Raw genomic sequence first — 57671 nt, 5'->3', positions numbered from 1 at the left:
TCAGCGCCTGGTAGCAAGCAACTTCATTCTGGCCACGGGTGCCATCGAGAATGCCCGGCAGTTGCTGAACAGCGAGTCCCTGGTGGCCGCAGGTGTGGTGAGCAAGGAAGGGCTGGTGGGCGGGGGGTTCATGGAGCACCTGAACATCGAAATGGGCACTTTCATCCTCAAGTCCGGGCAGGACCCGGAGCCGCGCCAGTACTACACTACCGATGCTTTCATCGACGAGTACAAGGCCGGTAAAGGCAATGTCACCGCTGTTTTACTGGCCGATGTGCAGACCTACGGCCGCACTGCCGAGGTCAAGTATTTTCTCGAGAGCCTGGCCTGCGACATGGGGTTTGCCAGCAAGGTCGCCTTCGTTGCCAAGTTCAGCTGCCCCGGTGACGGCGTGCTCAGCACCATGATCGAGCAGTTCCCCAACCTGCACAGCCGCATTTCGCTGCTGGACGAGAAGGATGCATTGGGCGTGGCCAAGGTCAATGTCAATTGGGTGCTTAGTGCCGATGACCGGCACACCATCAAGTGCATTGGCAGCGAACTGGCCAAGCAGTTCGCTGACATGGGGCTGGGGTTCGTCAAGCTCAACGATTTCGTCTACGACACTTCGATTCCACTGAAAATGGCACCCCATGCCCATCACATGGGCACCACGCGTATGGCCGCCTCGCCGCAGTTCGGTGTAGTCGATGCCAATTGCAAGGTGTTCGGTACCGAAAACCTGTATGTCGCCGGCAGCAGCATTTTTGCCAAGGGCGGCGCCTCCAACCCGACCATGCCGCTGTTGCAGTTTGCCTTGCGGCTGGCCGACCACCTCGATAGCAAGATGAAAGCGGCCAGCAGCGCCGCAGCGTGATGCAGGTTGTACACGGGTGAGAGCGATGCGGTCAGCACCTAGAAGAACGAGACCGGAACGCCTCAGGACACTCCAGATTGTTCAGATCGCGAGGCCAGGCAGTATGAAGGGATGGATACGCAAGGCAGTGGCGCACTACGCCCATGCAACCGGGCGAGGGGGCAAATTCTACAGGAGGTTCTGCAACCCCTCTGGTCTTGAATGGGGGGCCTATCTGGCCCGATGGGGCAACTTTCACTCGGTCGGCAGCAATTTCTTCGTCAATACAGGCTGCAAGTTTCTCGACCCGTCGCTGGTACGTATCGGCAACAGCGTGGGCTTGTCCGACTGCACGTTGATCGGTCATGACGGGGTGGTACTGCTGATCGAGCATCGCTATGGCAAGCACCTGGATTCGGTCGGTTTCATCGACATCAAGGACAACTGCTTCATCGGCCATGGTGCGATCGTGATGCCTCGCGTGACCATCGGGCCTGAATCCATCGTGGCCGCAGGGGCGGTGGTGACCAAGGACGTGCCGCCAGGCACCGTCTATGGTGGCAACCCGGCCGTGTTCATCTGTACCACCGAGCAGTTGATCCAACGGGTCGAGGCACGTTGCGAAGCTTACCCTTGGATCGACCTGGTGAAACAGCGCAACGGGGCCTACGACCCGGAAGTTGAACCGCTGTTGATGGCGCAAAGACGCCAGTATTTCTTCGGGGACAGCTAAAATGGCTAGCAAACCTGTGGATGTCATGGTGGTGAACTTCAATACCGCTGGACTGCTGCAGCCAATGTTCGATGCACTGCGCCGGGCCGACAGCGAGCGGCTGGCCAGTTACCTGGTGGTGGACAATGCCTCGCGCGATGACTCGGTGCAGCGCATGGCCCAGGTGTGCCCCGAGGCACTGCTGCTGAGCAACAAGCAGAACGTGGGTTTCGGCCGGGCCAACAACCAGTTGTTGGCGCACCTCAAGGGCAAGTACGCCTTGCTGCTCAATACCGATGCCTTCGTTGCCGCCGACTCTCTGCAAAAAACACTCGACTACATGGAGGCCCACCCAGAGTGCGGCGTACTGGGGGTGCGCTTGGAGGGGCGCGATGGTGACCTGCAGCCCAGTTGCCGCTACTTCCCCACGCCGCTCAATGTGTTCGTCGGGCGTACCGGGCTGGGGCGGTTCTTCCCAGGGCTGAAGATGGTCGACGAAATGAACTGGGACCACGCCTCGGTGCGCGAGTGTGACTGGTTGCCTGGCTGCTTCTACCTGGTGCGCCGCGAAGTGCTCGACAAGGTGGGGTTGTTCGACCCGCGCTACTTCCTTTATTACGAAGAGGTGGACCACTGCAAGCGGGTGAAGGAAGCGGGCTGGAAAGTGGTGTTTTACCCGCATACCACGGTGGTGCATATCGGTGGCGAAAGCTCCAAGTCGGTGGCGGAACTGGAGGCTGCCAGCCGGCAGATCTCGTCCTACCAGATCGAAAGCGAGTTGCTGTACTTCCGCAAGCATCATGGCGTGACGGGGCTGGCCCTGCACATGCTGCTGGTCACGCTGGGCGACCTGGTGCTGGCACTCAAGGCGCTGTTGAAACGACGCGGCTGGGGCGCCATTCAAGCCTGCTGGCGTCATTGCCGGGCAACCTGGTCATTGCTGTTCAAGACCCGGTACGCCAGCCAACCAACAAGGTAGGTGGAGCCATGTTCGAGAATATTCGCGCCGACCTGAGGGCCCATGGCGGGGACTGGGGCGCCCAGGGCTTCTGGGTATTGCTGGTGTACCGCTTTGGCCGCTGGCGTTATACGTTGCGCCCGGCACTGCTGCGCAAACTGTGTTCGCTCATCTACAAGGTGCTGTTCAAATTCGTCCAGATCATCACCGGTATCGAACTGCCTTGCGAGGTGGTGATCGGGCGCAACTTCGTCATCGATCATTTCGGCGGCATTGTTGTCAGCGGTTATGCCCGCTTCGGCGATGACTGCCGTATCCGCAACGGCGTGGTGGTGGGCCTGAAGAATGTCGACGAGCCGATTGCCCCGGTGTTCGGCAATAACGTCGACATCGGCACCGGGGCCAAGGTGCTGGGCAGTATTCGCATCGGCAACAACGTGATCATCGGCGCCAATGCCGTCGTGCTGGTAGATGTACCTGACAACTCACTGGCAGTGGGGGTGCCGGCCATCATCAAGGCCCGGCAAGCGGCCGCCACGGCATCGGTCGAGTGAGGCCTATGGCAACGGTGATCGGCGTGGTGGTGATCGGCCGCAATGAAGGCCAGCGTCTCGAGCGCTGCCTTTGTTCGCTGGCGCACGGGGCGGACAAAGTCATGTACGTCGACTCGGGTTCCACCGATGGTTCGCTGCAGTTGGCCGCCAACCTTGGCGTGGACGTGCTGGCGCTGGACATGGGTATCCCGTTCACCGCCGCACGCGCCCGCAATGAAGGTTTTGCCGCCTTGCAGCGCCTGTTGCCATCGATGCAACTGGTACAGTTCGTCGATGGCGACTGCGAGGTGAATGCCACCTGGCTGGCCACTGCGCAGGCTTTTCTTGAGCAGCACCCCACAGTGGCAGTGGTGTGTGGTCGCCGGCGTGAACGCTTCCCGCAGCGTTCGGTGTACAACTTGCTGTGCGACCTGGAGTGGGATACCCCGGTCGGTGAGGCCAAGGCCTGTGGCGGCGATGCACTGATGCGGGCAGACGCCTTTGCTGCTGTGGGTGGCTTCCGCCCTGACCTGATAGCCGGAGAAGAGCCCGAACTGTGCGTGCGTTTACGGGCCAACGGCTGGAAAGTCTGGCGACTGGCTGCCGAGATGACCCTGCACGATGCCGGCATGACCCGTTTCAGCCAATGGTGGCGGCGTAGCCTGCGCGCCGGGCATGCCTATGCCGAGGGCGCCTACCTGCATGGCCAGCCACCCGAGCGGCATTGGCTGCGTGAGTCACGTCGGGCCTGGTTGTGGGGCCTGGGCATACCCTTGGTGATCGCGCTGGCCTGCCTGCTGCTGGGCGGCTGGGGTCTGCTCTTGCTGTTGATCTACCCATTGCAGGCCTTGCGCCTGGCTCGCCGCGGCAGCAAGTCGACGCGCGAGAACTGGCTGCAGGCTGTGTTCCTGGTGTTGGGCAAGTTTCCGGAAATGCTCGGCCAGCTGAAGTTCCTGCGCCACCGTCTTGCGGCTGGCAAATCGGCTTTGATCGAGTACAAGTGAGAGAAACCCATGAAGCTCGGCACCCTCGTGAAAAGCGTGTTTATCTTGCAACCGGGATACTCGTTGCGGGCGTTGCACAACAAGTACAAGTTGGCGCGGCAGATCGCCAGGCAGTGGCCTGAGCTGAACGGGTTCATGCAGCGCATGACGGCGGCGCTGGGCCCGCATGGCTTGCAGCGGCTGGGTGTGGATTGTATCGGTGTCGTGCAATGGCCTTACATCAGCCGATGCTGGGAGGCGCCACAGCGTCTGGATGTGGTGGCTTCACACTTTGAACGGGTGGCTGGGCAGTTCCCGGCGTTGCTGCTGGGGCGCGACGAAAACCTGAGGCTGTGTGACCTGTCCAGCCATTCGCCAGGCTGCTGCCTGGTTCTGGATCGGCCAATCTGGTTCAAGCGCGAAGGCGAGCTGGTGTTGAACCTGTTCCAGGCCGACCTGCGTGTGGCATCCCTGGCCTTCACCCTGGGCCGCAGCCAGGGTGAGACCTGCCTGTTCATCGGTGCGGTGCAGGGCATCCACAAAGGTATCGACAGCGAAACCTCGCTGGCCATCTACCGTGACCTGACCAAGGACTTCGAAGGGCTGCGGCCACGCAGCCTGTTGCTCGAAGCGTTGAAATGCCTGGGCAGAACCCTGGGTGTGACGCAGCTGTATGCCGTCAGCGACGCCTGCCGGCACCATCGCCATCCCTATTTTGGCAACGACAAGGGCCAGGACCTGGCGGCCAACTACGACGTGATCTGGCAAGAACACGGCGCCACAGCGTCTGACCGTGAGGATTTTTTTACCCTCCCGTTAGCGCCGGCACAACGGGCGGAAGCCGACATCCCGGCCAAAAAACGGGCGATGTACCGCCGCCGCCAGGCATTGCTTGACGATGTTTTCACCCGTTTGCAGGCAGCATTGCCAAGCAGCAATCACAACCTTGGACTACAAGGAAAACAGGGGGATGCATTTGCTGTGAGTGCATCGGCAGTAGACGGACCGCCCGTAGTCGACAGCCTGAAGTGAAGGTTGCCAGGGAAGGTTGGTCATCAAGCGGGTTTGGATCTGGATTCGTATGCGCATTGCTTACTTCATCAATCAGTACCCGAAAGTCAGCCACAGTTTTATCCGTCGCGAAATTCTGGCGCTGGAGCGTCAGGGGGTTGAGGTACAACGTATAGCCCTGCGTGGGTGGGACGCCGAGGTGCAGGATGCCGAGGACGCAACCGAACGGGGCAAGACCCGCTACGTATTGCAAGGTGGGCTCAAGGGGCTACTCGCACCGACGTGGCAGGTACTGCGTACGCAGCCGCGGCGGTTTTTCCAGGCGCTGTGGCTGGCCATGCGCCTTGGTCTGCGGGCCGACCGTGCCTGGCCCTATCATCTGGTCTACCTGGCCGAGGCCTGCCAGGTGCAGCAGTGGTTGCTGGCAGGGGATGCGACCCATGTGCACGCGCATTTCGGCACCAACTCTACTGAGGTGGTCATGCTGGCCAACGTCCTGGGCGGGCCGGCATACAGCTTTACCGTGCACGGCCCCGAAGAATTCGACAAACCACAGTTTCTGCATCTGGGTGAGAAGGTGCGGCGCGCCGCCTTTGTCGCGGCGGTGAGCTCGTACGGGCGCAGCCAGCTATACCGTTGGGTGGCGCACGAGCACTGGGGCAAGGTGAAGGTGGTGCATTGTGGCCTGGAGCGTGGGTTTCATGAGGTGGCGCCGGTCAATGTGCCGCCGGCGCCACGGCTGGTGTGTGTCGGGCGCCTGTGCGAGCAGAAGGGCCAGCTGCTGTTGCTGGAAGCGGCGCGCTGTCTCGCTGCCCAATCGATCGCCTTCGAGCTGGTGCTGGCGGGTGACGGTGAAATGCGCGAGCAAATCGAGGCCTTGATTGCCCGGCACGGCTTGCAGCAGCAAGTGCATATAACCGGCTGGATCAGCAGTGCGCAGGTACGCAAGGAAATTCTGGCCGCCCGCGCGCTGGTGCTACCCAGTTTTGCCGAGGGCTTGCCAGTGGTCATCATGGAGGCCATGGCCTTGCGCAGGCCAGTGCTGACCACCTATGTAGCGGGTATCCCCGAGCTGGTGCGGCCTGGCGAGAACGGCTGGCTGTTCCCTGCCGGTGCCGTTGACGAGCTGGCAACAGCCATGGCCGACTGCCTGGCGCAACCGACCGAGGTACTGCAGCACATGGGCGAGGTGGCCTACCAGCGTGTAGTGCAACGGCATGACATCGACACCGAGGCGGCCAGGCTGGCCGGCTATTTCAAGGCATACGCATGATAAGTGTATTGGGTTGGTTACTGGGCCTGTTGGCGATCATCGTCCTGGTACCGGTGTTGGTCCTGGTGCTGCAAGTGTTGTTGGCGTGCCTGCCAGCGCGGGCGAGGCCCAACGGCATTGGCGAGCGCCCGCGAGTGGCGGTGTTGGTGCCCGCCCACGATGAGGCGTTGGTCATTCGTGCGATGCTGGCCAGCGTTACGCCGCAACTGCTGGACGGCGATCGCTTGCTGGTAGTGGCGGACAACTGCTCTGACGACACGGCCCAGTTGGCACACGAGGCTGGTGCCGAAGTGGTAGAGCGCCACGATACGCGGTTGCGCGGCAAAGGGTACGCATTGGACTTCGGCGTGCGTCACCTGGCTCAACGACCGCCCGAGGTTGTAATTGTGGTGGATGCCGACTGTCAGGTAGGCGAAGGGGCGATCGACTGCCTGGCGCGCCGCTGCCACGAACTTGCCCGCCCGGTACAGTCGCTGTACCTGATGCGTGCACCTGCAGGTGCCGGGTTGAAGGTGCAGGTTGCCGAGTTTGCCTGGCGGGTCAAGAACCTGGTGCGGCCGCGCGGTTGGGCGCGCTTGGGCCTGCCATGCCAGCTGATGGGCGCGGGCATGGCGTTCGCCTGGAACGATCTGAGCCTGATCAACCTGGCCAATGGTCATCTGGTCGAGGATGTGAAGCTGGGCCTGGACCTTTGCCAGCAGGGTAAGCCTCCTGCTTTCTGCCCCGAGGCACTTGTCACTAGCCAGTTCCCGCTCAGCGAGCAGGGCCTCAACAGCCAGCGCACCCGCTGGGAGCATGGCCATCTGGGCTTGATGCTCGCCGATGCACCCAAACGGGCGATGGCTGCAATCACCCAGCGCAATGCTAGCCTGGCGGCCTTGACCCTGGACTTGCTGGTGCCACCCCTGGCGTTGCTGGTGCTGGCCTTGCTCGGGCTTAATCTGGTGACCTGGCTGGCGTACCTGCTGTTCGGCCTGGCGGTGCCCGCGCGGCTCGCCTTTACCGGTTTGGCCTTGCTGGCCTTTGCCGTGGTGTTGGCCTGGGCGCGCTTCTGTCGTGAAGTGATACCGTTCTCGGTGTTGTTGTACGCGCCGTTTTACGCGGCCAGGAAGATTCCCTTGTACCTGAGCTTCCTGATCAAGCGCCAGGTTGAATGGGTGCGTTCAAAACGGGATGACGACTGATGGCTCAGTGGCAGAATCGCTGGAAGCGCGTGATCGACCAGATGGAAGTGATCGCTGACGCCGCCGCAGTGCAGCACCTGCTCGATCGCCTGGCTACACCGGATACGGGCACCGTGCTGGGCTTCGTCAATGCCCATGCCATGAACCTGGTGGTGCGCGATGGTGGCTACTGCCAGGCACTGTCGGCCGCAGATGTGCTGCTGCGCGATGGTGCCGGCATGGCGATCCTGTATCGCGGTCTGGGCCTGGAACCCGGGCTCAACATGAATGGCACTGACTTCATTCCCAGGCTCATGGCTACTTACCGAGGGCGCAAAGTCGCCTTCTGGGGCACCCGGCAACCCTACCTGGACCAGGCCGCGCAGCGCTGTAAAGCCGAGTTCGGCATTGTGCCAGTGTCCGTTCACGATGGCTTTGCCAGCGTAGAAACCTACTTACAATTGGCCCGCAGAGAGCAACCCGAGCTGATTGTACTGGGCATGGGCATGCCCAAGCAGGAAGCGGTGGCGGCAAAATTGGCAGCCATTGGCGGGCCATGCCTGATCGTGTGTGGTGGGGCGATTCTGGACTTTCTCGGTGGCAAGGTCAGCCGTGCCCCCGAATGGCTGCGGCGTTTGGGGGGCGAATGGCTGTACCGCCTGCTGCGCGAGCCCAAGCGCCTGTTCATGCGTTATGTGGTGGGCAATCCGCTATTCCTGTTGCGCACCCTGTTGTACCGGCGGTCAGCGGTTTCGGCCAGGCGGGCCCTATGAATCGGCCAAAAATCGCAAATGCGGTGATTCCGGGTACGCCAGCAGCGGGTGGCTGCTACAGTGATATCAATCGCTTGAGGGCGCCACGCGCCTGCTGCACGGTTTTTGCTTAAGTCTGTTTTCAAGGCTTGCTGTTTGATGGAAGGCACTTGCTACGCTCATCTTGATGAGGTCTGAAATGGTTTTCGAACCCAGAAGCAGTCGTTCCTTACTCCAGAGAAGAAGCAGTGTCAGTAACGCCATCCAGGCCGGCCTCGATGGTATTGCCGTCACCGGTATTGCCTGGTACCTGATCTACGACCAGTTCGGCTACATCACATCCGATTACGTGATCATGCTGCTGTTGCTGATTGGTGCACTGGCAGTCATTTATGATCATTACGCGATCTACCGCACCAACGTCGGGTTGTCGATCAAGGCGTTCCGCCTGTTCAAGGCCTGGTCGGCAACATTTTGCTTCCTGGTGGTCATGGCGTTCCTGACCAAACAGAGCGAAACCTATTCACGGCTATTGGTGGTGCAACTGTTCGTCATTGGTTATGTCGCCCAGTTATTCTTGCATTTTGCCGTGCGCGAACTGCAAAAACGCTTTAGCGCGCATGCGCGCCTGGACAATGCCCTGATCATCGGCAACGGTGACCTGGCCAACTTCCTGTATCAGAAAATCAGCAACAACCCGTGGTTTGGCGAGCGGGTGCTGGGCTGCGTGCTGCTCGACAAAGGCGATGGGCTGGGGGGGGAGAGTGCCGAGGGCAAGCAGCGCCTGCCAGTGCTGGGGCATATTGGCGACCTCGACGAGCTGGTGGCCCAACACGGCATTCGTACGGTGTACCTGGTGACGCCACTGGGTGGCTCCGAGGTCATCAACGACGTGTATTTCAAGTTGCTCGACAAGTGCATTGCGGTGAACTGGGTACCGGATATCTTCTCGTTGCGCCTGATCAACCACAGCGTGCGGGAAATTGCCGGCATTCCGGTGCTGACCTTGTCGGAGACACCCTTGACGGGCATGAGCCTGTTCTTGAAAAACCTTGAGGACCGGGTGCTGGCCGCGTTGATTTTGCTGTTTGCATCACCTGTATTGCTGGCTGTTGCGCTGGCCATAAAGATCGATAGCCGCGGGCCGGTGTTCTTCCGCCAGGAACGTACCGGCTGGACAGGCGAATCGTTCCGTATCTGGAAGTTTCGCAGTATGCATGTTCACCAACCGGAAGAGGGCGTGGTCAAACAGGCGCAGAAGAATGACCCACGGCTGACCCGGGTCGGTGCCTTTATCCGGCGTACAAGCCTTGATGAACTGCCACAATTGTTCAACGTGCTGACCGGTGAAATGTCCCTGGTAGGGCCGCGGCCACACGCCTTGCAACATGACACCTTGTATTCGCAGGATATCGTTGACTACTTTGCCCGCCACAATATCAAGCCAGGCATGACAGGTTTGGCGCAGGTGCGCGGGTTCAGGGGGGAGACCAAGGATATCGAGCAAATGATCCAGCGGGTCGACTCGGACATCGAGTACATCAACAACTGGTCGTTGTGGCTGGACTTTGTGATTCTGGTGCGCACGCTTAATGCCTTTACGGGTAAGCAGGCTTATTGAGCAACGCACGCCCGCATCGACCGTGTACCGCCAGTCAGTCCTTGTTCAACGGATGCAATGCCCTGAACCCCCGCGCTTCTTCCACCAGCCAGTCATGCACCGCCCGCGCACCCGGCTGGTTCAAGCCGCCTGGCGGGTAATGCACCACATAACGCTTGTGGTTGGCGATCGGTACACCAAAGGGCACGATCAGTGCGCCGCGCTCCAGTTCGTCATTGAGCAGCGTGCGCCGGGCAATGGCCACGCCGATCCCGGCAATCGCCGCCTCGATGGTCAGGTGGTTGCGGTTGAAAGTGTGCCCGCGCCGCACATCCAGGCCGGCGGCGCCGATGCCTTCCAGGTAAAACTCCCACTCGGCATATTCCGAACTGCCACGCCAGGCGGTGATGTCATGCAGCAACGGGTAGTGCACCAGATCGCTTGGCCCGTGCAGGGGTGGGCGCCCACGCAGCAGGGCAGGTGAGCACACCGGGAAGATCTGCTCGTCCAGTAGCGGCGTCGAGAGCATGCCTGGGTAGCTGCCATCGTTCAGGTCGATGGCCAGGTCGAAGTCGCCCGGCGTCAGCGCCTGGGCACTGTCTTCAGCCACCAGGCGCAACTCGATGTCCGGGTAGCGTTGTTGAAAACGCGGCAAGCGCGGCGTGAGCCATTTAGCCAGGAACGAGGGGATCGAACGCACACGCAACGTGCCGCGGATTTCCCCTGCGTCCAGCCGCAGCAGCTCGGTCTCGATACTGCCATAGGCCTCGGCCACCGTCTGAGCCAGGCGTTGCCCCTCGGCGCTCAGCTCCACGCCGCGCGCCCGGCGCAGGAACAGCCGGTAGCCCAGGCGCTCTTCCAGCTGGCGCATCTGCTGGCTGACCGCGCCAGGGGTGATGTGCAGCTCTTCGGCACAGCGGGTGAAGGACAAGTGCCGGGCTGCGCAGGCAAATACGTGCAGCCAGACGAACATCTGACCATTGAGTTGTCGTCGCATCGTTTAGTACCACTAAAGCCTTGCTTAGGAAGTTTCGTTGGTCATCCGTGAGCCACGGCGTCAGTATCGCGCAAAATCGCAATAACGCTCAATTTCTTCAGACAACCCTACCTTGGATGCATGTCAGGGTAGGGTCAGGCATTAGCATGGCTATCAGTGTTTTCGACCTTTTCAAAATTGGTATCGGGCCTTCCAGCTCCCACACCGTCGGCCCGATGCGGGCGGCGGCTACCTTTGCCCAGGCCCTGCGTGAGCAGGGGCTGCTGGCGCGGGTAACACGTGTGGAGGTGCGGCTGTATGGCTCGCTGTCGGCTACCGGGGTTGGCCATGCCACCGACCGCGCGTGCCTGCTAGGCTTGATGGGCCAGTGGCCAGACCGTATCGACCCGGCCACTATCGAGTCGCGCATTGGCCAGGTGCTGCAGGAACACTGCCTGATGCTCGACGGTAGCCATCCGCTGGCCTTCGACTATGGCCGTGACATGCTGCTGCTCGACGAGAGCCTGCCTTATCACCCCAATGCCATGAGCCTGGAAGCCATCGACGGGCAGCACAGCCTGTTGAGCCAGACCTATTTTTCGGTGGGTGGCGGATTCATCGTCGAGCAAGCCGAAATCGATGCGCCGGCAAGCGAAACGAATGCCGTGATGCTGCCTTATGAATTCGACAGTGGTGCCCAACTGCTGGCCTTGTGCAAAGCCCACAACCTGAGCGTGGCGCAACTGATGATGGCCAACGAATGCGCCTGGCGCCCGGAGGCCGAGGTGCGCGAAGGCTTGCTGCGCATCTGGGCAGCCATGCGTGAGTGCGTAGCGAACGGCCTGCGCAACGAGGGCGTTCTACCGGGTGGCTTGCAGGTCAAGCGCCGCGCCGCGCGGTTGCACCGCAGCCTGCAGGAGTTGGGCAAGCCCAACGTGATCGGCTCAACCCTCAGCGCCATGGAGTGGGTGAACCTGTTCGCCTTGGCGGTCAATGAGGAGAACGCCGCGGGCGGGCGCATGGTTACCGCGCCCACCAACGGTGCCGCTGGCATTATCCCGGCTGTACTGCATTACTACATGAAGTTCAACCCGACCGTTTGCGATGCCGATGTCGTCGATTTCCTGCTGGCGGCTGCGGCGGTCGGTATTTTGTGCAAGAAAAATGCGTCGATCTCGGGGGCTGAGGTAGGCTGCCAGGGCGAGGTGGGTTCGGCCTGCTCGATGGCTGCCGCCGGCTTGGCCCAGGTGCTGGGGGCGACGCCGCCGCAGCTGGAAAACGCGGCCGAGATTGCCCTGGAGCACAACCTCGGGCTCACTTGCGACCCCGTGGGTGGCCTGGTGCAGGTGCCCTGCATCGAGCGCAATGCAATTGCTGCGGTGAAAGCGATCAATGCCGTGCAGATGGCGCTGCGGGGGGATGGTGAGCACTTCATTTCGCTCGATCGGGTGATCCGCACCATGCGTGATACCGGGGCGGACATGCATACCAATTACAAGGAAACCTCGCGCGGCGGTTTGGCGGTCGCTTTTGTCGAGTGCTGATGTTAAACGCGATCAACTGGAGCGGCCTTGTGACTCGATGGGCCGCTCCTTCACCAGATCGCGTTGACCTGATGGGTCAGCGCTGACTCATCGGCCTTTCTGCTTCGCTGCCAGGAAGCTCGCACGCATGTCCTTGGCCCAGCCATCGAGCACCGGCTTGACGTCATTCAAGGTCAGCTTCTGCGTGTCGTTCTCCAGTTCCTGGCCCGCGCCCTTGCGGACCACCTGGGCCAGCACCTTCTGGCTGGCACCGTCCAGAAACGCTGCCTCCACACCGACATCCACGTCCTGGTCACGGCCACCCATGGCGGTATTCACACCTGCCGCAATAAGCGCGATAGGGATCACCTCGTAAGGCTTGAGGCCCTCGTTACTGGTGGACACTGCCGTGATCGCCGGGCGTATCACGATCACGCCCGGGCCAGGCCCCTTGGCCAGAGGCATCACGCTGCTCATTTCCCGGCGCAGGGCCTCGTTGAAGTAGCGGGTGATTTCCTGCAGCGTCTGCTGCGAGATAACCGTTGTTGGCTGCGGTTTGGGGTAGAACTGGCTTGGCTCGACGAACACCTGGCTGTACTGGTTGATATTGACCTTGGGATCGATCCAGCGCATCACCGGGTCACCCGAAGGGCTCTTGGCTTCTTGCAGCCGGCTGTAGTCTTTGAGGAAGCCGGAGTAATCCTTGGGGTCCACGCGATTGCTGGAGCAGGCGGCCACGGCAAGCAGCGCGGCGCACAACAGGGTAATGCGAGGCAATGATTTCATGATGAAAAGGCATCCATGAGAGGTCGGCCTCAACAACGCTAGCAGGTACGAGGCACTTGGCCAGTGGACGGGGCAATCCTCTTTGAAAAGTACAGAATGCGTGACCGGGACGTGCTCGCCCTGAGTGGCGCTGCAAACGTTGTTGCCCACTCAACCCAGGGCCTCACGCAAGCGGTACCACAACATGCCCAGTGCCAGCAGGGGTGAGCGCAGGGCCTTGCCGCCGGGAAAGGTCAGGTGCGGCACGGCACTGAACACATCCAGGCCGTGGCTATGGCCGAGGGCGATGCTTTCGGCCAGCAGTTTCGCCGTCCAGTGCGTCACGTTCAGCCCGTGCCCGGAATAGCCTTGGGCGTAATACACGTTGGGGTGCTGGCCAAGGCGCCCGACCTGGGGGAACCGGTTGGCGGTGATGCCGATCATGCCACCCCACTGGTAGTCGATGCGCACGTTGGCCAGTTGCGGGAACACCTTCAATACCTTCGGCCGCATGTACGCGCCAATGTCTTTAGGGTCGCGCCCGGAATAGTGGCAGGCGCCACCGAACAGCAGGCGGCGGTCTGCAGTGAGACGGTAGTAGTCCAGGCCGACCTTCTGGTCGCACAGCGCCATGTTCTGCGGGATCAGGCTGCTGGCCAGCGCTTCGGGCAAGGGTTCGGTGGCCACCACATAGCTGCCGGCCGGAAGCACCTTGCCACTCAGGCGCGGCTCCAGTTCATCGAGGTGAGCGTTGCAACCCAGCACCAGGCTGCTTGCACGCACCTTGCCGCGCGCCGTGTACAGCGTCAGCCTGGGCCCGTGCTCAATACGCAGCACCGGGCTTTGTTCGAAAATGCGCACGCCCAGGCTGTGGGCCGCGCGGGCTTCGCCCTGGACCAGATCCAGCGGGTGCAGGTGGCCCGAGCCCATGTCTACCAGGCCGCCAGCGTACTGGTCGCTGGCGACGATCTCGTTCAACTGCCCGGCGCCGACCAGGCGTGTTTCGTGGCGATAGCCCAGGGCGGCCAGGTCGTCCTGTTCATCCTTGAAGGCGGCGAACTGCGCCTCGGTGTTGGCCAGTTCGCAGAAGCCCCAGCGCAGATCGCAGGCAATGCCGTAGCGGGCGATACGGTCGGCCACCAGTTCCACTGAATCGATGCCGGCCTGTTTCAGGTAGCGCACACCTTCCTGGCCGACATGCCGGGCAAAGCCGCTGACATCATGGCCGATGCCGCGAATCAGCTGGCCGCCATTGCGCCCACTGGCGCCCCAGCCGATGCGACGGGCTTCCAGCAGCACCACCGAGAGGCCGCGCTCGGCCAGCTCCAGGGCGGTATTGACCCCGGTCAGCCCGCCGCCGATCACGCAAACGTCGGCCGTCAGTTCACTGTCCAGGCTGGGGTAGGGTGCCGCGTCGCGCGCTGTAGCGGCGTAGTACGAGGCGGTGTGTTGGGTATTGAAAGACATGAGCGTTCTCGACTCAGCGGTTGGATTTGATCTTGCTCCAGGAGCGGGTCATGACGCGCATGATTTTTGGGCTCGGGGTGCTGGAGATGTACAGCTTGTCCAGCACCTCCTGCGGTGGGTAGATCTCGGGGTTGTTCACCAGCGATGCATCCATGTAGGCCTTGGCGTCAGGGTTGGCATTGGCATAGCCGACCGTGGCGCTGACCTTGGCAATCACTTTGGGGTCGAGCAGGTAGTTGATGAACGCCAGGGCCTGTTCGGGGTTGTTGGCGTCCTTGGGGATGGCCAGCAGGTCGAACCACAGGTTGCTGCCTTCCTTGGGAATGCTGTAGGCGACCTTCACGCCGTTTTTCGCCTCTACGGCGCGGTTGGCGGCCTGGAACACGTCGCCGGAGTAGCCGAACGCTACGCAGACATTACCGTTCGCCAGGTCTGAAACGTACTTGGAGGAGTGGAAGTAGGTGATATAGGGGCGCAGTTCGAGCAGGCGGGCCTCGGCCTTGGCGTAATCGCCCGGTTTTTCGCTGCGCGGGTCCAGGCCCAGGTAGTTGAGCACGGCCGGGAACAGCTCGTCGGGTGAGTCCATGAATGCCACGCCGCACTGCTTGAGCTTTTTCAGGTTCTCGGGCTCGAACAGCACTGCCCACGAGTCGATATGGTCCACACCCAGTGCCGCCTTGACCTTGTCGACGTTGTAGCCGATGCCATTGGTGCCCCACAGGTAAGGCACGGCGTACTGGTTGCCGGGGTCGTTCTGTTCAAGTTGTTTGAGCAGTTTGGGGTCCAGGTGCTGCCAGTTCGGCAGCTTGCTGCGGTCCAGCGGCAGGAAGGCCCCGGCCTGGGCCTGGCGGGCGAGGAAGTGGTTGGACGGTACCACCACGTCATAACCCGTGCGCCCGGCCAACAGCTTGCCTTCAAGGGTTTCGTTGGAGTCGAACACGTCATAGACCACCTTGATTCCGCTGCTGGCCTGGAAGTCGGCCAGAGTGGTGTCACCGATGTAGTCGGTCCAGTTGTACACACTGACCGTGGGTGCGGCCTGGGTGGTGGTGGCGAACAGCAGGGTGAATGCAGCGGGGATCAGGGCTTGCAGATGACGCATGGGAACACCTCGTTGGTCTTGTTCTTCGAGTTCGGAGCAGGGTTGCCTGTGCATGGGGTGCAAAGCACCCCCGCGGTGGATCAGACACTCAGCATCAGGAATTCACGCTCCCACGAGCTGATGACGCGCTTGTAGTTCTCGTGCTCGGCGCGTTTGACCGCCACGTAGCCCTGGACAAATTGCTTGCCCAGGTACTGCTGTACGGTTTCGCAGTCTTCCATGTGCTGCAGCGCATCCTCGATGGTGATTGGCAGGCGCAGGTTGCGTCGCTCATAGGCACGGCCCTGCACCGGTGCGCTAGGGTCGATCTGTTCGAGCATGCCCAGGTAGCCGCACAACAGGCTGGCAGCGATGGCCAGGTACGGGTTGGCATCGGCGCCCGGCAGGCGGTTTTCCACCCGCATCGCCTCCGGGCTGGACGTGGGCACGCGCAGGCCGGCGGTGCGGTTTTCTACACCCCACTCGACGTTGACCGGAGCCGAGGTATCCGGCAGGAAGCGGCGGAACGAGTTGACGTTGGGCGCGAACATTGGCAGCAGCTTGGGGATGTACTTCTGCAAGCCACCGATGTGATGCAGGAACAGCTGGCTCATGCTGCCGTCTTCGTTGGCGAAGATCGGTTTGCCAGTGGCGATGTCGACCACGCTCTGGTGCAGGTGCATGGCACTGCCGGGTTCGTCGGTGATCGGCTTGGCCATGAACGTGGCGGCCACGTTGTGCTTGAGCGCTGCCTCGCGCATGGTGCGCTTGAACACGGTGATCTGGTCGGCCAGGTCCAGCGCGTCGCCGTGGCGGAAGTTGATCTCCATCTGCGCCGGGCCGTCTTCGTGGATCAGCGTATCCAGGTCCAGCCCCTGGATCTCGCACCAGTCGTAGACGTCTTCGAACAGCGGGTCGAATTCGTTGGCGGCATCGATCGAGAACGACTGTCGGCCACTTTCAGCACGGCCGGAACGCCCCAGTGGCACCTGCAGTGGCAAGTCCGGGTCTTCGCAGCGCTTGGTCAGGTAGAACTCCATCTCGGGCGCGACGATTGGCTGCCAGCCCTTGTCGGCGTACAGCTTGAGCACCTTCTTCAGCACGTTGCGTGGCGAAAGCTCGATGGGGTTGCCTTGCTTGTCGAAAGTGTCGTGGATCACGATCGCGGTTGGCTCGATCGCCCACGGGATCTGGTAAACGGCGGAGGGGTCGGGGCGGCAGACCATGTCGATGTCGGCGGCGTCGAGCAGGTTGTAATAGATGTCATCGTCGACGTAGTCGCCGGTGACTGTCTGCAGCAGCACGCTTTCTGGCAGGCGCATGCCTCGCTCATGGAGGAACTTGGCGGTGGGCGCAATCTTGCCGCGGGCGATGCCGGTCAAGTCGCTGATCACGCATTCGACTTCGGTGATCCGGTGTTCTTTCAGCCAGGTGGACAGCTGATCGAAGGGGGCGTTCATACAGACCTCTTGGTTGGGTTTTAGTGGGGGAGCGTGGGCGCTTGCGAAAACCGTTCAACAGTTGCGAAGGCGTTACGCTTCCCAGGTGACGCGCTGCAGACTATCTTGGTCGCAGCCCCCCGGGGCGATCTATCCACTTTCTTCAGTATCGAATGCACCAAAAGAGTGCATACAGGACGATGTGTGACAACCGCCAATGCGTTGAAGGTCCAGGCTTTCCACACCACTGACGTCACCGAGCAAGTGCGCGCCACCCCTGGCTGGCAGCAGCAGTACCGGCAGATGTCACCCGGGTACTTCAGCGGTGAGCTGCGTTGTCTGGGGCTGGATGGCGTGGAGGTGTACGAAGAGCGCCTGAACACCCGTGTGGAACAGTTTTTCCGCGCGCCAAGCGGCGCGTTGGCGTTTTGCTTCGACCGCAGCGAGAACAGCCTGTACCTGCTGAACGAACAAAGCCGCAATATCTGGATCACGCCGGAGAACTACCACGAGGTGGCGGTCGTGTTCGACCAGGCGTTCCTGGCCCGCCATGGGCTAGACCCGCAGCGTCTGGAAGGGTTATTCATGGTGCCATTGGGTAGCGGCCAGAATGCGCTGTTCGGCAGCTGGCTCAGCGCCACCTTGACCCGGCTGGGCGAGGAGGGTTGCCCGTCGCAAGGGCAGGCCCTGGCTGAGCAGTTGCTGGAGGACTGTCTGTTCATTCTCGACAACGCCAGTCAGCGTTTACAGGGCGTGGCCTTGGGGCGGCGGGACGAGGAAAGGGCGATCATGCACCGGGTCAGCGAATGGGCGGCCGACTGCCCGGAAGAAACGCTGAACCTGGTGGAGCTGGCGGAGGTTGCCGGGGTTTCATTGCGTCAGTTGCAGCAGGCGTTCAAAGCATTCACCGGCATGCCGCCTGCGCACTGGTTGCGGCTGCGCCGGTTGAACGGCGCGCGGCGCGATCTTTTGCGGGGAGGAGGGGTGACTGTCGCCGAGGTGGCGATGCGTTGGTCGTTCTGGCATTTGGGACGATTTTCAGAGAGTTACCGCCAGTTGTTTAAGGAGTTTCCGAGCGAGACGTTAAGGCGGGGCAGGGGTTGAGGGGGCACGCCAAAACTGAACCCAGCATCTCGTGCCGAAAGTTGCTATCGTGCCGCCCTGATTTCACCCGAGGTGCTGATGTTCTACCTGCCTTTGCCCAGCGACCAGGCTGACCGCCTCGCCAGCGCGGCTGTAACCGAATTCTTCACCACTGCCAGTGTGCTCGATGCCGCCGCCGTGCTGTTCGTGCAAAACCTGCCACGTCAGCCTGCCACCGCCTCGGCCGACGCGCAGGAGCGTCGTTTCGCCGAAATCGTGCGCATCGCCAACCAAGTCGAAGGTGTCGCCCCCGGGCGCTTCCAGGGCCAGGTAGCGCAGCACTTCGATCGCGAAGCGTTCGCCATGGGCCTGGGCATGCTGGGCGAAAATGGCATTGCACTGCTGTCGGCCGAAGTGGAGTACCAGGCGGACGAGTTGCTGGATGACGAAGGCCAGTGGAACTTCCAGTTCGCCGACCGCTACCGCCAACGGGCCACGCCGCTGCACCCGGTGTACCTGCCATCGCTGGCCAGCGACTTGATGCTCAGCGACCAGCAAAACCGCCTGCTGCGTGAATTCCTCAGTGGCGTCGACGAGTCTGTGGCTGTGCAAGGTTTCGCCGGCACCGGCAAGACCTTCCTGATTCACCAGTTCGCCCGGCTGCTGGAGCCGCAGCGCACATTGCTGCTGGCCTTGACTGAAGGCCAGTTGCGCGCGCTGCAGGCGCGGGTCAAGGACGCTGCCGCCTATACCGCGCTGACCTTCGGCCAACTGGCTGACGAACTGCTCAACCGCGACCTCACCAGCAACGGCTGGCGACTGCGCGATCCGTATCGCACCAAGCTGTCCTGGCGCCCCCAGGAAGCGCAAGTGGTGCGCTGGTTGGCCATCCCTGATATCGGCCCGCTCGCAGCGCGTGACGTGGTTGCCTTGTGCATCCGCGCCGTGCGCACGTTCTGCCACAGTGCCGATACCCAGCTTCAACTGCACCACTTGCCCTGGGCCGGGCCTGGCACCTCGCCGCTGGATCAGGAGGTGCTGCTGGAAAAGGCGCGCCTGTACTGGCAAGAGCTGATTCGCCCGTCGGCGCGGGACATTCAGCTGCCGGTGCGTGACTACCACCGGGTCAAGCTGCTGTCGCTGACCGAGCATGTGATCGACAGCCGTTACACCCATGTCATCGTCGACGAGGCCCACGAGCTGTCGGCACCGATGTTGGCGGTACTCGATCGCAGTCCGCAGTCGATCATTACCCTGGGTGACGAACTGCAAAACCTCAACGGCCTCAGCCCGCACCATGGCAGCTTTATCCGCCAACGCTGCATCGACCATTCACTGCGCGCCGGGCCGGCAATGGACAATGTGCTCAACCCGCTGATCCAGGCGCACCCGGCCACGATCCAGGCAGCCTTCAGTGGCAATGCCGAGCACTACACCCGGGTCAGCTTCTTCGACACGGTGATGGTGCCGGAACAGCCCACGGCGCTTATCGTCGATGATGAATGGGGCCTGTTTGGCTGGTTCCAGCGCCTGACGCATCAGGGGGTGCCGTTCTTGTTGCTGAAAAGCGCTCGCAAGGACTTTGAACTGTTCGTCGAGGACTGCATCGAGCTGTACCGCTACGGCACGCGGCCGCGCCACCCGATGCTGTTCCGCTATGCCAGCTGGCAGGCGCTGGAGCAGGACAAGGGCGATGACAAAGCGTTCGTCGCCGTGGCCAACATGCTGCGCAAGGGCTACACGCCGGAGCACTTTGCCAAGGCCAAGAGCCGTTACCGCTGGGACAAGGCGCCGAAATTGTTCCTGGGGCGTGTACGGGATGTGAAGAACATGGAGTTTGCCCGGGTGATGGTGTCGCCGGAGCTGATGGTGGCGCCACAGGTGGTGGGTAACCGCAATGAACGGGCGCGTATGCTGGCGGGGTTGTATACCGCCTGTTCGCGGGCGCGGCATGAACTGATCGTGCCGGGGGGGATGCTGGACTGGGTCAAGGACCAGGTTCGGGATTGACGCAGATGGGGCTGCAAAGCAGCCCCAGGGTCATGAATCAGTTACGGTCCAGCCACACCGTCTGGGCATTGGTGAACTCGCGCACCCCAAAGTGCGACAGCTCACGGCCGAAACCGCTCTTCTTCACGCCACCAAACGCCACGCGGGGGTCGGAAGCGCAGTAGCCGTTGATGAACACGCCACCGGTATCCAGTGCAGCGGTCATGCGTTCGGCCAGCGCATAGTCGGCTGTGTAGATGGTCGAGGCCAGGCCAAACTCGCTGTCGTTGGCCAGTTCCACGGCATGGTCGGCATCGCGTGCCGTGATGATCGCCGCTACCGGGCCGAACAGCTCCTGCTTGAACGCGGTCATGTCCGGGGTGACATTGGCGAACACGGTCGGTGCGTAGAAGTTGGCCACGCCTTCGACTTTGTTGCCGCCCAGCAGCAACGTGGCGCCTTCGGCCAACGTCGCCTGAACCTGGCCGTCCAACTCGTCGCGCAGGTCGTAGCGGGCCATCGGGCCGATATAGGTGTCGTCCTCCAGCGGGTTGCCGACTTTCAACTGGCGAGTGGCTTCAACGAATTTGTGGGTGAACGCGTCCACAATGCTTGCTTCCACGATCAGGCGCTTGGCGGCGGCGCACACCTGGCCGGTGTTCTGGTAGCGGCCTATCACCGCAGCCTGGACGGCGGCATCCAGGTCGGCGTCGGCCAGGACGATGAACGGGTCGGAGCCACCCAGCTCCAACACGCACTTCTTCAGCGCGGCACCGGCCTGTGCACCAATCGCCATGCCGGCACGCACGCTGCCGGTCAGGGTCACGGCGGCGATGCGCGGATCGTTGATGGCGCGGGTGACGCCATCCGGGGGCACGTTCAACACTTCGAACACGCCTTCCGGCAGGCCGGCATCCTTGAACAGCTCACCCATCAGGTAGGCGCTGCCCATTACGTTCGGTGCGTGCTTGAGCACGTAGGTGTTACCCGCCAGAATCGCCGGCACGGCGCCACGCAGCACCTGCCAGACCGGGAAGTTCCACGGCATCACGGCCAGGATCGGGCCCAGCGGGCGGTATTCGATACGGGCTTTTTCGACCTGGGTCGGCTCGGCGGCGAGCATGGCCGGGCCGTGCTCGGCGTACCAGCGGCACAGGCCAACGCATTTGGCGACTTCACCACGGGCCTGGGCGATCGGCTTGCCAATTTCACGGCTGATCATGTGCGCGAAAGCTTCAGCCTTGGCTTCGAGGGTGCCGGCCAGGGCCAGCAGGTACTCGCTGCGCTGACCCAGCGACACCTGGCGCCACTGGCGGTAGCCAACCTTGGCGCGTTGCAGCGCCGCTTCCAGTGCGGCGTCGGTGTCGAACGGGTAGGCGCCGATCTGCTCGCCGCTGTACGGGTCGAGGGAGATGGCGTGGGTCAGGCTGCTGATCGCGCTCATGGCGGGACACTCTCGTTGTTGTTAATCAATGAGGCCAGACTAGTGGGCTATGGCTTTAATGAAAACTGAATAATAATGAGCGAAACATTCACGTTTGGAGAATGCCTGTGGACCTGGTGCAACTGGAGATCTTCAAGGCCGTGGCAGAGCAGGGCAGCATCAGCGCCGCCGCGCAGCACATCCATCGGGTGCCGTCGAACCTGACCACGCGCATCAAGCAACTGGAGGAGGACTTGGGGGTAGAGCTGTTCATTCGCGAGAAGAGCCGCCTGCGCCTGTCGCCTGCGGGTTGGAACTTCCTCGAATATACCCGGCGCATCCTCGACCTGGTCCATGAGGCGCGGCTGACCGTGGCGGGTGAAGACCCGCAGGGCACCTTTGCCCTCGGATCGCTGGAAAGCACGGCGGCGGTGCGCATCCCGGCGCTGCTGGCCGCCTACAACCAACGCTACCCCAAGGTTGACCTTGACCTGTCCACCGGGCCCTCCGGGACCATGCTCGAAGGCGTGCTGTCTGGTCGCCTGGTGGCTGCGTTCGTCGACGGCCCGGTGCTGCACCCGACGCTGGAGGGCATACCGGTGTTCGAGGAAGAAATGATGGTCATTGCGCCGCTCAACCATACACCGGTAACCCGCGCCCAGGACGTGAACGGTGAAAGTATCTACGCCTTCCGCGCCAACTGTTCATACCGCCATCACTTCGAAAACTGGTTCGTAAAAGACCAGGCGGTACCGGGCAAGATCCACGAAATGGAGTCGTACCACGGCATGTTGGCATGCGTCAGCGCTGGCGCCGGCCTGGCCATGCTGCCGCGCAGCATGCTCGACAATATGCCCGGGTGCAGCACCGTCAGCGCCTGGCCAATGTCGGAGGACTTCCGTTACCTGAAAACCTGGCTGGTATGGCGACGGGGTACGGTCTCGCGCAGTTTGAGCATGTTCGTGAAGTTGCTTGAAGAAGGCCGCGGGCAGGAGTACTGATGTACTCCTTCCTGAGGTAGGGTCACGCCTCGTGAGCTCCTGTGCCCGGCAAGGCACATCGTTACCAAATGTTTTAGTCAATAGTGGCAATACACTTCCAACCTTCTGATTATCTGGACAATAATCAGAAAAGTATTACTTCGCATGACCGGTCTGGATGCACCGGTCAGCGCATAACGTCGAGGGGCCCAAGCCCCCGCATGCCGTGTAGACCATCAGGAGAGTCGTTGATGAAAACCCGTCTAGCAGCTTCGCTGGCCGTTGCAGTGCTGGCCTTTGCCGGGGCCGATCTGGTCCAGGCTGCGCAGATATCAGGCGCCGTGGGCGCCACTGGCCAAGGTGACATGACCTACCGTATCGGCATGTCGTTCGACTGGGACAAGAAATGGCTGGAAAGCAGCACCGGCCATGTGAGCGGGTACTGGGATGCGGCCTACACCTATTGGGAAGGTGGCGATGCCAGTGGTGCGCATTCGCTGTCGTTCAGCCCGGTGTTCACGTATGAGTTCAGCGGCTTTACCTACACGCCTTACATCGAGGCAGGTATTGGCCTGGCAGCGTTTTCAAAGACCGACGTGGGGGACCAGCGCCTGGGGTCGTCGGTCAACTTCGAAGACCGCATCGGCTTTGGCCTGAAGTTGCCGGGAGAACAGAAGGTAGGCATCCGTGCCATGCACTACTCCAACGCCGGAATAAAGCAGCCAAACGACGGCATCGAGTCGTACTCGCTGTTCTATAGCAGAGCTTTCTGACATTACGGGGCCGCTGCGCGGCCCCGGCAATTCAGAAGGTATAGGAAACACCGGCCTGCACCGTGCGCGGTGCGCCGGGGTATACGTAGCTGTTGAACGCGCCTTCGTCATACCCCTTGTTGAACACGTTCTTCACGTCCAGATTCAACCGCACATGCTCGTTGACCTTGTAGAAGCTCAACAGGTCGACCACGCTGTAGCGTTCCATCGTGTAAGTGGCTGCCGATGTCTGCCCCGCACGGTCGTCGACATACTTCACGCCTACGCCCAGGCCAAGGCCTTTGGCCAGGCCATCCTGGAACTCGTAGGTGTTCAGCAGGCTGAAGGTGTTGCGCGGGATATTGGCCAGGTGCGTTCCCTTGGGCAGGGTGGTGTCCTTGGTGACTTCGGCGTCCACGTAGGCATAGCCACCGATCATGCGCCATTCGGGAGTGAGGTTGCCGGCGATGTTGATGTCCAGGCCACGGCTGCGCACTTCGCCGGCCGCGATCTTGTAAGTACCAGTAAGGTCGCTCGGGTCGTTGGCCAGTACGTTTTCCTTGACGATGTGGTAGATCGCCGCGTCGACACTCAACTGGCGGTCGAGTGACTCCCATTTCACACCCAGCTCGTAGGACTTGCCTTTCTCTGGATCGAAACCGCCGCCACTGGCCGGCGTGCCCGTATTGGGCTTGAACGAACGTGCGGTATTGGCGTAGACCGCCAGGGTATCGGTCAGGTCGTAGATCAAGCCAAGGCGGGGTGTAACGCCGTTTTCGCCCTTGCTGAAATCGCCGGCATTGTTCAGCTTGTTGTCATAGTCATGCTCGAAACGCTCGAAGCGCACACCCGCCAGCGCCTTCAATCGCTCGGTCAGCGCTACCTGGTCCTGAATGAAGAACGCCCACGTCTGCAGGTTTTCCTTGTCCCAGGTGGTGGTGCGGTCCAGTGCCGGGCGCGGCTGGCCCAGTACCGGGTTGTAGATGTCGATCGGGTAGGCTGCCGAGGAGCGCTGGATGATCGAGTTGTAGTCGTAGTTCTCGTATTCGACACCGGTCAGCAAAGTGTGGCTGAGCGTACCGGTATCGAAATGCCCGGTCAGGTTCAATTGCCAGTCACGGTCGGTCCATTCCAGCTTGCGATAGTTGAAGTTCCGCTGCAGGGTGCGGCCGTCTGGCAGTAAATTGCTCCCCTCGACTGCATTACCCTTGAGCGAACCATCAAGGAACTGGAACCCACCTGCCAAAGTCCAGTTGTCGTTGAGCAGGTGCTCGAAACGCAGCTGCGCCATGTTGTTGTCGTTATGCAGCAGGTTGTCGCTGCCTTTTTCCCAGATATAGGTATCGCGCGAGGCGCTGCCGGTCTGGGTGGGGTAGCGGGTCAGGCCGCGATCGAGGGGGTGGTTGTTGCGCATGAAATCGCCTTCGAAGGTGATCTTCGTGGCGTCATTGACCTGCCAGCTGATGACCGGGGCGACATCGTAGCGTTCGCTTTCGACATCGTCGCGGAAGCTGTCGCCACCTTCACCCAGTATGTTCAGGCGGTAGGCCAGCGAGCCGTCCTGGCTCAGCGGCCCGGTGGCATCGAGGGTGGCACGGTGCATGCCCTGGTCGTCGAACTGGCTGCCAAGGGTGACCTTGGACTCGGGCAACGGCTGCTTGCTGACCACGTTGAACGTACCGCCAGGGTCGCCACGGCCGTACAGGCTGCTGGCCGGGCCACGGATGACCTCCAGGCGCTCGACGGTGTTGGCATCCGGGGCATTGGGGTAGCCGCGGTTGATCGGAAAGCCGTTGCGGTAGAACTCACCGGTCGTGAAGCCACGCACGGTGAAGGTTGTCAGGCCCTGGCCGCCGAAGTTGTTGGCGCGGCCGACACCACCGGCGTAGTCCAGGCCGTCCTGCAGGCGCGTGGCGCCCGTGTCTACCAGCACATCCTTGGGTACCACGCTGACCGATTGCGGGGTTTCGTGCAGCGCCGTGTCGGTGCGGGTGGCACTGGCCGAGCGGCTGGCCTTGTAACCTTCGACCGGGCCGTCCGCACGCTCACTGTCGGCAGTACTGGTGATGCTCAGGGCCTGGAGTTCGATCTGGGCAGGGTCGCTGAGCGGTTCAGGCTCGGCAAAGGCCAGCGGGGAGACAGCATGAAGCACACAAAGCGAAACGAACGTGCGGCGCATCGACGGTACGATCCTTGATTAGGGCGCTGAGGGGCTAGGTCGGTAAATGCCGCGAACATACTACGAATCATTATCAAATGCATTCATTTTTAATGGCACTGGTGTACCAGAAACCAAAGCAGATAAAGCGTCAGTGACAACAGTGCCTGCAGGAACTGCGGAGGGGCCGACAGGTTATAAGCTGCTCCGTGGCTGGAAGTGCCTCTTCACATGTACAAGGTTATTCCTGCCCGGCCCCAGGGCAGGCTGCTGAAGCTCAGCGAACAGCCTTGATCGCCAACACATTGCACAGCGGGTGTTCCAGAACATGCGCCGTTGTCCCGCCCAGGAATGTCTGCATGGCGTCATGCCGGTGGCTGCCCATGACGATCACGTCCACCCGATTGTGGCCGACGAACTGGGCAATGGCCCTGATCGCGGCCCCTTCGAGGAAGTGCCGACGCTCCAGCGGGATCTGGTGATGGTCGCCCAGGCGGTTGAACGCCGCCCGCTGCGCGGTTCGCACGCTGCCATCGAAGCCGGGCATGGTGACCGTACCGGCGCCGAAGTCGGCGATGTGGGTCTTGGCCGCGTCGCACACATGCAGCAGGTGCAGTTCGGCGTTGCACTGCAGGGCCAGGTCATGGGCGCAGTGGATGACCTGCTCGTCCAGGTGCTCGCCAGCGCCATGGCTGTTCAGGTCCACCGCGGCGGCGATCTGCCGTGGCAGGGGCAGGCGAATGTCGCTGACCAGATGCACGGCGACCGGGCTGTCCTTGAGCAACTGCCAGTCCAGCGGCGTGACCAGCAGGCGTTTGAGTACGGGCTCGTGCTGTACGTCTTTGACCAACAGATCGCAGCCCAGCCGTTCGACCCGTTCAAGTACGCTGCCCAGCGGGTCGCGGGTCAACAACAGCTCGGTGGACACGTCCACACCGGCATCGCTCAGCTGTTCGGCCTCATCCGCCAGCCATTGGCGGTTGTCGCTGAGCAGCCGCTCACGCTCACGACCATCGCTCATCAAGCCAAAGGTGTCGACGTCGTCGACGAACACATTGATATCCAGCAGGGCACCGCTGGACTCTGCCAACGCCGCCGCGCGTTGCAGCGCAGGCGTATGACGCATTTGCGGGCCGAGCATGACGAACAGACGTTTGAACTGGCTCATCGCACACCTCCACGTGTGGCAGCCCCCCGGTGACCTGATCATGTTCAGTCTAGACCGCCGCAGCGTACACCGGGGCGATGTGTCGGGTATGATGCGTGCCCCATCATTGTCACGAGGCCCGTCCCATGTCCCTGAGTGCTGAACAGATCGTTGAGTATCGCGCCTTTGCCGAGCAATTGGCCGATGCTGCCGCTGCAGCGATCGCGCCATACTTCCGCGCCAGCCTGGATGTCGAGGACAAGGGCGGGCGTCTGTACGACCCGGTGACCGTGGCCGACAAGGCCGCTGAAGACGCCATGCGTGAGTTGATCCAGGCGCGTTACCCCGAGCACGGCATTCTTGGCGAAGAAGCCGGCATTGCAGTGGGCAGCAGCCCGTTGACCTGGGTGCTGGACCCGATCGATGGCACCCGCGCCTTCATTACCGGCTTGCCGCTGTGGGGCACCTTGATTGCCCTGAATGACGGCACCCGCCCCGTGCTGGGCGTGATGAACCAGCCGTTCACCGGCGAACGTTTCGTGGGTACCCCGGCAGGCGCCTGGCGCAGTGGCACGCCCCTGAAAACGCGTGCCTGCGCCGACCTGTCTGCCGCCACACTGATGTGCACCACGCCGGACATGTTCGACACCGCCGAGCGCAAGGCGGCATTCGAAGCGGTCGCCAGCAAGGCGCGGTTGATGCGTTATGGCGGTGATTGCTATGCCTACTGCATGCTGGCCTCGGGCTTTGTCGACGTGATCGTCGAAGCGAGCCTTCAGCCGTATGACGTACAGGCGCTGATGCCGATCATCGAGGGGGCGGGTGGCGTGATCACGGCGTGGGATGGCAGTTCGGCGCAGGATGGCGGGTGCGTGGTGGCCTGTGGTGACCCGGCGCTGCATGCGCAGGTGGTGGAGATGTTGCGCCAGGCACAATGAAGTCGCTGATATGACCGTTGCATGTGACAAGCCACTGCGTTCATGCAACGGCTTGTCACTGGCTTCAACGGTGCTCAGATCAAGAGTTGCATGGCGCAATGACCGGTGTTGCCATTGCGCACTGCAACGAATCGGAGGCCGTTGGGCCCTAACTGCGCATCGGATATTTTCGTTACTTCATCGGGCACCAGGTAGCACCCTCCCGAGCCGAAGCTTACATCCGGTTTCCCGTCGTGGGTAATTCTGTAAATGATGCCTTTGTGCGAAACCGAGCTGCCGTCAAATAGGTATAGTTTTCCGGCAATATAGATGGCACCGGTTGGGCCGATGATGACCGTTCCTGCATGAAACCCCCTGATCTTCGCGTCTGTATCAAGGTCGATACTCAGGGTGCCGGTTCCGTTGAACGCAGTATCCGGCTCGCCTGTGTGCTTGTCGCAGACCTTGATCAACAGCTTCACAGGATCGTTCGATATAAAGTTGGCCAGCGCGACAACGATTCTGTGTTCATTCGCGCCAAGCTGAATGTTGTGGGTACCAAAATTCATGAACCCGCTTTTGTTGAAATCGAGATCCAGTTGCCCATTACTTTTGTACCTGGCGACAAAGCTCTCGGTTCCCTCCATGCCTGTCAGGGCAAACCCGCCGTCCTCGAAGAAATGGGCGTCCGTAGGTACGAATGGGCCACCACTACCGATAAAATCTTTAATCTGCCACTGGTGCTTGTCACCATTCGGGCCGAGACCGGCCACTGGCTCACCGGTCTCAGCATCATGCAAGGCAAGCCAGAGCTTCTGACTGTTCGGTTGCGAAAAGTGCGAAGAAGCGTACAAGGTTTTGATCGTCTTGCCGACTAATACGCTACGGGAGGCCGCCGAGACGGCGGCTTCCTTGACTTCTGCCTGTTGCAGCTGGCCTGAATTGCTTGTTTCTTTCGATGCGTCTGCTTCTGAACGGTGGTATTCAGAGATAGCGCTGGACGCAGTTGGCGTGGAAGACTCGTCCTCGGGTTGGACCCGTATCATGCCCTTCGTGCCGAAGCTTTCGAGGGGAAGGTAATTGCTTTGAAACTGGCCTACGACGGCGTGATATGACCAGTCGTTATTTTTAAACGTTTTACATTGAGAATGGGTGATGAACCTCGAGCTTCCGCCGATTTTCGCCATCGTGATGAAATGGATTTTTCCTTCATCTGACAGCTCAGGGTCTATAGGGGAGTCTTCGATTTCGACGAAGCCTGGTTCGGGTTTGCCCTGTGCATCCAGTGATGTCCAATAGTTATAGTTCTTGTTATCAACGAAGGTTCCGGCGACCCATATCATTCGGCCCGCTGAGTCAATTGTCCAGGAATAGGAAGATGGGATGCCTTGGGCATTCTCAGGTTTAGGTAGATCGGCATAGCCCTGGTCGCCAAACTTCAGATCCAACGTACCCGCTTTATTACCAAGTTCGCTCATGATTGTTCCTCCGGGAAATGCAGAGTATCAACTCATCCTGGCAGGCCTGGATACTATCAAATTTGTCAGGTGATCCTCACTCCCCGGTGAGCTAAGGTGTAACAGCAGGATAATTTATATAATCCTTACTTTCAGATTTCCTGGTTTTCGCATAGGCTTGAACTACGCGTAGCGCCTGCTGCTGAGCTTCCTACTGAGCCTCCAGCCGTATGACGTACAGGCGCTGATGCCGATCATCGAAGGGGCGGGTGGCGTGATCACGGCGTGGGATGGCAGTTCGGCGCAGAATGGCGGGTGTGTGGTGGCCTGTGGTGACCCGGCGCTGCATGCGCAGGTGGTGGAGATGTTGCGCCACGCCATGTGATCCGGGTTCGTCGCTCCTAGCCTCTCGCGGGCGAGTCCCTTCTTGTGGGAGCGGGTTCACCCGCGAAGAGGCCGCCACAGGTTTCCATTCTCTCCAGCCACCGCACTTTTTCCCATTTTCGGGCTCTATGCTTGGCCAGGCCGCGCTGACTCCCGGCGCAGCCGCCGAATATCGACCCGGTGCTGATGGTTGCAAGCTACTCGAATTTCCTCCCCCGCCTGCTACTGACAGGTGCACTGGCATGCCTGTGCGCCTGTACTCAGCAGCAAGGCCGTGACATCGTCGGCCAGTTCAGCGACGGCAAACCCAGCGAGCTGTTTCAAACCAGCGTCGACCGCCTGGCCACGCTGTCGATGCGCGACAACTTGCAAAGCCTGTACCTGCTGATGAACAAGCTGTACCTGCGCAACCCCAACCAGTGGAAGGTGTCTGGCTACCTTGATGCCGCCACCGCCGAGCGACAGATCCGCATTGCCATCGAACAACGCCGGCCGCTGCCACAACTGGGCAACCGCCGTGACCTGGCGGCATTGAGCTACGCCCTGAGCCCGGAGTTTCGCGGGGACCGGGTCGGCGCCTTCATCTACGCCATTGGCAGCATGCTGATCACCGCGCATGGCGGGCGTACCGAGTTCTACATGACCGATACCATCGACCCCCTGTTCATCAACAACGCTGCGCGCAATATCGAGAAGGCGACATGGATGCTCAGCCAGCGGCAAGATGCCAACGGGGTGTTGTTGCTGTTCTCGAACGAGATCTCGGAGGAGGGCAGCAACCTGAGTTTTGCCGTTGAGTTCGGCAAGATCGTCGCGCGGCTGGATTTGCTGGCCGAGTTGCTGGATGAACGTTATCGGCGCATAGGCTTGAATTACGCGCAAAGCCTGTTGCTGATGAACTTCCTGCCGGTGCAGTGAATGACGGTCGTTGCAGGAGCGTTTGGTCCGCCACCATGTGCAGGCCACGCGAGTACCGGAAGATACTGTTCGATTAACGAACACGCATGACGCCTGACCTGTCCGCTATCCGCCCAGCCAATCCCATCGTTGCATTGCCCAACCCCCGTCTTTTTGCTGTAGTGTCCCCTATCCGCCGGCTGTCGCCTGCCCCTGCGACGCGCTGCCAGCCCGATAGAATGACCGTGATGACCGCAACCACAGCCCACAAGGCGGTAGGGCGCGGCGACCAGAACAATAACGATACCGAGTGCCTTGCCTATGGAAAGCCGCCTGCTGAGCGAGCGAAGTAGCGTGTTTCACCACGCCGACCCTTACGCTGTGTCCGATTATGTGAACCAGCATGTAGGCCAGCATTGCATCGGTTTGTCCCGCACCACCCACCCCCAGGCCAGCCTCAGCCATCGCAAGTTCGCCGAGCTCGATCTGTGCCGTATCAGCTATGGCGGCAGTGTTCGCGTGACGTCGCCTGCGCTGGAAACCATCTACCACCTGCAAGTCCTGCTCAATGGCAACTGCCTGTGGCGCGGGCACAAGCGCGAGCAGCACCTGGTACCGGGCGAGCTGCTGCTGATCAACCCGGACGACCCGGTTGACCTGACTTACTCGGAAGACTGCGAGAAGTTCATCCTCAAGGTGCCAACCCGGCTGCTGGACTCGATCTGCGATGAACAGCGCTGGCAAAGGCCCGATGGCGGTGTGCGCTTCTTGCGCAACCATTATCGGCTGGATGAACTGGATGGCTTCGTCAACCTGCTGGCCATGGTTTGCCACGAGGCGGAAGTGAGCGATTCGCTGCCCAGGGTGCAGGGCCATTACAGCCAGATTGTCGCCAGCAAGCTGCTGACCCTGATGAGCACCAATATCCGCCGCGAGAGCCTGAGTGCCCCGCAGGCCGGGCTAGAGCGCATTCTTGATTACATCGAACGCAACCTGAAACTGGAACTGTCGGCTGAAGTGCTGGCAGAGCAGGCTTGCATGAGTTTGCGCTCGCTGTATGCGTTGTTCGACCAGCACCTGGGCATCACGCCCAAGCATTACGTGCGCCAGCGGAAACTGGAACGGGTGCATGCGTGCCTGAGCGACCCGACGTGTGGCGTGCGGAGTGTGACAGAGTTGGCGCTGGATTATGGTTTCTTGCATTTGGGGCGTTTTTCCGAAGTCTATCGACAGCAATTTGGTGAGCTCCCCTCGCAGACCTTCAAGCGACGCTCATAACTGAGCCCATGGGTCGTACCTACTATTTCTGCCAGTTGCGGGCGCACTGGCCCCGACCTACCCTTGATCTTCGTGGATACACGGGAGGTACTTATGCCTGTATTGCGGCAGTTATTTTTCTACTCGGCCGATGGTCTTTCGACAATCGAATGTTCTGATAAACCGTCATTGAGTTTTTTGAGCGCCAACGGACAGGTGCTCGCCCAGCGTGGTGATAAACAGGCCGGGCTTTACGCAACGGACTTACAAAAGTCGGTGCTGGTGTGTGTGGGTGATAAAGTATCTCGGATGAACTATACCGCTTACGGCCATGACATTGACAGCGCCGTTGCGCCATTTTTGCGCTTCAAGGGGCAGCGCAAAGACACTGGACCTGGGTGTTATTTGTTGGGGGATGGATACCGGGGGTTTGGCCCTGCCTTGATGAGATTCAACAAGCCTGACAGTATTAGCCCATTTGGAGCGGGAGGCGTGAATGCCTATAGCTACTGTGGTGGGGATCCGATAAACAGGGATGATCCAAGTGGGCATATGTGGTTCCTTATAAACGCTCCGAGTTTGTTACGAAAATTTATACCCCGTCGGATCAGCGTTCCCACGAACCTCGGACGCAATTCATTCGTACCGACCCCCGTCAACCGCGAGAAGCTTATTAAGAATATGCATGATCGAATTGCGGAGCACAACGCGACTATTACGCTTTTTAGAAATGGGACATCTCATATGGGGGTCGATGTGGGTGACGCCATGTATCGATACACATTCGCTCCCAAGAGAACGCCAGAACAACTGGACTTCATGAGCGGTGTCGCCCTCTCATTGAGGAAGTACAGCGTGCCGGGCTTGACGGAAGAGGACCGATTTAAACTCATAGGAATAATCGATGGAGCGGTATTCAGTAAACAATAGCAAATAGCGCCCCAACGGCTGCTCGCTACGGTAAATGGATAGCATTCTGCACAATCCGGATAGCCCCCCGCCAGCCGTCTCCCTAACCTGACCAGGTCTAAACAATAACAAGGGAGACCCTGGCCATGTCCCTGGGATTCGACTACCTCAATGCCATGCTCGAGGACGACCGTGAAAAGGGCATCTACCGCTGCAAGCGCGAGATGTTCACCGACCCACGGCTGTTCGACCTGGAGATGAAACACATCTTCGAGGGCAACTGGATCTACCTGGCCCACGAAAGCCAGATCCCCGAGAAGAATGACTTCTTCACCCTGACCATGGGGCGCCAGCCGATTTTCATCGCGCGCAACAAGGACGGTGAGCTCAATGCCTTCCTCAACGCCTGCAGCCACCGCGGTGCCATGCTGTGCCGGCACAAGCGCGGCAACCGTTCCAGCTATACCTGCCCGTTCCACGGCTGGACGTTCAACAACAGCGGCAAACTGCTGAAGGTGAAAGACCCCAGCAACGCCGGCTACCCCGACAGCTTCAACTGCGACGGCTCCCACGACCTGACCAAGGTGGCACGCTTCGAGTCGTACCGGGGCTTTTTGTTCGGCAGCCTGAACGGCGATGTGAAGCCGCTGGTCGAGCACTTGGGCGAGTCGGCGAAGATCATCGACATGATCGTCGATCAGTCGCCTGAAGGCCTGGAAGTGCTGCGCGGTGCCAGCTCGTACATTTACGAAGGCAACTGGAAGCTCACCGCCGAAAACGGCGCTGACGGCTACCACGTAAGCTCCGTGCACTGGAACTACGCTGCCACCCAGAACCAGCGCAAGCAGCGCGAAGCGGGTGACGAGATCAAGACCATGAGTGCTGGCGCCTGGGCCAAGCAGGGCGGCGGTTTCTATTCCTTCGACCACGGCCACCTGCTGCTGTGGACCCGCTGGGCCAACCCGGAAGACCGCCCGGCCTATGAACGCCGCGACCAACTGGCTGCCGACTTCGGCCAGGCGCGCGCCGACTGGATGATCGAAAATTCGCGCAACCTGTGCCTGTACCCCAACGTGTACCTGATGGATCAGTTCAGCTCGCAGATCCGCGTTGCCCGACCGATTTCGGTGAACAAGACCGAAATCACCATCTACTGCATCGCGCCGAAAGGCGAGAGCGCCGATGCCCGTGCCAAGCGTATTCGCCAGTACGAAGACTTCTTCAACGTCAGCGGCATGGCCACCCCGGACGACCTGGAAGAATTCCGCTCGTGCCAGACCGGCTATGGTGGCGGCACGGGCTGGAACGACATGTCCCGTGGCGCCAAACACTGGGTCGAAGGTGCCGATGAGGCGGCCAAGGAGATTGAACTCGAACCCCTGCTGTCGGGCGTGCGCACCGAGGACGAAGGCCTGTTCGTGCTGCAGCACAAGTACTGGCAAGACACCATGATTCAGGCCCTCAAGGACGAACAGCAGCTGATCCCCGTGGAGGCCGTGCAATGAGCCTGTATGACACCGTGCGCGACTTCCTGTACCGCGAAGCGCGCTACCTGGACGATGCCCAGTGGGACCAGTGGCTGGAACTGTACGCCAGCGATGCCAGCTTCTGGATGCCGAGCTGGGACGATGACGACACCCTCACCGAAGACCCGCAAAGCGAAATCTCGCTGATCTGGTACGGCAACCGTGGCGGCCTGGAAGACCGCGTGTTCCGCATCAAGACCGAGCGCTCCAGTGCGACCGTGCCCGACACCCGCACCTCGCACAACATCAGCAACATCGAGATCGTCGAGCAGGGCGAGGGTAGCTGCCAGGTGCGCTTCAACTGGCACACCCTCAGCTTCCGCTACAAGACCACCGACAGTTACTTCGGCACCAGCTTCTACACCCTCGACCTGCGCGGCGAGCAGCCGCTGATCAAGGCCAAGAAGGTGGTGCTGAAGAACGACTACGTCCGCCAGGTCATCGACATCTACCACATCTGATACAGGGTTTTGCGAGCATTGCCCGGTGCGTCTTGTGACGCGCCGTGGCCCGGCTCGCCCGCGAGGTGCAACATGAGCTACCAGATCGCACTGAATTTCGAAGACGGGGTTACCCGTTTCATTGAAGCCACCGGTCAAGAAACCGTGGCCGACGCCGCTTACCGCCAAGGCATGAACATTCCGCTGGACTGCCGTGACGGCGCTTGCGGGACCTGTAAGTGCAAGGCTGAGTCCGGTCGTTATGACCTTGGCGACAACTTCATCGAAGACGCCTTGAGCGAAGACGAAATCGCCGAAGGCTACGTGCTGACGTGCCAGATGCGCGCCGAAAGCGACTGCGTCATCCGCATCCCGGCTTCGTCGCAGTTGTGCAAGACCGAGCAGGCCAGTTTCGAGGCCGCCATCAGCGATGTCCGCCAGCTGTCGGTCAGCACCATTGCCCTGTCGATCAAGGGCGAGGCCCTTAGCCGTCTGGCCTTCCTGCCGGGGCAGTACGTCAACCTCAAGGTGCCGGGCAGCGAGCAGAGCCGGGCCTATTCGTTCAGCTCGCTGCAGAAGGACGGCGAAGTCAGCTTCCTGATCCGCAACGTACCGGGTGGGCTGATGAGCAGCTTCCTGACCAACCTTGCCAAGGCTGGCGACAGCCTGACCCTGGCCGGGCCGTTGGGCAGCTTTTACCTGCGGCCGATCCAGCGCCCGCTGTTGCTGCTGGCCGGTGGTACCGGGCTGGCGCCGTTCACTGCGATGCTGGAGAAGATCGCCGAGCAGGGCAGTGAGCATCCGCTGCACCTGATCTACGGCGTGACCAACGACTTCGACCTGGTCGAGCTCGACCGCCTGCAAGCGCTGGCGGCACGTATCCCCAACTTCACCTACAGCGCCTGCGTCGCCAACCCGGACAGCCAGTACCCGCAGAAGGGCTATGTCACCCAGCACATCGAGCCACGCCACCTCAATGACGGCGATGTGGACGTATACCTGTGCGGGCCGCCACCCATGGTGGAAGCGGTCAGCCAGTACGTGCGCGAGCAGGGCATTACCCCGGCCAACTTCTACTACGAGAAGTTTGCGGCTGCGGCCTGACAGCCCCCTCTGATTCAAAGCAATACGCCGACCCTGTGGGAGCGGGCGAGCCCGCGAAGCAGGTTGCGCGGTGGATGGCACGGGCTTCGCCCGTGTTCGCGGGCAAGCCCGCTCCCACAGCGATCGCGCAGCCTTTCAGGCTTTGAGCAAGACAGTTGCAGCCACAGGGTCTCTCGCGAACTGGAGATTTGCATATGAACAACAGATTCCAAGGCAAGGTCGCCCTGGTCACCGGCGCTGCACAAGGCATCGGCCGTGGCGTGTGCTGGCGGCTGAAGGCCGAAGGTGCGCAAGTGGTGGCCGTAGACCGTTCCGAACTGGTCCACGAGCTGGCGGGTGAAGGCATGCTTACCCTCACCGCCGACCTGGAGCAACACACCGACTGCGCCCGGGTCATGGCCAGCGCGGTGGAAGCCTTTGGGCGCCTCGACATTCTGGTCAACAACGTAGGTGGGACCATTTGGGCCAAGCCCTTCGAGCACTACGATGTCGAGCAGATCGAGGCCGAAGTGCGCCGTTCGCTGTTCCCGACACTGTGGTGCTGCCATGCCGCGCTGCCCTACATGCTTGAACGTGGCAGCGGCGTCATCGTCAACGTTTCTTCCATCGCCACCCGTGGCGTCAACCGTGTGCCCTATGGCGCGGCCAAAGGCGGCGTCAATGCGCTCACCGCCTGCCTGGCCTTCGAAACGGCTGGCCGTGGGATCCGTGTCAACGCCACCGCGCCCGGCGGCACCGAAGCGCCGCCCCGGCGGGTACCGCGCAACAGTGCAGAACAAACCGAGCAGGAAAAGCACTGGTACCAGCAGATCGTCGACCAGACCCTCGACAGCAGTCTGATGCACCGCTACGGCAGTATCGACGAGCAGGTGGGGGCCATTCTGTTCCTCGCTTCCGACGAAGCCTCGTACATCACCGGCGTGACCCTGCCGGTAGGGGGCGGCGATCTCGGCTGAACTGCAACCTCAAGGCAAAAGTTTTCTTCCAAAACAAAAACAAGAGCGACAGATGCCATGCGAACCCTTGACGTACACCCGATCATCGACAATGCGCGCTTTACCTCGTTTCACTGGATGGTCATGGCCTGGTGCGGCCTGCTGCTGATTTTCGACGGCTATGACCTGTTCATCTACGGTGTGGTACTGCCGGTCATCATGAAAGAGTGGGGCCTGACCCCGTTGCAGGCCGGTGCACTGGGCAGTTATGCGCTGTTCGGCATGATGTTCGGCGCCCTGGCCTTCGGCAGCCTGGCCGACCGTATCGGGCGCAAGAAGGGCATTGCCATCTGTTTCGCCTTGTTTTCGGGGGCGACTATCCTCAACGGCTTTGCCAGCAGCCCGAGCGAGTTTGGCATCTACCGCTTCATCGCCGGCCTGGGCTGTGGCGGCCTGATGCCCAACGCCGTGGCACTGATGAACGAATACGCGCCCAAGCGCCTGCGCAGCACGCTGGTGGCGATCATGTTCAGTGGCTATTCGCTGGGCGGCATGCTTTCGGCAGGTGTCGGCATTTTCATGCTGCCGCGTTTTGGCTGGGAGTCGATGTTCTTTGCCGCCGCTGTGCCACTGCTGCTGTTACCGGTGATTCTTTACTACCTGCCTGAATCCATCGGCTTTCTGGTGCGCCAAGGCCGTATCGAGGAAGCACGCACGCTGCTCAAACGGCTGGACCCGGACTGCGATGTCCAGGCCGATGATGTGCTTCAGGCGGCCGACCGCAAAGGCAGCGGCGCTTCGGTGCTGGAACTGTTCCGCAATGGCCTGGCGATTCGCACCCTGGCGCTGTGGGTTGCGTTCTTCTGCTGCCTGCTGATGGTCTACGCCCTGAGCTCCTGGCTGCCAAAACTGATGGCCAACGCCGGCTACAGCCTGGGCTCAAGCCTGTCATTCCTGCTGGCACTGAACTTTGGCGGCATGGCCGGGGCAATCCTCGGCGGCTGGCTGGGCGACCGCTACAACCTGGTCAAGGTGAAGGTGGCGTTCTTCATTGCCGCCGCACTGTCGATCAGCCTGCTGGGGGTGAACAGCCCGATGCCGGTGCTGTACCTGCTGATCTTCATTGCCGGCGCCACCACCATTGGTACGCAGATTCTGCTGTATGCCGGCGCTGCGCAGATGTACGGCCTGTCGGTGCGCTCTACCGGCCTGGGCTGGGCCTCGGGCATTGGCCGTAATGGCGCCATCGTCGGCCCGCTGCTGGGCGGTGCGCTGATGGGCATCAACCTGCCACTGCAACTCAATTTCATCGCCTTCGCCATTCCTGGCGCCATCGCCGCGCTGGCCATGGCCGTGCACCTGGCCAGTGGTCGGCGCCACGCCCAGGCCCTGGCGGCGCAGGCCTGAACCGAACAGAACAAGACGAGGTAACCCCCATGACCGTGAACATTTCCCATACTGCCGAGGTACAGCAGTTCTTCGAGGAGGCCGCAGGCTTTGGTAATGCGGCCGGCAACCCACGCCTCAAGCGCATCGTGCAGCGCCTGCTGCAGGACACCGCGCGGCTGATCGAAGACCTGGACATCAGCGAAGACGAGTTCTGGCACGCCGTCGACTACCTCAACCGCCTGGGCGGTCGCGGCGAAGCCGGGCTGCTGGTGGCGGGGCTGGGCCTCGAACACTTCCTTGACCTGCTGCAGGATGCCAAGGACCAGGAGGCAGGGTGGGTTGGCGGTACTCCACGCACCATCGAAGGCCCGTTGTACGTGGCTGGCGCACCGATTGCCCAAGGTGAAGTGCGCATGGACGACGGCAGCGAGGAGGGCGTCGCCACGGTGATGTTCCTGGAAGGCCAGGTGCTGGACCCGCACGGACACCCGCTGCCGGGTGCCACGGTCGACCTGTGGCATGCCAATACCCGTGGTACCTATTCGTTCTTCGACCAAAGCCAGTCGGCGTACAACCTGCGTCGGCGCATCGTTACCGATGCCCAGGGGCGCTACCGCGCGCGCTCCATCGTGCCATCGGGCTATGGCTGCGACCCGCAGGGGCCAACCCAGGAATGCCTGGACCTGCTGGGCCGTCATGGCCAGCGCCCGGCGCATGTGCACTTCTTTATCTCGGCGCCAGGGTACCGGCATCTGACCACGCAGATAAACCTGTCGGGGGACAAGTACCTGTGGGATGACTTTGCCTATGCCACACGGGACGGGTTGGTCGGGGAGGTGGTGTTCGTCGAAGGGCCGGATGGTCGGCATGCCGAATTGACCTTCGACTTCCAGTTGCAGCAGGCCCAGGGCGGTGCCGATGAGCAGCGCAGCGGGCGGCCGCGGGCTTTGCAGGAGGCCTGATCGACCGAGTGGGCTGCTTCGCGGGCATGCCCGCTCCCACAGGTGAAGCCTGTGCAATCGTTGGACTGCGGGCAAGCCCGCGAAGCAGCCAACACCCAAACAAGAGCCCGCCACAAAGGCCGGCCGCTGCCTTGCGAGACGCTTCATGAAAACGCTGATCAAGGACTGCTCTGTGTCGGCCATTGTCGCCGGCTGCATTGCCACCACGATCTCCTACGCCGGCCCGTTGGTGATCATTTTCCACGCCGCCGAAGCGGCGGGCCTGTCGCACCAGCAGTTGTCATCCTGGGTCTGGGCCGTGTCCATGGGCAGTGCCGTGCTCGGTGCGCTGCTCAGCCTGCGCTACCGCGTGCCGGTAGTGATCGCCTGGTCGATCCCGGGGTCAGCCCTGTTGGTCACCGCCTTGCCGCAACTGGGCCTGGAGCAGGCCGTGGGCGCCTACCTGGTGGCCAACCTGGTCCTGCTGCTGATCGGCATCAGCGGGGCCTTCGACCGCATCATCGCGCGCCTGCCGGGTTCTATCGCTGCCGGTATGCAGGCCGGGATCCTGTTCAGCTTTGGCATCGAAGTGTTCCGCGCCTTGCCGGTGCAACCGCTGTTGGTACTGGCGATGTTCGTTACCTACGTGCTGATGCGTCGGGTGCAGCCGCGCTATGCCGTGGCTGCGGTGCTGGGCGTGGGCATGCTGGTGACCGTGGCCAGCGGTACGTTGCGCAGCGAGGTACTGGTGCTGGAACTGGCCTCACCCCAGTGGATCACCCCCCAGTTCAGCCTGTCGGCGGTATTCAGCCTGGCGCTGCCGATGGTGCTGGTGGCACTGACCGGGCAATTCATGCCGGGTATGGCGGTACTGCGCAACGCTGGCTACCCCACGCCGGCCAGCCCGCTGATCAGCGCCAGTGCCCTGATCGGAGCGCTACTGGCGCCGTTCGGTTGCCACGGGCTGAACCTGGCGGCGGTTACCGCCAGCCTGTGCACCGGCCATGAGGCCCATGAAAACCCGCAACGGCGTTATGTGGCGGCGGTGGCTGGCAGTGCGTTGTACCTGCTACTGGGCATTGCCGGGGCCACCTTGATGTCGCTGTTCGCCGCCTTTCCCGCCGTACTGATCGCGGCCCTGGCCGGTTTGGCCCTGTATGGCGCCATCAGCGAAGCCCTGGTCCGCAGCCTGGCAGAGCCGGCCGAGCGCGACGCCGGGCTGTTCACCTTCCTGGTCACCGCTTCGGGGGTGGCTTTTCTGGGCCTGTCGGCAGCGTTCTGGGGGCTGCTGTTCGGCCTGCTGGCGCACGCGCTGCTGAGGCTGCGCCAGCCACGTGCCCGGGAGGTGCTGCGCCGTACCCCATGAACTGCCGTGTTTCCAACGCTTTACCCATAAAAACAAGATCAAGAGAGCTTCGGAATGAACCACACCCCTTGCGTTGCCCTGGGCCTGACATTGCTCAGCCAGCCACTGCTGGCTGCCGAAGGCGGCTTCTTCGAGGATTCGAAGGCCACCCTGAGTGCCCGTAACTACTACTTCAGCCGCGATTTCTCCGACATTGTCGGGGCCAGCAAACAGTCCAAGGCCGAGGAGTGGGCCCAGGGTTTCATCCTCGACTTCAAAAGTGGCTACACCCCGGGCCCGGTCGGCTTTGGCGTGGACGCCCTGGGTTTGCTGGGTATCAGGCTGGACAGCAGTCCAGACCGCGCCAACACCGGCCTGTTGCCGGTGCATGCCGACGGCCGCGCTGCCGATGAGTACAGCCGCCTGGCGCCTACCTTCAAGGCCCGGCTATCGAAAACCGAACTGCGTGCAGGTGAACTGCAACCGAACCTGCCGGTGCTGACCTTCAGTGATATTCGCCTGTTGCCACCCACCTATCAGGGTGTAAGTTTGAGTTCGTCGGAAATAGACGGGCTGACCGTGCAGGCCGGGCACTTGAAAAGCACCCATCTGCGCAACGAAGGCGGCGACGGCAAGATGAACGCGATGCTCGGCCATGTGCCGATGCGACAAGCCGAAAGCGACGCGTTCAACTATGTGGGTGGGGATTATGCGTTCAATGCCAACCAGAGCAGCGTCAGCCTTTGGTACGGTCAGCTGGAGGACATCTACCAACAAGGCTTTGTTGGCCTGAAGCACAGCAAACCCGTCGGCGACTGGGTACTCAGCGCCAACCTGGGTTATTTCACCGCGCGTGAGCAAGGCGATGCGCTGCTGGGCAACATCGACAACCAGGCGTTCTTCTCGCTGTTCACTGCCCGGCATGGCGGGCACAGCTTCCATGCCGGCTACCAGGGCATTTATGGCGATAGTCCGTTCCCACGGGTATTCGCCAACATCTCGCCGTTGGGCAACGAGGTGCCGACCTATGAGTTTGCCTACACCGACGAACGCTCGTATCAGGTGCGTTACGACTACAACTTCGCCGCCATGGGCGTGCCGGGCCTGACAGCGACCGTGCGCTACATAACCGGTAACAATGTCGATACCGGGCTGGGTTACGAGGGGCGTGATCGCGAGCGTGATCTGGATATCGGCTATGCGGTGCAGAGCGGGGCACTGAAAGGGTTGGGGATACGGGTGAGGAACGCCATGGCGCGCTCCAACTACCGCAGTGATATCGACGAGAACCGCCTGACGCTGGTGTACACCTGGCAGCTGTTCTGAGCCATCCAGGAGAATTGCGCATCAGGGGTGTATGGGGGTAGCGTGCGGAAACGACTCTTTCAGGAATCCCCACCTTGGACTCCATCACCCAAGCCGTACTTGGCGCGGCGCTGCAAGGGACCGTGCTCGGGCGCATCCAGGGCCGACGCTCGCTGCTGTATGGTGCAGCACTGGGCACGCTGCCGGACCTGGATGTGATCATTCGCTATGCCGACCCGGTGTCGCAGATGACTTATCATCGCGGCTTCTCCCACTCGTTGTTCGTGCTCACCGGCCTGGCCTTGCTGTTGGCCTGGCTGGTCAACAGGCGCTGGCCCGGCAAGGGGTATACCTTGCCCAGGCTTTTTTTGGCGTTCTGGCTGGTATTGGTAACCCATCCGGTGCTCGACGCCTTCACGGTTTACGGCACACAGTTGTTCTGGCCTTTGCACACCACCCCGGAAAGCTGGGCGGCGGTGTTCATTATCGACCCGGTCTACACCGTGCCGCTGCTGGCTGCGGTGGTCTTCACCCTCATGAAGGGCGTGACCCGCAGGGCTACCCGCCTGCTGACCATGGCCCTGGTGTTCAGTACCTGCTACCTGGGTTTCGGCCTGGCGGGGCGCATGGCAGCCGAACAGCGCTTCCAGTCGGCACTGGACCAGCAAGGTGTCGTCGTGAGCGAGGTACGTGCCGTGCCGATGGCATTCAACAGCCTGGTCTGGCGGGTGCTGGCCAAGACCCCGGATGGCGATTACTACGAAGGCATCAGCAGCATGCTCGACCAGCAACCACCCGAAATGCAACGCTTGTCGCGCAACCTGGAACTGGCGCAAGCACTGAACGTTGACCCGTTGCACCACCGCTTGCGCTGGTTCACCGATGACTGGCTGCGTTATGACCAGATTGGCGACGCACTGGTGGTCACCGACCTGCGCATGGGGATCCCGGGGAATTACACCTTCCGTTTCAACATGGCTCAGCGCGATCATCAAGGGCAGTGGATGGTCGGTGTACCTTCGCCGTGGCGAGGCAGCGGGCCTGGCTCGCTGTTCAACGCTCAAGAGCTGATGCTTATCTGGCGACGCATTGTCGACCAGCAGCCGCCACTGCCGCTGGCTAACTGGACCGATCGCTACCTCGGGCAGACGGAAGCTGCAAGGCAGCCCCACTAGATCAGGAACCTTGCATTGCCTGAAATCGCACCCATCTATGGCGGTTCGATCAGCGTCAGGAAAACACCATGGAACCCAACCGCTTCGGCGACATCGCCGCTTTCGTCAGCGCCGCGAAGGCCGGCAGCTTCACAGCTGCGGCTGCCAGCCTGGGCCTGACGCGTTCAGCGGTGGGCAAGAGCATCGCCCGCCTGGAAGCCCGCATGGCGGTGCGCCTGCTCAACCGCACTACGCGCAAGCTGAGCCTGACCGATGAAGGCCTGGTGGCGTTCGAGCGCTGGCGGCAGATTCTGGATGACCTGGACGAGGTCGAAAGCACCATGGCCCTGCGCCGGGGCAAGCCCACTGGCACCCTGCGCCTGACCGCACCGCTGTCGCTCGGACAGCGCCATGTCTTGCCGGTCCTCGACCAGTACCTCAAGCAATGGCCCGAACTGCGGGCGGATATCCGCTTCACCGACCGTTTCGTTGATCTGGTCGAAGAGGGTGTGGACGTCGCCGTGCGCATCGGTGCACCTAAGGAAGATTCGCAATTGCTGACGCGCACCGTCGCCTGGCAGCAGTTCGTGACCTGTGCATCGCCTGCGTACCTGGAGAAGCGCGGTGTACCGCAGATGCCCGGCGACCTCTATGGCCATGACAAGATCGCCTTCCTGGCGGGCGAGAAGGCCATGCCCTGGCGCTTTCACACAGAAGCGGGGCTGCACCTGTGCGAAGATCCCGGGCGGCTGAACATCGACAGTTCCGAGGCCATGCTTGACGGCGCCCGGGCCGGTTTCGGCCTGATTCACCTGCCTACCTATATCACCGGTGACGACCTGCGCGCTGGCAATCTGGTGGAAGTACTGCACGCTTACCGCCCCCCGGCAGACCCCATTCGCATCGTCTACCCAAGCAAGCGCCATCTGTCCCCTCGGGTACGCGGCTTCATCGACTTGTTGGTGGCCAGCTGGGAGCCAGGCGTGCCTTGGGAATACTGATTGGGGAATGCCAGGCCCCTATGCCGGGCCTGAAATTGGGTTTATCGCTGGCGGCGCAGCATGGAAACTGGCAGCCACTGATAATCCCTCTGGAGACCCCATGACTGCACTGTCCGTACTGGATCTGGTCATGATCGGCGAAGGCAAGACCTTCGCCGACGCGATCGAAGAATCCCGCCAGCTGGCGCGGCATGTCGAGCAACAGCACTACAGCCGCTACTGGATCGCCGAGCACCATGACATGCCGGGCATTGGCTCGGCTGCCACGTCGCTGGTGATCAACGAAATCGCCAACGCCACCCGACACATTCGTGTGGGTGCTGGCGGCATCATGCTGCCCAACCATGCGCCGTTGGTGGTGGCCGAACAGTTTGGCACCCTCGATACATTGCACCCAGGCCGTATCGACCTGGGCCTGGGCCGTGCGCCAGGCACGTCCGGGCCGACCGTGCGTGCATTGCGCGGCGCCGCGCCAGAGCGTGATTTCAGCCAGGACATCGCCGAGCTGCGTGATTACCTGGCGGACAACGGCAAACGCCGGGTGCGCGGCGTACCGGGTGCGCACGATGTGCCGGTGTGGATCCTCGGTTCCAGCCTGTTCGGTGCTGACCTGGCGGCGAAGCTGGGCCTGCCTTATGCCTTCGCCTCGCACTTTGCCCCGCGTTACCTGCTGCAGGCCATTGCCCATTACCGCGCCAACTTCCAGCCTTCCGCGCAACTGGCCAAACCCTATGTGATGGTTGGCATGAACCTGTTCGCCGCTGCCAGCGATGCTGAGGCGCACTACCTGGCCAGCTCCCACCGCAAGTGGATGCTGGACCTGCATGTCGGGCGCTTTGGCTTGCTGCCCAAGCCGCAAGAGGGTTACATCGAACGCTTGCCGGACCACGAGCGCGCCGTGCTCGAGCAGGTGATGGCCTGCACCGTAGCCGGAGGGCCCGAACGGGTGAGGGAAGGGCTGCGCTCGCTGATAGAGCAGACCGGGGCGGACGAGCTGATGATCGACTGCCGCATCCATGACCCGCTGGCGCGGCAGCGGTCACATGCCTATGCCGCGCAGGCGCTGGCTGAACTGGGCTGACACGACAAAAAACGGGCGCCCGCAAGAGCGCCCGTTTTTGCATCAAGCCTGCTTCAGGAACGGATAATCCGTATACCCTTCAGGCCCATTGGCGTAATCGAACTTCGCCCGGTGCTCATTCAGCGGCGCTTGCAGCCGCAGACGCTCCACCAGGTCGGGGTTGGCAATGTAGGCGCGCCCGAACGCCACGGCATCGATCAAACCCCGCCCGATGAGGTCTTCGCCTTTCTCGGCGGTATAGGCACCGGCCGCGATGATCACCCCGGGGTAGGCGGCGCGAATGGCCTGGCGGAACTCGTCACGCAGTGGCTTGCCACCGGCCCAGTCCGGCTCGGACAGGTGCAGGTAGGCAAGGTTGCGCTTGGCCAGCTCGCGGATCAGGTACAGGCCGGCGGCTTCCTGGTCTTCGCCATTGTCCACACCATTGAAACCACCCAACGGGAACACGCGAATACCGACTCGGTCGGCGCTCCAGTTGGCAATGGCCGCATCCACCGCCTCCAGCACAATTCGCGCACGGTTTTCAACGCTGCCGCCGTAGCGGTCTTCGCGCTGGTTGGCACTGGGGGTGAGGAACTGGTGCAGCAGGTAACCGTGGGCGGCGTGCAACTCGATGAAGTCGAAGCCGGCTTCACGGGCGTTGATCGCGGCCTGGCCAAAGTCGGCGACGATGCCAGCGATCTCCGCTTCGCTGAGCGCCCGGGGTGCGGAAGTTTCCACGCGGGTCAGGTTGCCTTGCGCGTCACGCAGGGTGGTGCGTGCATCCGCCGGCAGTGCCGAAGGGGCCACGGGGGCCTCGCCGCCAGGTTGCAGCGAGGTATGCGACACCCGCCCGGTGTGCCACACCTGCACGGCGCTGTGGCCGCCTTCGGCATGGATGCCTTGGTTGATGTGCTTCCAGGCAGCGATCTGTTCGGCGCTGTGAATGCCGGGCGAGCCCGAATAGCCCTTGGCCTGGAAGGAGATTTGCGTGGCTTCAGTGATGATCAGGCCAGCACTGGCGCGCTGACGGTAGTACTCGGCCATGAGCGCGGTGGGTACATCACCCGGCTCCAGGCTGCGCAGGCGGGTGAGGGGGGCCATGAATACGCGGTTGGGCAGGGTGAGTGGGCCGATTTGCAGCGGTTGCAAGAGTTTCATTGCAGCTCCAGAGGTGGAAAACCAATGGTGCGCACGATACCGGGGTGATTGGGGAAAGGGGGGACCGGGAGCCCGGCTCAGGGCTCCCCAATGCGTCAGCTGCGTGCCAGCCGCCCACTCACATAATGCGCCACGTCATTGAAGCCCGGCGTGGACGCATGCCCTGGCGTTACCAACGAATCGATGAATGCCTCATCCTCCGCGGTAATCTTCACCGCCAATGCGCCGCCATAGGTATCCCACTGCTCCTCGGTCCGCGGCCCGACAATGGCGGAACTGACCCATTGGTTATTCAACACCCAGGCAATGGCGAATTCGACAATGCCCACCCCCTTGGCCTCTACATACGTCTGAATCTGCCGGGCAATGGTGAGCGACTCCTGGCGCCACTCCACTTCCATGATGCGTTTGTCCTGCCGCCCTGCGCGGCTACCGGTATCCGGCACCGCGCCCGGCGCATACTTGCCACTGAGCACGCCCCGGGCCAGCGGGCTGAAGGGTACAACGCCCAGACCATGGGCGGCGGCGGCCGTGAGCTGTTCGGGCTCGGCCTGGCGGTTGACGATGTTGTACAGCGGCTGGCTGACTACCGGCTTGGGAACGCCAAGGCGCTCGGCAATATGGCAGACCTCGGCAATGCGCCAGCCACGGAAATTGGACACGCCCCAGTAGCGGATCTTGCCCTGGCGCAGCAAGTCGCCAATGGCCTGCACGCTCTCTTCCAGCGGTACCTTGTGGTCTTCGCGGTGCAGGTAGTAGATGTCCAGGTAGTCCATGCCCATGCGGGTCAGCGTGGCATCCACGGCATTGAAGATGTGCTTGCGCGACAACCCGCTGCGGTTAGGCAGGCCGTCGGCCGGGCCGAAGCCGACCTTGCTGGCGACCACCCAGTCATGGCGATGGCGCGCCACGGCTTCACCGACGATTTCTTCCGAGCGCCCGGCGTTGTACACGTCGGCGGTATCGATGAAGTTGATGCCTTGGTCCCAGGCCTTGTCGATGATGCGCAGGGCATCCTCGGTACTGGTCTGCTCGCCGAACATCATGCTGCCCAGGGTAAGGGCGGAAACCTGCAGGCCACTGTGGCCGAGGGGGCGGTAGATCATGCGCGTGGGTCCTTATGCAGTCGGCTGACCTACCTGTTTTACACACAACCGGGAAGCATTGAAAGGCACCCCTCAGCCAATGAGCGCCAAAGCCTCCTGCAGGCTCAAGGGGCGCTTCAGGCGTTGCGACAGCGTCGCCATGGCATCGGAGTAACCCTTGGCGATAACGGCCTCGACGCGTTCATCCACACACTGCAAGGCAACGAAATCGCCTTTTTCCGGCTCACCGACGAATTCGATGCGGTTCCAGTCCTTGGCATGGCCTAGCACTTCATAGGTACGGCCATGCTGGTAGGTCCAGAAGAAAGGTACATCGGCATAACGGCGTTGTTCGCCAAGCATGTTGGCGGCGGCGATGACCCCGTGTTGCTGGGCCAGGCGCCAGTGCTCGATGCGCACCGGGCGCCCCGTGAGCGGGAACGTGGCGATGTCACCTGCGGCCCACAAACCGTCGGCTGCGCGCATTTCTGCGTCGACCCTCACCGATTTGTCTTCGCCAAGCGGCACGCCTTGAAGGAACGCGGTGGCGGGCCTTACCCCGGTGCCGAGCAGCACCAAGGGGGTCTGCAGCCGTTCACCATTGGCCAGTTGCACCGCTTCGACCTTCCCCAGCCCCTCGATCCGCTCGACCTCGGTAGGGCCGTGGAAGGTGATCCCTTTTCGTTCATGCAGCGCGCGAATGCAGCGCCCGATCCGCTCGCCCAATTGTCGGGCCAGAGGGATTTCGTGGCGCGTGACCACATGCACCTGCAAGCCATACTTGCGCAATGCCGAGGCTGCCTCCAGGCCGATGAAGCCGTCGCCGACGATGACCACCGGTTGGCCAGGCTCGGCTGCGTCGAGCAACTGTGCAGCATCTTCCAGTGAGCGGAGGGTGAACACCCCAGGCAGATCGGCGCCGGAAATGTCTGGGCGCAGTGCTTTGCCGCCGGTTGCCACCAGGCAGGCGTCGTAATCGATCTGCTGACCATCGGCGAGGGTGACCTGGCGTTTCTGGCTGTTCAGGGTGCGTACCTTGCCGTACTTGCGCTCCAGCTGGCCCTTGCGCAGGGCGTCGGCTTCGAGCAGCGCGGGAACCTCATCGGGCGGCATCTGCCCGGCAATCACGAATTTGCTCAGAGCTGTGCGATCGTAGGCCGGCTGGCGCTCCTGATCGATCCATACCAGCCGCCCAGCGAAACCATGAGCCAGCAGGGTGGCGACGGCGGCGCTGCCGGCGGCACCGGCGCCGACCACCACGAAACAGCGGGCATCACTGTGCCTGGGCGGTTCGGTTACCGGCAGGGGCTGGTCATCGACCCAGATTTCATCGCCCTTGATCCATGCCTTGTAGCGGCGCAGGTCGGCCAGCGCAGGTGGCTCACAGACCACCCCGTCGTCGACCGCGAAGGCAGCTTTGTGCCAAGGGCAGACCAGCAGGCCACTGCAAACCACGCCTTCATCAAGGGGGGCGCCTGCGTGGGGGCAGCTGCCCTGGTAGGCATGTACCTGATCGCCTTGGCGGATGAGGATGAGTTCTTCGTTGCCGGCCTGCACGCGCAGGGGGCGGTGTTCGTCGAGCTGAGCCAAGCGTGCCACGGCGTATTGGGTCATCGGGGCTTCTCCAAAGGGGCCTTTGGAACCATTTGACGCCTGGGGCGGGGAGGGGATGCGTTGAGCTGACGATCGGTGGAGGGTGGTAATTTCTTGTGGCTTGGGTGGGCCTGTTTGCGGGCTGATGGGAGTGGCCTTATTGCTGCGTCTCGAACATGGCAATGAAGTTGGCCAGCGCTGGCGAAGCATTCTGGGCGCTCCATTTCATGTACAACCCAAGCCCTGGTGCAGGCTGGTCATCGATAGGCTGGATCGGGCAAAACTGCACGCGTTCGCGCGGGGTCGAGCGGGCGAACGACTCCGGCACCAGGGCCACGCCAAAACCGCAGGCCACCAGGCCAAGCAAGGTATGGATCTGCGCCGCCTCCTGCACGACCTTGGGGTAGAACCCGGCGGATTGGCACAGCGCAACCAACTGCGCGTGGTAGCCGCCGCCCAGCGCTTGCGGGGTGAACACGAAGTCCTCATCGGCAAACTCGCGCAAGTCGATGGCCTCGTGCTGCGCCTTGGGATGGCTGGCAGGCAGCGCCATGACGATCTGCTCGTCAAGCAGCAAGCGTGCCTCCAGGGTGCCGGCCGGCAGTGGCAGCCTGCGCATGAAGCCGATGTCCGCCTCACCGGCCAGCAAGGCCTTGGCCTGGGAGGCGGATGGCATCTCGCGGATGGTCAGCTGCACGTTCGGATAAGTTTCCCGAAAGCGGCGCAAGCGGTTGAGCAGCGAGTCGTAATAGGCGATGGAAATGGCCGTGATGGTCAATTTGCCGCTGACCCCCGCAGAAACGTTGCGCGCGTACTCGATCCCCTGCTCCAGTTCAGCAAGCGTGCGGTAGGCGGTATCGAGAAACGCTGCACCCGCTGCGGTCAGACGCACTTCGCGCTTGTTACGCAGAAGCAGGCCAAAGCCGAGCTTTTCCTCAAGCCGGTTGATCGCCTGGCTCAGCGGCGGTTGCGCCATGTGCAGGCGCTGGGCGGCCTTGTGAAAGTGCAGCTCTTCAGCCACGGCGATGAACTGCCTGAGCAAACGTGTTTCGATCATCCAGCATTCCTGCAGCGCGGCGACTCGGCGCTGATACCCATGGGATATCAATATTGAATGCTTTTAATATTAAGTCATTGATTTTTTTGTTGATATCGTAAGAAAGGAGAATTGAAGGTAGCCAGAAATGCCCGTTACTCACCTGGCCGGTGCGCTGTGCCATCACACTCATGACAGCGATGGCCAGTACACCGCCACGCGCTTCAACAAAAACAGCGGCGTCAGCTACCCTCTTGACCTCGGCCGTGTGCAGGCCAGCGACCTGGCGCAGGTGGCCGAGCGCTGGAGCCGCATCAAGGAATGCAATTACGTGCCGGTCAAAGTGGCCAACACGCGCGCGGACCTTGGTGAAAGCCTGGTCTGGGATGAGCGCAGCGGCGTACTGTATTTTGTCGATATCTCTGGCGGGCGCATCAACAGCCTGACACCCGATGGCGAAGTCGAGTGCCTTTACGAGTCGGCCGCGCGCATTGGCGCCCTGGCGCTGACCGACCGGGGTAACCTGATTTTCACCGAGGATGCCAGCGTGGCCATCTTCGATGTGCCAGCACGCAAGGTGAGCCAGCATTCGGCATCAGTGCATCCGCGCTCGACTTACCGCTTCAACGACGGCGCCTGCGACCCGCAGGGACGCTTCGTCACCGGCCTGATGGACGAGGCCCCCAGTGGCAATACCGGGGCGCTTTTTCGCTTTGACTGGCAATTGAGCGACCAGGTGATCCACGATGACCTGGCCTTGCCCACCGGCCTTGCCTGGTCGCAGGACGGCCACACGGTGTACTTCGTCGATTCGGCGGCGCGTGCGATCTACCGCGCCGAGTACCTCATCGAAGGCCGGCTGGGCGCTGTTACGCTGTTTGCCGAAACCCCCGCCGAACTGGGGCGGCCGGATGGCCTGGCGCTGGACCGCGAAGGCGGGCTGTGGGTGTGCCAGTACCATGGCAGTTGCCTGCTGCGCTACGACCGCCACGGGCACCTGACCGACCAGGTGTTGATGCCAGTACCGTGCCCCACCAGCTGCTGCTTTGGTGGGCCCGGGATGAACACCTTGTTCATCAGCACCGCGCGTTACGACATGACGCCAGAAGACCTGCACCATTATCCGGACGCTGGCGACCTGTATGCCATCCGCCCGGAAACGGGTGGCGTTGCCAGGCACAGCTTCAAGGAATAAGCGGTTGCACCTGACTGGCCGGTAGCACGGCCAGTTCGCCAAAGCGTCGCGCCGAGTCGATGTAGCGCAGCGCCGACTTGGCGTCTTTCCAGCCCGTATAGCACCGGTAAACCCGCCGTGGCGCTCAGTACACGCATGCCTTGTCCTCGACGCCGTTGAAAGGCGGGTAGTGGCACAGCTGCGCCGGCGACAGAGGCCGGCTGAAGTGGTAGCCCTGGGCGATATCGCATCCGGCCAGCTTCAGGTACACCACCTGTTCACGGGTTTCCACACCCTCGGCCACCACTTGCAGGCCCAGGCGCTTGGCCAGGATGATGGTGGAGGACACGATAGGGCTGTCGTCATGGCTGTTGGACAGCGCCGCGATCAGCGAGCGGTCGATCTTCAGCTTGCTCAACGGTAGCGAATGCAGGTGGGCAAAACCGGCGTAGCCACGGCCGAAATCGTCCAGGCTGATGCCCAGGCCCGCCCCGCGCAAGGCATGCAGATGCGTAACCGCCATGCCTTCAGGGTCGAGGATGGTGGTTTCTGTAATTTCCAGCTCCAGCCGCTGTGGTGCGATCCCGTGATGCTGCAACTTGCGCAGCAGCCGGGCAGCGAAGTCAGCCTGACGCAGCTGCAATGCGGAGACATTGACCGCCAGACGTGTTTCCCGACCAGAAGTATCCCAGCTCGACAAGGCTTCACAGGCCAGCCGTAGTACCTCCCAACCCAGTTCGACAATGAAGCCACTGCGCTCGGCCAGGTCGATGAAGCGGTCCGGGTATAGCAGGCCGAACTCGGGGTGGTCCCAGCGCACCAGCGCCTCGTAGCCGAGCACCTGATGGGTGTCGAGGCGAATCTGTGGCTGGTAGTGCAGCACGAACTGACGTTCGGCCAAGGCGCTGCCGAACGCCTGTTCAAGGGTGAACGCCTGGATATCGGCCAGGTTCAGCGAGGGGTCGAAAAAGCGATACTGCGCGCGCCCTGCCTGCTTGGCTGAGTACATTGCCGCATCGGCACTGCGTATCAGGCTGTCGATGTCCTGGCCGTCGCGCGGGCAGATGCTCACCCCTACGCTGGGGCTGGTGTTGACCTCTTGGCCATCCAGGGCGTAGGTGGCTGACAGTTTCTGCACCAGTTCGTGGACCCAGGCGTTGATCTGCTCCTCGCTGCGCTCGCCGGCCAACAACACCACGAACTCGTCGCCGCCAAAGCGCGAAGCCTCATCGCCCGGCTCCAGCAGGCGCTGGATACGCCCGGCCACAGCCTGTAGCAGCAGGTCACCAATCTTGTGCCCGAGCGAGTCGTTGATCGACTTGAAGCGGTCCATGTCGATGAACAGGATCGCCATCAGTCGGCGCTTGCCACGTTGCCGAGTCAACGCCTGGCTGGCCACCTCGACGAACTGGCGGCGGTTGTGCAGGCCGCTGAGGTGGTCGGTGGCGGCGGCGTGGCTGCTGCGCCGGTGTTCGTCCTCCAGGCGCACGATCAGCTGCTGATTGACCTGCTGGGCATGTTCCAGCGCGTCGAAGGCCTCCTGGCGCTTGCGCAGCAGGCGCAAGGTCCATAGCAGGCTGGCCAGGATCATCAGGGTCATGCTCAGGTTCAACCAGAATTGCCGGGAATAGGCCTGCGTCCAGGGTGCGAGTATTTCTGCCTGGCGCTGGCTTACCACCACGCTGAAGCCTCGCTCGGGTACACGGCGGTACAGGCTTTGGTAGGCATCACCCGCTACGTATTGGGTCAGCCTGCCCGCTTCGCTGTCGAATGCCGGCAGCGGGGGCTGCAATAGGTCGCCGGCAATCGCCACGCCGCGGGTATCGACGCGCAGCCGCTCCAGGCCGTCATCCTGCAGCAGACGCACCAGGCCACTGTTGCCCAGGTCGATATGTTGAAACAGCTCCGCCAGGTAGCCGATGTCCAGTTGCACCACCAGAATGGTGTCGATTTCCTGGCCGGTCGAGTTGGTCAACGGCAGCAGGAAGGTCAGGTGCCTGGTGGGCAGGGCCGAGGTTTGGCCAAGGGGCTGAATGCTGGGCAGGAAAGGTTTGAAACCGTAGCGGTCAATGTGCCGCTGCAGCTGGCGCAACCAGTCTGCCGGCAACTCGGCGGCCTCATCGGTATGGTTGGCCGACAGCAGCCGGCCTTGTCGGTCGTACAGGCTCGTGCGCTTGAACACCGGGTCTGCGGCCAGGCTGAAGTTGCCCTTGCGCAGCCCTTTCATATCGTCCTGGGTAACACGGCCCACCGCCTGGGCGCGGTCGACAAGCTGTCGCAGGCTTTCGCCCACGATGTTGGCCAGGTTCAGGTGCTCGGTGGCTTTGGCCAACAGTGCATCCTGGCGAGCGGCGGCTTTTTGCGTGACGTGCAGCCCCCAGAGAAAGGCCAGGGTCGCTGCACAGAGCATCAGGATCAGCACTCGCAGAAGGCTGGAGGAGGAAAGCGAACGGCGAATCACTGCTGATGGTTCCCGACCCTGGGTGATGCTCGAAAAATACGACAGCGAGATGACAGTCTGATGAATGATGGCTAATCGCCTTTAGGGGGTTCCCCTATTTGCCACCGGTGTCTGCAGGCGTGCCGTTTCTTCTTCGAGGTAGCTTATCAATGCGCTGACTTCGGCATCGCCCAAGCGCATGTTGGGCATGGCCAGGCGGTTGTATTGCTCGAACAGCAGCATGGCCAGGGGGTCTTTCTCGGCCAGCATCTGGTCGGGCGCTTTCAGCCAGCGGGTCAGCCAGTTTGCGTCACGCTGACGGGTCACGCCCAGCAGGTCGGGGCCGATGCCTGGCGGGCCTGGCTCGGTATTGCCCACGGTGTGGCAGGACGAGCAACGGGTGCGGAAGATCTGCTCGCCGCTGCTGGGTGCACGCATCTGCGGCGCTTGAGCGTAGTCATTGGTCATGGCGCTGGCCTGCTTCCAGTTGTGCAAGCTGTTGCCGAGGCGGTCGGCGAGGATGTACGGGCTTTCGAAAGGCGAGGCTTTCATCCAGCGGCCGGTGGCCTGGTTGCCGATAATGAGGCTCAGGTTGTGGTCTTTGGAGCGGCCGTTTTCCAGGCCATCGATCCACAGCCCCAGGCTGCGGCGTAGTTGCTCGATATCGTCAGGTTCGCCGGTCAGCAAGGTCCAGCCTGGGCCGATGCCGAACTTTTCGGCATAGCGCTTGAGGGTGGCGGGGGTGTCGTTATAGGGGTCGATGCTGATGGAGTAGAGGAAGATATCCTTGCCGACCCGGCCACCGAGGATTTTCTGTACCTGGCGTAGGCGTGCGGTTTCCACTGGGCAGGAATCGGAGCAGCCGGTAAAGATGAAGTTGATGGCAACCACCTTGTCCTTGATAAGGTCGTCGAAGAAATGCACTTTTTCGCCATCCTGGGTGAGCAGGGGGATGTTGGGGAAGTAGTTGGCTCCCCAGGGAGTGACAGCTGCTTCGGCCACCTTTTGTTGGGGGTGCAGTGGCCAGAACGGAATGCTGGCGGCGAACAACGCAAGTACCAGCAGGAAACGCCATGAGCCGGGCATGATGCGGTCCTCGTGGGTTGGCTGAGCGGGGCCGCATAGCGGCCCCCGCTTTGCACTCACTTGTATTTGACTGGCGCTGTCACCGTCTGGCCCAGTGCCGATTTCACCGTGACCGTCGCTGGCGTGGCCGGGCCAAAGCCGGTGGTGGTCACCGCTACCCGCCAACGGCCCCCCGTAGTCGTGGCAGTCAGCGTCGCGTTCCCCAGGCTTACCGGGCCACCGGTGGTTGCTGCAGTCACGCTGATGCTGTTGCCCGTGGCCACCGTGGTAGTCCCCTGTACATCCCAGGTGAAACGGTTGCCGCTGCGTTCCTGCACCGTGGCACTGGTGACCTTGAGTTCGTCGGCCGCCGCTACTGCGGTTACGGCGATGCTGACCGTGGCCGGGGCCACCGACTCGGCCCCTTTGGTATCACGCGCCGTGTAATTGAAGCTGGCCGTGAATGGCGTGGCGACCGCAGCGGGCGGGCTGTACGTTACGGTGGTGCCGTCGGTGCTGACGGCACCCTGGCCGGAGTCCGGCTGGCTGAGGCCGGTTACCGTGAGCGGTACATTGCCGTCCGGGTCACTGTCGTTGGCCAGCACGTTCAGGGTGATCGGCGTGCCAGCCGTCGTTGCGGCACTGTCATTGGCCGCGACGGGTGGTTTGTTGGCCGGGTCGTCATTGTCGTCGTGGGTTTTGGTGCGGAACGTTGGCAGGCCCACCGAGGCCATGTAATGCACGCCATCCCATCCCGGCAGCGGGGTCGGCATCACCTGGAACTGCCCCGGGTGTTCAATATCCCAGCGCAGCAGCATCGAAGAGTCCTCGTGCTGTGTGTTGTGGCAGTGCTCCATGTAGGTGCCGGCAAACTCGCGGAAGCGGATGGCCATTTCCACCTCGATGGACGAATCAGTATCCGGCCCGATTCGGTACACATCCTTGCGCGCCCATTTTTCCCATTCTGGTGGGGCCTTGCCGTCGCGGCTAAGAATCACGCCTTCCTCGAAGTGCACGTGTACCGGGTGGCTCCAGCCATTACCGCCGTTGACGATTTTCCACACTTCCAGGGTGCCGTCGCCGCTGAAACCAGCGTCGGTGGACTGGTTGGCCAGTTGCGGTGCTGCACTGATGCGGCGTGGGTCCATGCTGTAGCCAAAGCCGCCGTCGGTCTTGATGGTCCACGGGGTGGTGTCCGTACCGTCAGAGCGGCCAAAGATGAACTCGCGGTGGCGGGCATCCTTGAGTTTGGCCTGGTCGGCTGCGGCGTCGCGGTCAATTGGCAGGGGCAGCATTTTCAGGCCGGCAGCCTTGCCTGGCTTGGCCGGCTCATAGGCTACCGGGTCCATGCTCAGGTCCTGGCCGGTGTACGGTTGCACCCACAGTTGCAGAAACTTGCCGACTGCCGGATCGCCCTTGTCCCACTGCGGGCCTTTGCTGGTCTGCTTGATCACCGCCTTGTATTTTTCCGACAGCACGTCGGCCAACGGGATAGCTTGCTTCGGACCTTTGCCGGAGTCGTGCTCCATCAGGTTGACGAAGTACAGCTTGTCGCCTGCCTTGATGCCATTCCTGGCGAAGTTGATGATGATGTCGTAGCGCTCGGCAATGCCCTGCAGTGGCAGGATGCCGTTGTTGTCTTGCAGGTTGCCGTCACCATTGAGGTCCATCGTGCCGTCGAATGGCACCGCGTGTTCCATGATGTTGCCGTCGTTGGCGATCATGTGGAACGGCACCCGCGCATACGACAGGTTGGAGCCGGACGGGCCTTTGAACTCGCCACTGTTACCGGCAATCTCCCGCACCACGGCGAACTTGAAGTAGCGTGAAACCGAACCGTTGAGGAGACGGAAACGGTAACTGCGCGCACGCACCTTGAGCCTGGGCTGGTACTGCCAGTTGACCAGGATCTGGTCACCGAGGAAGCCGTCAGTGTTGAACGGGTTGAACCACAGCTGGCCGTTTGCATCCCAGGCCTTGTCGGCTATTACCAGGTTGACGTCATAGTCACGGTTACCCCAGGGCATGCCCGAACCGCTTGGGAAACGCAGGTTGACACCGTCCTGCAGGGCCTCGTTGCCGCGGTCCAGGGCGCTGTAGTAGTTCATCATCACGGCGTTGCCTTTGTAGACGTTCTGCGCTGTGAAATCCATCATGTGGTCGTGGAACCAGTGGGTACTCATGGTTTCGCGCCAGTCGCCACGAATCTTGATACTGCCGTTCTCGCAGGTTTTCAGGCCCGGTGAACCATCGTTGACGAACAAGGTTTCACCCGGCGAGCAGGGGAAAGCTGCTCGCGGGTCCTGGGCACGGGTGTTGATGGTGTCGTAGCCGGCCAGCTGCACCGGCCAGCGGTAGTCGTAGTACTGGCCGGGGAAGAAGTACGCGTTGGCAAAGCCGTCGCTTTCGGCCGGGGAGTGGCCGTTGTGCTCGTGGGTCGAGATGGTATGCAGGCCAAAGCCGCCGTTGGCCGACGGGTCAATCGGCAGGGCGTTGTAATGGCGCATCAGGATTGGCTGGCCGTAGCGCACCATCAGCAGCTTGGGCGGGAAAGTGCCGTCGAAGGTCCACAACGATTTGTGGTTTTGCAGCGGCATGTTCGGGTGGAAGCGTATGTCGATACCCTTGGTGGTGCCCAGCGTGGTCGGAATGTCCGACGTCTGGTAGTACAGGCCTCCCGGGGCAAATTCACCGACGGCATAGTTGTGCAGTTGCTTGCGGTCGCGCAGGCCGAGGTTGATGCGCGCACCGGCCTGGGCGGTCTTGAACGCTGCCTGCGGGTAGAACTCGTTCCAGCGCTGGTGCGACCAGCCTTTTCCTGGTGGCCGGCCTTCAGCGGGCGAGCCGACCGGCTGGCGGTTGAGGAACATCTCGATCTGCGCCTTCCATGGGTTGCGGTCCAGCACGTTGGCGTACTGGGTCGGGAACGGGTACAGGCCGGGCTGCTTGAGGAACGCTTCCAGTGCGCTGCCACTGGGGCCGCTGCGTGCCACCACGTTGGGGTCTTGCGCGGGGGCCGCGCCGAGGGTGGGGACCGGGAAGGTCAGATCGGGCGCCGGCGTGGTCGGGTCGAGCTTCTCTGGCCCGAATTCTTCGAACAGCAACAGTTGCTGGGTGAATGGTTGCGCACCGAACAACGGGCTGGGTTTGCCGTTGGTAGGGTACTTGTCCGACGTTTGCAGGGCAGGCGGCAGCACGTTGTCGGTGCGTACCGTGCTGCGGTCGCCATACACGCCATCGGTCAGCTCCAACGAGCCTTCGTTGGCCTCCGGCAAGGTGTTCAGCTCAAGCAAGGCAGGGGTCGGGTCGTCCGGCTGGTCGGTGTAGGCCGACGGGTCGGTCGGCGGTGGCATGCTGTTGTCGTCAAGGGGGGATGCCATGGCCGTGATCAACCCGAGGCTGATCATCAGCGCAGTGACGGAGGACAGATGGAACGCGCGCCTGGACGCGTGGCTCATGGCGGATGTTTTCATTGGCTAAAGCCTCTTTTGCG

47 protein-coding genes and 1 pseudogene (1 of these 48 running past the window's edge) are annotated in these 57671 nt (G+C 61.9%); 32 read left to right on the top strand and 16 right to left on the bottom strand.

Annotated elements, in window-relative coordinates:
• The 10 genes from ACF8EA_RS10280 to ACF8EA_RS10235 all read left to right on the top strand — a co-directional run.
• Window positions 1-856, top strand: partial view of a GMC oxidoreductase gene (locus ACF8EA_RS10280; RefSeq protein WP_392521914.1) — the 3' portion only. It extends 611 nt beyond the left edge of the window; 856 of the gene's 1467 nt are visible here — the last part of the coding sequence; its start codon lies beyond the left edge, outside the window; it ends in the stop codon at window positions 854-856.
• A gap of 103 nt (window positions 857-959) precedes the next feature.
• Complete coding sequence (locus ACF8EA_RS10275) at window positions 960-1568, top strand: acyltransferase (RefSeq protein ID WP_028697450.1); 609 nt, start codon at window positions 960-962, stop codon at window positions 1566-1568.
• A 1-nt stretch (window position 1569) separates the two neighbouring features.
• A complete protein-coding gene (locus tag ACF8EA_RS10270; RefSeq protein WP_021785073.1) occupies window positions 1570-2526 on the top strand; it encodes a glycosyltransferase family 2 protein in 957 nt (318 codons plus the stop codon).
• Window positions 2527-2534: 8 nt separating this feature from the next.
• Window positions 2535-3059 carry a serine O-acetyltransferase gene (locus ACF8EA_RS10265; RefSeq protein ID WP_021785074.1) on the top strand — a complete coding sequence of 175 codons (525 nt, stop codon included), beginning with the start codon at window positions 2535-2537 and terminating at the stop codon, window positions 3057-3059.
• Between the two features lie 5 nt (window positions 3060-3064).
• Window positions 3065-4042: a glycosyltransferase family 2 protein gene (locus ACF8EA_RS10260; RefSeq protein WP_392521912.1), complete on the top strand. Its 978-nt coding sequence runs from the start codon at window positions 3065-3067 to the stop codon at window positions 4040-4042.
• 9 nt (window positions 4043-4051) lie between these two features.
• Window positions 4052-5053 (top strand): VirK/YbjX family protein, encoded by a 1002-nt coding sequence (locus ACF8EA_RS10255; RefSeq protein WP_392521910.1) that lies wholly within the window; start codon window positions 4052-4054, stop codon window positions 5051-5053.
• 49 nt (window positions 5054-5102) lie between these two features.
• Window positions 5103-6305 carry a glycosyltransferase gene (locus tag ACF8EA_RS10250; protein ID WP_392521908.1) on the top strand — a complete coding sequence of 401 codons (1203 nt, stop codon included), beginning with the start codon at window positions 5103-5105 and terminating at the stop codon, window positions 6303-6305.
• Complete coding sequence (locus ACF8EA_RS10245) at window positions 6302-7489, top strand: glycosyltransferase family 2 protein (RefSeq protein ID WP_021785078.1); 1188 nt, start codon at window positions 6302-6304, stop codon at window positions 7487-7489. Before ACF8EA_RS10250 ends, ACF8EA_RS10245 begins: the two co-directional genes overlap by 4 nt.
• Window positions 7489-8241, top strand: a complete 753-nt coding sequence (locus ACF8EA_RS10240; protein WP_274148250.1) for a WecB/TagA/CpsF family glycosyltransferase — start codon at window positions 7489-7491, stop codon at window positions 8239-8241. Before ACF8EA_RS10245 ends, ACF8EA_RS10240 begins: the two co-directional genes overlap by 1 nt.
• 178 nt (window positions 8242-8419) lie before the next feature.
• Complete coding sequence (locus ACF8EA_RS10235; RefSeq protein WP_101196782.1) at window positions 8420-9841, top strand: undecaprenyl-phosphate glucose phosphotransferase; 1422 nt, start codon at window positions 8420-8422, stop codon at window positions 9839-9841.
• A gap of 34 nt (window positions 9842-9875) precedes the next feature.
• Here the strand turns inward: ACF8EA_RS10235 and ACF8EA_RS10230 are convergent, their stop codons facing one another.
• Window positions 9876-10817, bottom strand: coding sequence for a LysR substrate-binding domain-containing protein (locus ACF8EA_RS10230; RefSeq protein ID WP_392521906.1), 942 nt, complete (start codon window positions 10815-10817; stop codon window positions 9876-9878).
• Between the two features lie 146 nt (window positions 10818-10963).
• Here ACF8EA_RS10230 and ACF8EA_RS10225 point away from each other — a divergent pair, with 146 nt between their 5' ends.
• Window positions 10964-12340, top strand: coding sequence for an L-serine ammonia-lyase (locus ACF8EA_RS10225; protein WP_103444372.1), 1377 nt, complete (start codon window positions 10964-10966; stop codon window positions 12338-12340).
• Between the two features lie 87 nt (window positions 12341-12427).
• Here the strand turns inward: ACF8EA_RS10225 and ACF8EA_RS10220 are convergent, their stop codons facing one another.
• From ACF8EA_RS10220 to ACF8EA_RS10205, 4 genes are all read right to left on the bottom strand, one after another.
• The gene (locus tag ACF8EA_RS10220; RefSeq protein ID WP_392521905.1) at window positions 12428-13105 is read right to left on the bottom strand and encodes a DUF3313 domain-containing protein; all 678 of its coding nucleotides are present in this window, start codon (window positions 13103-13105) and stop codon (window positions 12428-12430) included.
• Between the two features lie 150 nt (window positions 13106-13255).
• Window positions 13256-14551 (bottom strand): NAD(P)/FAD-dependent oxidoreductase, encoded by a 1296-nt coding sequence (locus ACF8EA_RS10215; RefSeq protein ID WP_392521903.1) that lies wholly within the window; start codon window positions 14549-14551, stop codon window positions 13256-13258.
• A gap of 13 nt (window positions 14552-14564) precedes the next feature.
• Window positions 14565-15653 (bottom strand): polyamine ABC transporter substrate-binding protein, encoded by a 1089-nt coding sequence (locus ACF8EA_RS10210; RefSeq protein WP_028697446.1) that lies wholly within the window; start codon window positions 15651-15653, stop codon window positions 14565-14567.
• Between the two features lie 80 nt (window positions 15654-15733).
• Window positions 15734-17092 (bottom strand): glutamine synthetase family protein, encoded by a 1359-nt coding sequence (locus ACF8EA_RS10205; RefSeq protein ID WP_392521901.1) that lies wholly within the window; start codon window positions 17090-17092, stop codon window positions 15734-15736.
• A 183-nt stretch (window positions 17093-17275) separates the two neighbouring features.
• Between ACF8EA_RS10205 and ACF8EA_RS10200 the strand changes: the two genes are divergently transcribed.
• The gene (locus ACF8EA_RS10200) at window positions 17276-18175 is read left to right on the top strand and encodes a helix-turn-helix domain-containing protein (RefSeq protein ID WP_392521898.1); all 900 of its coding nucleotides are present in this window, start codon (window positions 17276-17278) and stop codon (window positions 18173-18175) included.
• A 78-nt stretch (window positions 18176-18253) separates the two neighbouring features.
• Window positions 18254-20164, top strand: a complete 1911-nt coding sequence (locus ACF8EA_RS10195) for an AAA family ATPase (protein WP_392521897.1) — start codon at window positions 18254-18256, stop codon at window positions 20162-20164.
• A 37-nt stretch (window positions 20165-20201) separates the two neighbouring features.
• On the opposite strand, the gene ACF8EA_RS10190 is transcribed toward ACF8EA_RS10195, so the two are convergent.
• Complete coding sequence (locus tag ACF8EA_RS10190) at window positions 20202-21587, bottom strand: aldehyde dehydrogenase family protein (protein WP_392521895.1); 1386 nt, start codon at window positions 21585-21587, stop codon at window positions 20202-20204.
• Window positions 21588-21694: 107 nt separating this feature from the next.
• Here ACF8EA_RS10190 and ACF8EA_RS10185 point away from each other — a divergent pair, with 107 nt between their 5' ends.
• Complete coding sequence (locus tag ACF8EA_RS10185) at window positions 21695-22567, top strand: LysR family transcriptional regulator (protein WP_392521893.1); 873 nt, start codon at window positions 21695-21697, stop codon at window positions 22565-22567.
• 230 nt (window positions 22568-22797) lie between these two features.
• Window positions 22798-23319, top strand: coding sequence for an acyloxyacyl hydrolase (locus ACF8EA_RS10180; RefSeq protein WP_392521892.1), 522 nt, complete (start codon window positions 22798-22800; stop codon window positions 23317-23319).
• 31 nt (window positions 23320-23350) lie between these two features.
• Here the strand turns inward: ACF8EA_RS10180 and ACF8EA_RS10175 are convergent, their stop codons facing one another.
• A complete protein-coding gene (locus ACF8EA_RS10175; protein ID WP_392521890.1) occupies window positions 23351-25477 on the bottom strand; it encodes a TonB-dependent siderophore receptor in 2127 nt (708 codons plus the stop codon).
• Between the two features lie 256 nt (window positions 25478-25733).
• Window positions 25734-26624 carry a universal stress protein gene (locus tag ACF8EA_RS10170; RefSeq protein ID WP_021785094.1) on the bottom strand — a complete coding sequence of 297 codons (891 nt, stop codon included), beginning with the start codon at window positions 26622-26624 and terminating at the stop codon, window positions 25734-25736.
• Window positions 26625-26749: 125 nt separating this feature from the next.
• On the opposite strand from ACF8EA_RS10170, the gene hisN reads away from it, so the two are divergent.
• Window positions 26750-27541 carry a histidinol-phosphatase gene (gene hisN / locus ACF8EA_RS10165; RefSeq protein ID WP_392521889.1) on the top strand — a complete coding sequence of 264 codons (792 nt, stop codon included), beginning with the start codon at window positions 26750-26752 and terminating at the stop codon, window positions 27539-27541.
• 74 nt (window positions 27542-27615) lie between these two features.
• Here the strand turns inward: hisN and ACF8EA_RS10160 are convergent, their stop codons facing one another.
• The gene (locus ACF8EA_RS10160; protein WP_392521887.1) at window positions 27616-28998 is read right to left on the bottom strand and encodes a hypothetical protein; all 1383 of its coding nucleotides are present in this window, start codon (window positions 28996-28998) and stop codon (window positions 27616-27618) included.
• A 196-nt stretch (window positions 28999-29194) separates the two neighbouring features.
• Here ACF8EA_RS10160 and ACF8EA_RS10155 point away from each other — a divergent pair.
• The 15 genes and pseudogenes from ACF8EA_RS10155 to ACF8EA_RS10085 all read left to right on the top strand — a co-directional run.
• Window positions 29195-29362, top strand: a pseudogene (locus ACF8EA_RS10155) (histidinol-phosphatase); the annotation flags it as partial.
• A 185-nt stretch (window positions 29363-29547) separates the two neighbouring features.
• On the top strand, window positions 29548-30279 hold the full coding sequence (locus tag ACF8EA_RS10150; protein ID WP_021785096.1) for a hypothetical protein: 732 nt from the start codon (window positions 29548-29550) through the stop codon (window positions 30277-30279).
• A gap of 300 nt (window positions 30280-30579) precedes the next feature.
• Window positions 30580-31536 (top strand): benABC operon transcriptional activator BenR, encoded by a 957-nt coding sequence (benR, locus tag ACF8EA_RS10145; protein WP_060545148.1) that lies wholly within the window; start codon window positions 30580-30582, stop codon window positions 31534-31536.
• A gap of 93 nt (window positions 31537-31629) precedes the next feature.
• Window positions 31630-32445, top strand: coding sequence for an RHS repeat-associated core domain-containing protein (locus tag ACF8EA_RS10140; RefSeq protein ID WP_392521886.1), 816 nt, complete (start codon window positions 31630-31632; stop codon window positions 32443-32445).
• A 125-nt stretch (window positions 32446-32570) separates the two neighbouring features.
• Complete coding sequence (benA, locus tag ACF8EA_RS10135; protein ID WP_392521884.1) at window positions 32571-33929, top strand: benzoate 1,2-dioxygenase large subunit; 1359 nt, start codon at window positions 32571-32573, stop codon at window positions 33927-33929.
• The gene (gene benB / locus ACF8EA_RS10130) at window positions 33926-34411 is read left to right on the top strand and encodes a benzoate 1,2-dioxygenase small subunit (protein WP_004576276.1); all 486 of its coding nucleotides are present in this window, start codon (window positions 33926-33928) and stop codon (window positions 34409-34411) included. The genes benA and benB overlap by 4 nt, the downstream gene beginning before the upstream one ends.
• Window positions 34412-34483: 72 nt before the next feature.
• The gene (gene benC, locus ACF8EA_RS10125) at window positions 34484-35494 is read left to right on the top strand and encodes a benzoate 1,2-dioxygenase electron transfer component BenC (RefSeq protein ID WP_274148244.1); all 1011 of its coding nucleotides are present in this window, start codon (window positions 34484-34486) and stop codon (window positions 35492-35494) included.
• Between the two features lie 194 nt (window positions 35495-35688).
• Window positions 35689-36450 carry a 1,6-dihydroxycyclohexa-2,4-diene-1-carboxylate dehydrogenase gene (locus ACF8EA_RS10120; RefSeq protein ID WP_392461276.1) on the top strand — a complete coding sequence of 254 codons (762 nt, stop codon included), beginning with the start codon at window positions 35689-35691 and terminating at the stop codon, window positions 36448-36450.
• A 57-nt stretch (window positions 36451-36507) separates the two neighbouring features.
• Window positions 36508-37836 carry an aromatic acid/H+ symport family MFS transporter gene (locus tag ACF8EA_RS10115; protein ID WP_275966903.1) on the top strand — a complete coding sequence of 443 codons (1329 nt, stop codon included), beginning with the start codon at window positions 36508-36510 and terminating at the stop codon, window positions 37834-37836.
• A gap of 29 nt (window positions 37837-37865) precedes the next feature.
• Entirely contained in the window at window positions 37866-38780 is a 915-nt protein-coding gene (gene catA, locus ACF8EA_RS10110) for a catechol 1,2-dioxygenase (RefSeq protein ID WP_392521882.1), read from the top strand.
• Window positions 38781-38925: 145 nt separating this feature from the next.
• On the top strand, window positions 38926-40125 hold the full coding sequence (locus tag ACF8EA_RS10105; RefSeq protein WP_392521881.1) for a benzoate/H(+) symporter BenE family transporter: 1200 nt from the start codon (window positions 38926-38928) through the stop codon (window positions 40123-40125).
• A gap of 54 nt (window positions 40126-40179) precedes the next feature.
• Window positions 40180-41430: an OprD family porin gene (locus ACF8EA_RS10100; RefSeq protein WP_392521880.1), complete on the top strand. Its 1251-nt coding sequence runs from the start codon at window positions 40180-40182 to the stop codon at window positions 41428-41430.
• Window positions 41431-41504: 74 nt separating this feature from the next.
• Window positions 41505-42584 (top strand): metal-dependent hydrolase, encoded by a 1080-nt coding sequence (locus tag ACF8EA_RS10095; protein ID WP_392521878.1) that lies wholly within the window; start codon window positions 41505-41507, stop codon window positions 42582-42584.
• A gap of 68 nt (window positions 42585-42652) precedes the next feature.
• The gene (locus ACF8EA_RS10090) at window positions 42653-43564 is read left to right on the top strand and encodes a LysR family transcriptional regulator (protein ID WP_064491971.1); all 912 of its coding nucleotides are present in this window, start codon (window positions 42653-42655) and stop codon (window positions 43562-43564) included.
• Between the two features lie 100 nt (window positions 43565-43664).
• On the top strand, window positions 43665-44645 hold the full coding sequence (locus ACF8EA_RS10085) for an LLM class flavin-dependent oxidoreductase (protein ID WP_019751643.1): 981 nt from the start codon (window positions 43665-43667) through the stop codon (window positions 44643-44645).
• Window positions 44646-44687: 42 nt separating this feature from the next.
• Here the strand turns inward: ACF8EA_RS10085 and ACF8EA_RS10080 are convergent, their stop codons facing one another.
• The 4 genes from ACF8EA_RS10080 to ACF8EA_RS10065 form a co-directional block, all read right to left on the bottom strand.
• Window positions 44688-45785: an alkene reductase gene (locus tag ACF8EA_RS10080; RefSeq protein ID WP_392521876.1), complete on the bottom strand. Its 1098-nt coding sequence runs from the start codon at window positions 45783-45785 to the stop codon at window positions 44688-44690.
• A gap of 95 nt (window positions 45786-45880) precedes the next feature.
• Complete coding sequence (locus ACF8EA_RS10075; RefSeq protein ID WP_392521874.1) at window positions 45881-46891, bottom strand: aldo/keto reductase; 1011 nt, start codon at window positions 46889-46891, stop codon at window positions 45881-45883.
• Window positions 46892-46963: 72 nt separating this feature from the next.
• Complete coding sequence (locus ACF8EA_RS10070) at window positions 46964-48484, bottom strand: FAD-dependent oxidoreductase (RefSeq protein ID WP_392521872.1); 1521 nt, start codon at window positions 48482-48484, stop codon at window positions 46964-46966.
• 136 nt (window positions 48485-48620) lie between these two features.
• Entirely contained in the window at window positions 48621-49520 is a 900-nt protein-coding gene (locus ACF8EA_RS10065; protein WP_274148236.1) for a LysR substrate-binding domain-containing protein, read from the bottom strand.
• A gap of 127 nt (window positions 49521-49647) precedes the next feature.
• Between ACF8EA_RS10065 and ACF8EA_RS10060 the strand changes: the two genes are divergently transcribed.
• Window positions 49648-50694: an SMP-30/gluconolactonase/LRE family protein gene (locus ACF8EA_RS10060; protein WP_392521871.1), complete on the top strand. Its 1047-nt coding sequence runs from the start codon at window positions 49648-49650 to the stop codon at window positions 50692-50694.
• A gap of 124 nt (window positions 50695-50818) precedes the next feature.
• Here the strand turns inward: ACF8EA_RS10060 and ACF8EA_RS10055 are convergent, their stop codons facing one another.
• From ACF8EA_RS10055 to ACF8EA_RS10045, 3 genes are all read right to left on the bottom strand, one after another.
• Window positions 50819-53134, bottom strand: coding sequence for a putative bifunctional diguanylate cyclase/phosphodiesterase (locus tag ACF8EA_RS10055; protein WP_392521869.1), 2316 nt, complete (start codon window positions 53132-53134; stop codon window positions 50819-50821).
• Between the two features lie 81 nt (window positions 53135-53215).
• Window positions 53216-54199, bottom strand: a complete 984-nt coding sequence (locus ACF8EA_RS10050) for an SCO family protein (RefSeq protein WP_392521868.1) — start codon at window positions 54197-54199, stop codon at window positions 53216-53218.
• Between the two features lie 56 nt (window positions 54200-54255).
• Window positions 54256-57651, bottom strand: a complete 3396-nt coding sequence (locus tag ACF8EA_RS10045; RefSeq protein ID WP_392521866.1) for an Ig-like domain-containing protein — start codon at window positions 57649-57651, stop codon at window positions 54256-54258.
• Between the last annotated feature and the right edge of the window lie 20 nt (window positions 57652-57671).

The organism is Pseudomonas sp. YQ_5, assembly GCF_043103305.1.
Lineage (GTDB): Bacteria > Pseudomonadota > Gammaproteobacteria > Pseudomonadales > Pseudomonadaceae > Aquipseudomonas > Aquipseudomonas putida_Y.
This window is presented reverse-complemented; position numbering and strand designations above follow the sequence as displayed.

Coding starts and splice junctions, on each gene's coding strand:
- ACF8EA_RS10275 (WP_028697450.1), top strand. CDS start 960: ATGAAGGGATGGATACGCAAGGCAGTGGCGCACTACGCCCATGCAACC.
- ACF8EA_RS10270 (WP_021785073.1), top strand. CDS start 1,570: ATGGCTAGCAAACCTGTGGATGTCATGGTGGTGAACTTCAATACCGCT.
- ACF8EA_RS10265 (WP_021785074.1), top strand. CDS start 2,535: ATGTTCGAGAATATTCGCGCCGACCTGAGGGCCCATGGCGGGGACTGG.
- ACF8EA_RS10260 (WP_392521912.1), top strand. CDS start 3,065: ATGGCAACGGTGATCGGCGTGGTGGTGATCGGCCGCAATGAAGGCCAG.
- ACF8EA_RS10255 (WP_392521910.1), top strand. CDS start 4,052: ATGAAGCTCGGCACCCTCGTGAAAAGCGTGTTTATCTTGCAACCGGGA.
- ACF8EA_RS10250 (WP_392521908.1), top strand. CDS start 5,103: ATGCGCATTGCTTACTTCATCAATCAGTACCCGAAAGTCAGCCACAGT.
- ACF8EA_RS10245 (WP_021785078.1), top strand. CDS start 6,302: ATGATAAGTGTATTGGGTTGGTTACTGGGCCTGTTGGCGATCATCGTC.
- ACF8EA_RS10240 (WP_274148250.1), top strand. CDS start 7,489: ATGGCTCAGTGGCAGAATCGCTGGAAGCGCGTGATCGACCAGATGGAA.
- ACF8EA_RS10235 (WP_101196782.1), top strand. CDS start 8,420: ATGGTTTTCGAACCCAGAAGCAGTCGTTCCTTACTCCAGAGAAGAAGC.
- ACF8EA_RS10230 (WP_392521906.1), bottom strand. CDS start 10,817: ATGCGACGACAACTCAATGGTCAGATGTTCGTCTGGCTGCACGTATTT.
- ACF8EA_RS10225 (WP_103444372.1), top strand. CDS start 10,964: ATGGCTATCAGTGTTTTCGACCTTTTCAAAATTGGTATCGGGCCTTCC.
- ACF8EA_RS10220 (WP_392521905.1), bottom strand. CDS start 13,105: ATGAAATCATTGCCTCGCATTACCCTGTTGTGCGCCGCGCTGCTTGCC.
- ACF8EA_RS10215 (WP_392521903.1), bottom strand. CDS start 14,551: ATGTCTTTCAATACCCAACACACCGCCTCGTACTACGCCGCTACAGCG.
- ACF8EA_RS10210 (WP_028697446.1), bottom strand. CDS start 15,653: ATGCGTCATCTGCAAGCCCTGATCCCCGCTGCATTCACCCTGCTGTTC.
- ACF8EA_RS10205 (WP_392521901.1), bottom strand. CDS start 17,092: ATGAACGCCCCCTTCGATCAGCTGTCCACCTGGCTGAAAGAACACCGG.
- ACF8EA_RS10195 (WP_392521897.1), top strand. CDS start 18,254: ATGTTCTACCTGCCTTTGCCCAGCGACCAGGCTGACCGCCTCGCCAGC.
- ACF8EA_RS10190 (WP_392521895.1), bottom strand. CDS start 21,587: ATGAGCGCGATCAGCAGCCTGACCCACGCCATCTCCCTCGACCCGTAC.
- ACF8EA_RS10180 (WP_392521892.1), top strand. CDS start 22,798: ATGAAAACCCGTCTAGCAGCTTCGCTGGCCGTTGCAGTGCTGGCCTTT.
- ACF8EA_RS10175 (WP_392521890.1), bottom strand. CDS start 25,477: ATGCGCCGCACGTTCGTTTCGCTTTGTGTGCTTCATGCTGTCTCCCCG.
- ACF8EA_RS10170 (WP_021785094.1), bottom strand. CDS start 26,624: ATGAGCCAGTTCAAACGTCTGTTCGTCATGCTCGGCCCGCAAATGCGT.
- hisN (WP_392521889.1), top strand. CDS start 26,750: ATGTCCCTGAGTGCTGAACAGATCGTTGAGTATCGCGCCTTTGCCGAG.
- ACF8EA_RS10160 (WP_392521887.1), bottom strand. CDS start 28,998: ATGAGCGAACTTGGTAATAAAGCGGGTACGTTGGATCTGAAGTTTGGC.
- ACF8EA_RS10150 (WP_021785096.1), top strand. CDS start 29,548: ATGGTTGCAAGCTACTCGAATTTCCTCCCCCGCCTGCTACTGACAGGT.
- benR (WP_060545148.1), top strand. CDS start 30,580: ATGGAAAGCCGCCTGCTGAGCGAGCGAAGTAGCGTGTTTCACCACGCC.
- ACF8EA_RS10140 (WP_392521886.1), top strand. CDS start 31,630: ATGCCTGTATTGCGGCAGTTATTTTTCTACTCGGCCGATGGTCTTTCG.
- benA (WP_392521884.1), top strand. CDS start 32,571: ATGTCCCTGGGATTCGACTACCTCAATGCCATGCTCGAGGACGACCGT.
- benB (WP_004576276.1), top strand. CDS start 33,926: ATGAGCCTGTATGACACCGTGCGCGACTTCCTGTACCGCGAAGCGCGC.
- benC (WP_274148244.1), top strand. CDS start 34,484: ATGAGCTACCAGATCGCACTGAATTTCGAAGACGGGGTTACCCGTTTC.
- ACF8EA_RS10120 (WP_392461276.1), top strand. CDS start 35,689: ATGAACAACAGATTCCAAGGCAAGGTCGCCCTGGTCACCGGCGCTGCA.
- ACF8EA_RS10115 (WP_275966903.1), top strand. CDS start 36,508: ATGCGAACCCTTGACGTACACCCGATCATCGACAATGCGCGCTTTACC.
- catA (WP_392521882.1), top strand. CDS start 37,866: ATGACCGTGAACATTTCCCATACTGCCGAGGTACAGCAGTTCTTCGAG.
- ACF8EA_RS10105 (WP_392521881.1), top strand. CDS start 38,926: ATGAAAACGCTGATCAAGGACTGCTCTGTGTCGGCCATTGTCGCCGGC.
- ACF8EA_RS10100 (WP_392521880.1), top strand. CDS start 40,180: ATGAACCACACCCCTTGCGTTGCCCTGGGCCTGACATTGCTCAGCCAG.
- ACF8EA_RS10090 (WP_064491971.1), top strand. CDS start 42,653: ATGGAACCCAACCGCTTCGGCGACATCGCCGCTTTCGTCAGCGCCGCG.
- ACF8EA_RS10085 (WP_019751643.1), top strand. CDS start 43,665: ATGACTGCACTGTCCGTACTGGATCTGGTCATGATCGGCGAAGGCAAG.
- ACF8EA_RS10080 (WP_392521876.1), bottom strand. CDS start 45,785: ATGAAACTCTTGCAACCGCTGCAAATCGGCCCACTCACCCTGCCCAAC.
- ACF8EA_RS10075 (WP_392521874.1), bottom strand. CDS start 46,891: ATGATCTACCGCCCCCTCGGCCACAGTGGCCTGCAGGTTTCCGCCCTT.
- ACF8EA_RS10070 (WP_392521872.1), bottom strand. CDS start 48,484: ATGACCCAATACGCCGTGGCACGCTTGGCTCAGCTCGACGAACACCGC.
- ACF8EA_RS10065 (WP_274148236.1), bottom strand. CDS start 49,520: ATGATCGAAACACGTTTGCTCAGGCAGTTCATCGCCGTGGCTGAAGAG.
- ACF8EA_RS10060 (WP_392521871.1), top strand. CDS start 49,648: ATGCCCGTTACTCACCTGGCCGGTGCGCTGTGCCATCACACTCATGAC.
- ACF8EA_RS10050 (WP_392521868.1), bottom strand. CDS start 54,199: ATGCCCGGCTCATGGCGTTTCCTGCTGGTACTTGCGTTGTTCGCCGCC.
- ACF8EA_RS10045 (WP_392521866.1), bottom strand. CDS start 57,651: ATGAAAACATCCGCCATGAGCCACGCGTCCAGGCGCGCGTTCCATCTG.